Here is a 57,671-nt window from a genome sequence, read left to right as displayed (position 1 = left end):
CTGCAACATTTACCAATGTACCCTCCGCTGCTTCATTCAGTGTAATGACCTTTCCATCGGCAAGAGTTAAAACTGCTTTATTCCCAGCTGCCGGAATATCTATAACCGAGGCTGAAGCAATCCACTCATTTGAGCCTTTCTTCAGGTAATCCTGCTGAAATACCGCGATTATTCCAATGAGCACTAAGGAGATACAAGCGGCTGAGAAATATAAGAAGGCCTTACGCTGATAAAAAGGTATTATTTTAGGATGATCTGCTCCTTCTTTTTTTAATTGAGGTAGCATATTGGTATAGAGCAGCGCAAGATGTTGTTTTAGATCCGGTCTCGAAGCAACAGGCTCATCCTCCACATGCAAAGCTTCGCTTATTGATTTTCTTAAGTCTTTTTCAGGAATTGTACCAAAATGAGCAAGTAACAACGCAATTTCTTCCGTTGTACAGGCATTATCCAGGTACTTTTTAAACAGTTCAGTATAGGCTATATCTTTTTTCAAGTGCTTTCCTTTTTAGCCTAATACGCTTGCCAGAAAAAAACACACTACTCTAAAATGAAAAAAATTAAATCGCTCCAATTAAGGCAATTGCAAATAAGGCTGGAAGGAACTCCTCTGAGTTGCTGAGATAGGTACGGATGGTGACATTTGCTTTTACCAAATGATTGCTGACTGTTGAAATGGAGATGCCCATAATTTTGGCGGCTTCTTCGTAACTCTTGCCTTCAATTTTACACAATACAAAGGCTGCTCTACGCTGAGGAGCTAAAGTAGCTATCGCTTTGTCCAGTATGACCTTGCTTTCCTTATTTAAGAGATCTTCCTCAGTATGGCTATAGATCTCAGTGGTCATTAAGCGAAATGACTCCTGTAATTTCCGATCGCGGGCCACTTTTCTGAAATGATCATACACCAGATTTTCTGCGATAGTATATAAATAAGATTTAAAGGAATTTGAGGGATTAATCAGTTCTCGTTTTTCCCAGATTTTTAAAAAAAGCTCCTGAATGACCTCATCGGCCATATCGGTATCTTTAAGCAGCCTGAGTAACCTGGCATAAATCATTTCACTGTAATGTACATACAACTCTCCGAAGGCAGGCTCTTCGCCAGCTTTCAATCGGATCAATAGTTCAGGTTCATTCCAGTTTTCGGCAGGCGACATCCGTTATTTAGCAGGTTGGTTTTAGGCTTAGTATGAGCTGTCTAAAATAGGAAATCGGAGCAGGAATACCTTATATATTTTATGAATTAAACACGATATTAAACTACCTTATCCAATAAAAAAATAAATAGAACGATAGCATTTTAAATAAGAAAAGGCTGCTCATACATTATATGAGCAGCCTTCAGCTATAGAATTATCGGCTTAAACCGGTAACCTCGTTAGCTCTATGTCGTCTGGAGTTACAAAAATCAGAGGAACTTTCTCTACATCTACATAACTGGAATCCAATCCAAAACTGCGTTCTTCTGATAAACTGAAGCGTTTTAGAATAAAATAATAGTCCATTACACTGCGTTCATAAAAACTCAGTTTAGAGAATTTAGACAGGTGTTTTTCTAAAAGCACGAATCTGAAATCTCCAGCAATTTTATGTTTATTTAAAGAGGTGTATTGGCTGGTAATGTCTACTTCACCATTTTTCACCAAGTCTTCAATTACTTTTCTATACAGCAGATTTACACTTTGCTCTACCCTGAAACCCAGTTTAAAGTCGATACGGATCAATTTTCCTGGGATCAGGAATTCTACTTTATACTCTCTTGTATAAGGTTCATCTACCACATCAACGTGAACCAACCAATAGACATCGGCTCGTTTCGGCTCTTTTTGAATAATCGAGTAAATGATTTTTGATTCAATTTCTGTTTTAAAATTGGCGCTGGTCAAATATACCAGTTGAGAAGAATATTTAGGAACGGAAACGTCCTCGCTCAGTTCAGAAATGATCTGGAAATAATCTTCAATCTCCACATATTTCACAAATCTGTTTTTGATTTTTCTGGCTACATACCAACTCCACATGACTGTAAACAATGCAGAACCAATCAATACTGTCATCCAGCCCCCATGGAAGAATTTGGCAAGGTTACCTACCAGGAAGGTAGATTCTAATACTCCATAAATTACCAGGAAGATGACAATTACATAAACCGGCACTTTTTTACGTTTCATATAGGCAGCCACAAGAATGGTGGTCGACAAGAAAGTTAAGTTAATGGCAAGCCCATAAGCCCCCTCCATTGCGCCGGACTTTTTAAAGATCAGTACAATGGCCACACAACCAAGCCATAACAACCAGTTGATAGAAGGCACATAGATTTGACCTTTTTGATTACTTGGGTAATTGATCCTTACTTTAGGCCATAGATTTAACCTTACCGCTTCAGAGATCAGCGTAAAGGAACCAGTAATCATTGCCTGACTCGCAATAACCGCAGCTAAAGTAGCCAGGGCCACCATAAATAAAAGATATGCAGGTGGGACAATTTCAAAGAAAGGGTTCAATTCTACTTCATAATGAGGACGGTGTAAAACCCAGACCCCTTGTCCAAGGTAATTTAAAATCAACATCAGCTTTACAAATACCCAGCTGACCCTGATGTTATTTTTCCCACAATGGCCCATATCAGAATACAAAGCTTCTGCCCCGGTAGTACAAAGAAAAACACCACCTAAAATGAGTAATGCAGCAGGATTGTGAATTAACAAGACCACGGCATAATAAGGATTCAAAGCCTTAAGGATGCTAAAATCCTGAACTACAAAAAGCAAACCCAACAAACCTAATGCACTGAACCATAAAAACATCACTGGTCCAAACAGTTTCCCAACCAGGTTGGTTCCGAATTGCTGGATAATAAAGAGACCGGTAATGATGGCAACTACAATTGGAATCACAGGGACATCCGGGAATTTCAGTTGCAATCCTTCAATTGCTGTGGTTACAGTAATACTGGGGGTAATAATTCCATCGGCAAGCATGGCACATCCTCCGATCACGGCGGGTATGACGAGCCATTTCGCATTCTTCCTCACTAAAGAATATAGCGAGAAAATCCCTCCTTCACCTTTGTTATCGGCCTTAAGCGTAATCACGACATATTTAATCGTGGTTTGTAAGGTTAATGTCCAAATGATACAGGAAATGGCACCAAGTACCAATTCTGGAGTAACTGCTTGTCCGGCTCCTTTCACCGCTGTGAAAATCGCTTTCAGGGTGTAGAGTGGTGAGGTTCCAATATCCCCATAAACAATACCTAAACTAATGAGTAACCCTCCGGCACTGAGCGCATTTAAATTTTTCTGATTCGACACCTTGTTCTAATTATGCGGTAAAATTACAGTAAATAAACAAATTTACAATCCCATAAAATTTAAGAAGATAGATTATGGTTTAAAAATAGAAACAAGAGAGAACGACATAAGTTGTTAAATATTGTTAAATATTAAATTTGTACACGAAAGCATTGATTTATTTGTTTTTTTATTTATATTTTTGGGACTATCCAAGCATGAATATAAAACTACCTACAAAGCTGCTAATGATGATTTCCTGCATATTATGCGGGAGTGTTTTTTGCAGCTTGAGTGTTTTAGCACAGCGACAGGACAGTACCATCTCGAATGTAAGGGCAAAGAAAATCTACAAGACCCCTCAGATTAAAGCCGTTGTTCCAACATATAAGCCAAAATCGGCTTTTGGCTATATTCCATATAACGAAGTATTGGCAAGTACAAAATCAAATCCAGGCATCAAAGCCGATAAGATTCTTAGTGTATTAAAAGTTTATCCGAATCCGGTTAGCGACCAGATCAACCTGATTTTAAAACTGGATCGCGAATCTAATCTTTCGGTTAAAATCATGGACTTATTAGGGAATGAAGTGGTCACCTTAGCAAATGAGCGAGTTTCTGCTGGTGAACAGACAAAAAGTTATACCATTCCCAACCGTTTAAACAGTGGAATTTACTTCCTGAAGGTTGTTTCCGGAGCAGAAACCGTAGTAAAACGCATTTCTGTTTTATAATTCCCCCTATTCTTTAGTATTTTTGGGGAGGAAGAAACTTTCAAGGCCGAATCTTGTTAGTTCGATAATTATTAATCCCAAATCTGAAGATGAAGATCATTGCCGTTGGCCGCAACTATGCTGCGCATGCCAAAGAATTAAACAACCCTGTTCCGGGGACCCCGGTTATATTTCTAAAACCGGATACTGCTGCCTTAAGAGAAAATAAACCTTTTTACATTCCTGACTTTTCTTCAGACATTCATTATGAACTGGAAGTGGTCTTAAAAATCTGTAGAGAAGGAAAACATATTGCAGAGAAATTCGCAGGAAATTATTTCGAAGAACTGAGTGTTGGGATTGACTTTACGGCAAGAGATATTCAAACCCGCCATAAAGAGAAAGGCTTACCATGGGAACTTGCCAAAGCATTTGACCATAGTGCTGCCATTGGAACTTTTATTCCAAAAGCGCAGCTGAGCGATTTACACCAACTTCCATTTGAACTTCAGATCAATGGAGAGCCCCGTCAGCAAGGAAATACACAAAACATGATCTTCTCGTTTGAATACCTGATTTCATATATCTCACAATACTTTACACTGAAAAAAGGGGATTTGATTTTCACCGGAACACCGGAAGGTGTAGGACAAGTCCATGAAGGTGATAAACTGGAAGCCTGGATGGATGGCCAACAGCTATTAAATTTTGACATAAAATAGATTAAATGATTAAAGCAAAATTCTTACTGCTGGCCCTGGTCCTTTGCAGTTTTATAGCCGATGCCCAGCAGATATTTAGTGATCAGAAATACCCATTGGTAGATTTCAGGTCTCCTTTAGATATTGTTCCACCAGCATTAGCCGGCTCTTTCGGCGAACTTAGGCCAAATCATTTTCACTCAGGAATGGATTATCGCACCAATCAAAGGGAAGGATATCCGGTATATGCCATTGCTGATGGTTATGTATCCCGCATGAGGGTGCAGAATAGTGGTTTCGGACTGGCGGTTTACCTGACACACCCTAACGGTTATACTTCAGTTTACGGTCACTTATCCCGCTTTAACCCAAAAATCGGTCAACAGGTGAAAGCCTTACAGTATCAAAAGAAATCTTATGAAATCGATGAGTTTCCTGCCAGCACGCTAATTCCTGTTCGTAAGGGGGATGTGATTGCTTACACCGGTAATACCGGAAGTTCAGGTGGCCCACACCTACATTTTGAGATCAGAGATACTAAAACTGAGGCGACAATTAACCCTCAGTTATTTGGCTTTGAAATTCCTGACAATATTCCACCGGTGATTTACGCAATGTATGTATACCGCTTAAATCAGAAGCCCTTTAATGAGTTGACCCCTAAACAATACTTCCAGGTACTGGGTGCTAATGGCAAATATGCCTTAAATCAGGTCAACACCATCAATTTAACTGGGGAGGTTGGGTTCGGAATCATTACCACCGATAAACACAATGGAGCCTCAGGTACTAATGGGGTGTATGCTATCGAGTTAGAAATGGATGGTAAAATCGTATTTACATCTGCTATGGAAAGATTCAGGTTTGAAAACAGCAAAGCGATCAACTCTCACATTGACTATCCTTCATTTATCAATACCAGAAAAAGTATCCAGAAGAGTTTTGTAGACCCCGGAAATCCATTAGGTATTTACAGTAATCTGGTCAATAACGGCAGGATAGATTTTAATGATGGTAAATTGCATCAGCTGAAATACATCATTACTGATGGTAAAGGAAACAAAAGTGAGCTGGCTTTTAAAGTGCAATCCAACGAGAAAGCAATCATAAAGACGCCGGAACAGGCTCCCGGAATTCCTTATCCTTATGGTGATGTTAATGAATTTAACAATGCAGAAGTAAAGGTTATCTTCCCTAAAGGAACACTATACAACGACCTGAATTTCCAATATAAATCATTTCCTAAGCCCGCTGGAAATGCATATTCGGCCATTCATCAGATCCACAATAACCTAACCCCATTACACCTTGGTTTTGAACTTTGGATTAAAGCTGATAGTAGCCTGGACAAATACAAAGAAAAAGCCTTGATTGTTAGCAAAACAGGAGCAGGTCAGGGCGGCAGTTATGATAATGGTTATGTAAAAGCGAATCCAAGAACCTTTGGAAGCTTTTATATTGCCATAGACACCATTCCTCCTACACTGACGCCTTTAAATATCAGCGATGGCAAGAACATGGCAGGAATCAGTAAGATGTCCTTTAAACTAAGGGATAATCTTTCCGGCCTGAAAAGCTTTAATGGTTATGTTGATGGCAAATGGATTTTGATGGAGTTCGACAGCAAAACCGCTAGTCTGTGGCATACTTTTGACGGAAGCATTGCTCCAGGAAAACACAATCTGGAGGTCATCGTGACAGATATGAAAGGCAATAACAGGAATTATTCAATCACGTTTTATAAATAACATTATGAATGAATTAACAATTGGTCAGGCAGCACCTGATTTTACTGCAAAAGATCAGGATGGAAATACAGTTACCTTAAACCAGTTCAAAGGAAAAAAGGTAGTCCTTTATTTTTATCCAAAAGACAATACTCCAGGTTGTACTACAGAAGCCTGCGACTTCAGAGACAATTACCAGGGTTTAACAGCAAAGGGGATTGTCGTATTGGGAGTAAGTGTGGATGACGAAAAATCTCATCAGAAATTTATAACCAAATATGATTTGCCATTTACACTGATTGCAGATACCGACAAGAAGATTGTAGAGGCTTATGGTGTCTGGGGAGAAAAAAACATGTATGGCAAAAAGTATATGGGTACCAATAGAAAAACTTTTCTAATTGATGAAAATGGTATCCTTACCCATATTATTGCCAAAGTAGATACAAAGAATGCTACTGCCCAGGTATTGGAATTATTAGAAAATTAATTGAAAAGCCAGGTTCAAAGTTTGTTCATTCCAACAATAACAGACCTGGCTTTTTCTATGATCTTTTCTATCTTTTGATACAATTCTGAAGCGTTGAAAGGCTTGGAGATGTAATCGTTCATTCCAATATTGATACATTTTTCCAATTCTCCTTTGATCGTATGGGCAGTCATTGCCACAATTGGAATGTCCCCTTTATCCCCTTCCATTTTCCTGATGATCCTTGTCGTTTCATAACCATCCAGTTCAGGCATCTGCAAATCCATCAAAATAATATCAAATGATTGCTTTTCATATTGTTCCAATGCAATCCGGCCATTTTCAGCAACCGTGATCTCATAACCCTGATTATCCAATAATTTAATCACCAGTAATTGGTTGATTGGATTGTCTTCAACGATCAAAACCTTGATCCCTCTACCATGTTGCAGAACAGTAGGTTCAAATTTAGACCTGCTGCTGATGGTTTGTCTTTTAATTTCATCTGTTACTTTTCCAAATTCCATCCTAAAATGGAAATCAGACCCCCGTCCTACAACACTATCCAAGGCTATTTCTCCACCCTGCAATTCCACCAGCCGCTTTACAATACTTAAACCCAGGCCTGTTCCTGCATATCTTCTGGAAGTATCATTTGTGACCTGTTCAAAGAAATCAAATACTTTTTGCTGTTTATTAAATGGAATTCCAATTCCGGTATCATGCACCTCGAATGAGATGGATATTTTGTCTTCCTCCTCATTGAGCAATTTTAAACTGACCTTTACCTCTCCATTTTCCGTGAATTTTATTGCATTTGAGGTAAGGTTTAACAAGATCTGGCCTAATCGAATGGCATCACCCTTCAGTACTTCCGGCAAGGTATTCGGAATCTCGTAGCTAAAATCAAGGCCTTTGCATTTTGCCGCGTCCTCCATCATCCTATAAATAGAATGTACAGTATCTCTTAAGGTAAAGGGAATCGATTGAAAATCAATATCTCCGGCTTCCAGTCGGGAAAAGTCCAGGATATCATTGAGAATGGCCATCAACTGATCTGCAGATTTGAGGATCATTTGCAGTGACTCCTGCTGATCTTCATCCACCAACGATTCTTCAAGTAATTGTGCAAAGCCCATTATCCCATTCATAGGCGTACGAATCTCATGGCTGATATTGACCAGAAAGATTTGTTTGGCTTTCTCGGATGATTCTCTGATTCTCATCTCTCTGATCAGCGCTTCTGATATGCCAAATAACTCCTGGTTCTTACGGTCCAGCAATTGATGCAGTTGTTCATGTCTGGAAATATGATGGGCATTATCCCCTTCCTCCCTGACTTTAAAGGCTTTCTGAAAGAAACGAACAAGGAGATAACAGCATAGCAGTACAATGAAACCTGAGCCTAATGCAAACCATTTGCGAAATGTTTGGCTATCTGTAAAAAGGAGGACAGCATAGCTGAAGACCATGGCAAGAAAAATGAGGGAGATGAACAGGAGTAGCGTCCCTAAAACAGGTGCACTATTACTCCTCCTTTTAAAGGTAGAAATAGCCATACATAAAAATTAATGTTAAGCCCCCCGGCAAACTATTGAGAACAAAAATAGTCAATTCACAGGGATTACTTTTCGGCTAAAAGGCATTCATTTTGTTCAATATTAAGCCGATACAACACCATTAAAAACAGTCCTTTAACAAAAAAGGGAGAAGCACCTGCTTCTCCCTTTTTTGTTGCAACTCCAAGGAGTTCTGTTCACTATTATCCTTTGGAACGAACTTTATGGCCCGCCACTGCAAAATATAAAATGTATAAATAACAAGGCAATACACTAGCAAAAAATGCAAGTTGGAAGTCCATATGTAAATAGTCTTTTAAATAACCGTAAATCAGTGGCCAAACTGCACCACCAGCGATACCCATCACCATAATTGCAGATCCGGTTTTAGTGAATTTACCCAGTCCCTTAATCCCCAGAGGGAAAATCGCTGGCCACATTAGTGAATTTGCCAAGCCTAGTAGACCTACGAAAATAACAGAGGTATAACCATGTGTTAAATAAGCCGCAGTTACAAAAATCACACCTAAAATCGCACAAACTCTTAATGCAAATTGTTGTGTAATGTATTTAGGAATCACAATGACACCAACCACATAACCCACCAACATACTACCTAAAGTCAATGTCGTAAAGTATTTGGTAATATCAGGACTGATACCTAATGCAGATCCATATACACCAATGATATCTCCGGCCATTACTTCAGCAGCAACATAAACGAAAATACAGAATGCACCCAGGAATAAATGAGGGAACTGGAAGATAGAGGTTTTAGCAGTACTTACTTCACCTTCAACTCCTGATTCATCCTTATCCAGATCAACTTCAGGTAGATTTGAATACTTAATAAATACAGCAAAAAGCGTGAACACAATCGCCAATGCAATATATGGAGTATGAACACGTCCCAATACTTCTTCCAAAAGTAATTCACGATCTGCAAACGTTGTAGCTACATTATTAATTTTACCCTGAATTTCTTCTGCATTTTTAAGGAAAATGGTACCCATGATCAATGGTACAATCACTCCTGCAAATTTATTACAAAGCCCCATGATACTCATGCGTTTTGCGGCACTTTCGATCGGACCAATGATGCTGATATAAGGGTTAGAAGCCGTTTGCAATAAAGATAATGCCGCCCCCTGGATGAAAATACCTGTTAAAAACAGACCAAAACTTCTTGTTTCTGCTGCTGGAATAAAGATCAGAGAGCCGAATGCAAGGATCAGTAAACCGATAATAATTCCATTTTTAAAACCCAATTTCTTTAAAATCCATGAAGAAGGAAGTGCAAGGAAGAAATAAGCAATGTAGGACGCGAAGGTCACCAAAAAGGCTTCAAAATCTGTTTTAAGTCCACATGCTATTTTTAGAAAGGGAATTAAGGTACTGTTGGCCCAGGTTACAAAGCCAAAAATGAAGAATAAAGCCCCAATGGTTACAATGGGAGAAATTACTGATTTTTGTGTTTGGTTTGTCATGATTTAATTTGAGTATTTTTTGTTATCAACTTTTTGAAGTTTGGTTAGTATTTTTATCAAAATCGAACATAAAAGTTCCTAAAAATATAGAATTCTTCGGAATATCAAGCTTATATTGATAAATCCACAGAAAAAATAAAACAAACACGAGGCAACAGTTGTATTTCAGAGCTTTCTACTGAACTTTAGCTTAAGATGTTACGTCCAAAGTATTTTTAATTACATTTGTCCTATTAATCAACAACCCCAATTAATGAAACATACAATCGATGAATTACAAGATATCGCTTCTCAAGTAAGAAGAGATATTGTTAGAATGGTGCATGGTTGCCAGTCAGGCCACCCCGGAGGATCATTAGGATGTGCAGACTTTATGACTGCATTGTATTTTGAGGTCATGAACCACACTACTGATTTTAAAATGGATGGAATAGGAGAAGATTTATTCTTCCTATCTAACGGACATATTTCACCAGTTTTCTATAGCGCTCTTGCAAGATCAGGATATTTTGAAGTGAGTGAACTGGCTACTTTTAGAAAATTAAATTCAAGATTACAAGGACATCCAACTACGCATGAGCACCTTCCAGGTATCAGAATTGCTTCAGGATCTTTGGGTCAGGGCATGTCTGTAGCAATTGGGGCTGCACAAGCTAAGAAATTAAATAAAGATCATTCTACAGTTTATGTATTGCTTGGAGATGGTGAACTACAGGAAGGCCAAAATTGGGAAGCCATCATGTATGCTCCTCACAATAAAGTAGACAATTTGATTGCCTCTATTGATTATAATGGTCAACAAATTGATGGTCCTACGGAGAAAGTACTTTCTTTAGAGAGCTTACAGGCGAAATTCGAAGCTTTCGGATGGCATGTGATCACTTCTAACGGTAATGATATGGAAGATATCGTTAAAGCTTTACATTATGCTAAATCTTTAACCGGTAAAGGTAAACCAATCTTAAACTTAATGAGTACCGTTATGGGTAATGGTGTAGATTTCATGATGGGATCACACAAATGGCATGGTATCGCTCCAAATGATGAGCAACTAGCCGCAGCATTAGCACAATTACCTTCTACCCTAAAAGACTATTAAGCATGAAAAAGTACACATATACTGAAAAGAAAGATACCCGTTCTGGTTTTGGAGCAGGATTACTTGAAGCAGGACAGAAAAACCCGGAAGTAGTTGCACTTTGTGCGGATTTAGTAGGTTCTTTGAAAATGGATGCCTTTATTAAAGAATTTCCAGAGCGCTTCTTCCAGATTGGTATTGCCGAAGCAAATATGATTGGTATTGCTGCTGGTTTAACTATCGGCGGAAAAATTCCTTTTACAGGAACTTTCGCTAACTTCTCTACAGGAAGGGTTTATGACCAGATCAGACAGTCTGTTGCTTATTCAAATAAAAACGTTAAAATTTGTGCTTCTCATGCTGGTTTAACTTTAGGTGAAGATGGGGCGACACACCAGATTCTAGAAGATATCGGTTTGATGAAAATGCTTCCAGGCATGACCGTCATCAATACCTGTGATTATAACCAGACAAAAGCAGCCACCATTGCCATCGCAGAATACGAAGGACCGGTTTACCTGCGTTTTGGAAGACCAGTGATTCCAGTATTTACGGATCCTGATCAGAAATTTGAAATTGGTAAAGCTTGGATGGTAAATGAAGGTACAGATGTGACCATCGTTGCCACCGGACATATGGTTTGGAAAGCAATTGAAGCTGGTGAACAACTGGCAGAATTAGGGATCGATGCAGAAATCATCAATATTCACACCATTAAACCATTAGATGAAGCAGCCATTTTAAAATCTGTGAAAAAAACAGGTTGTATCGTTACTTGTGAAGAACACAATAAATTCGGTGGTCTTGGAGAAAGCGTAGCCCGATTATTGGTTACAGAACTACCTACTCCTCAGGAATTTGTTGCTGTAAATGACAGCTTTGGTGAAAGTGGTACTCCTGATCAATTGATGACTAAGTACGGTCTGGATACGGTTAATATCGTTGAAGCTGTTCAGAAAGTCATGAAAAGAGCCAATAAATAAGTCCAAATAGACGTTTAATATATCTGTCCATATTTAACAGATTAAACATTATAAATGAAGCAGGTTGAAGATTCAGAAATTTTAGAGAAATTCTCCAATAAGGAGACTCGCAATGAAGGCTTTAACCTGCTTCTTCAAAAATACCAGCAAAAAATCTATTGGCATATCCGCCGACTGGTGATTGACCATGATGATACGGACGACCTCGTACAGGAGGTTTTCGTGAAAGTCTGGAAAAATCTGGATAAATTCCGCAGCGACTCCAAGTTGTATACCTGGATCTATCGCATCGCCACTAATGAATCGATTACTTTTCTGAATAAAAAGAAACAACGGAACAATACACCATTGGATGAGGTTTCTGAAGAGCTTGCTGAAAGTCTGGTGGCTTCCTCCTATTTCAATGGCGATAAAATCCAGATGAAATTACAACAGGCCTTACTCACTTTACCTGAAAAACAGCGACTTATTTTTAATATGAAATACTTTGACGATCTGAAATATGAAGAGATTGCAGAGATTACAGGAACCAGTGTAGGTGCCTTAAAAGCCTCTTTTCATATCGCTGTAAAAAAAGTTGAAACTTTTATGCTAAATGAGGACATTTCCTTTTAAACCTTTTGTACTGAAATGTATCAATATATATGCAATGAAAAATGATTTAGAAAATAGCGAATGGATGAACGAAGCCCCCCATCTGGCCGGGCTGAAGCTGAAACATCCTTTTTCTATTCCAGAAGGGTATTTTGAAGAACTTCCTGAGCAAATTCATGAGGCTATATTTCTGGACCAGTTGAAAACAAGCAGTCCAGAATCAGGTTTTAATGCACCTGAAGGTTACTTCGAATCGCTTTCTACAAAAATTCAGACAGAAATAGTAGGTTACACTGTGCCACAGGATTATTTCCAACAATTACAGGATAAAATCAATCAGAAGACGACTCATAAAAAGGTAGCAAAGACCATCCGTCTATGGCATTCTAAATCGCTAAAGTATGCTTCAGCGGCATGTTTTGTAATGGTAACCGCTGTAGGTATGTATTTTTATCAATATACGAACTCCACTCCTCCAATTTCTGTCGATACTGCAACCGAACAAATGCTATTTGATATTGACGAGAATACAATTATAGAACATATTCAATCCAATAGTCTGACGCAGGAACATCCTTCAGTAGCCGAAGCTGATCTGGAAAATTATATTCTCAGCAACTACAGCCAAAATGAAATAGCTTCAAACTTATAATTCATGTATTGTTGATTGCCAGTTAAAAAATTAAAAAAAAACCGATGAAAAATATAGTTGTTGCCGCAATTCTTTTTATGTTACCTTTTCTTGCTTCTGCACAAAGAACAGGAGAGAAATCTGCTGAAATTGAGTCATTAAGGATTAGCTACTTAACTCAGAAACTTGATCTTTCTGAAGAAGAGGCGAAAATTTTCTGGCCGATATACAATGACTTTCAAAAAGAACAGGCTGCTTTGCGTAAAGAACGGTCTCAAAATATGATCAGTTTTAAAAAGATCACAGAAATCGATAATCTTTCGGATACTGAGATTCAGAGTCTGATTGTAAATGAGCTCAACTTCAAGCAAAGGGACTTATCTATTGAGAAAAAGTATTATTACAAATTGAAATCCAGTTTACCTATCAAAACAGTCGGAAAGTATTACCGTGCCCAGGAGACTTTTAAAAGAGAACTCTTATCAAGATACAGAAATGGCAGGCCTGAGCGGAATTAATTTGTATTTTTGTGTATGCTTACACAACGTCAATTATTCCTTCAACATAACGCCCAAACTACTCTAGAGCCACTTCTTTTAGAATTTACTAAAGCCAGCGGTATGTATCTATATGATACTACAGGCAAAAAACACCTGGATTTGATTGCCGGTATAGGTGTAAGTAATGTTGGCCATTGTCACCCAGCCGTTGTAAATGCGGTTAAGGAACAAGTAGAAAACTATATGCACATTATGGTATATGGTGAATTTGTTCAAAGTCCACAGGTAAACTTTGCTAAAGCCTTAGCTGATATACTTCCAAGTCATTTAAATTGTACTTATTTCGTTAATTCGGGGGCAGAAGCCGTAGAAGGTGCCATGAAACTTGCGAAAAGATTCACCGGTCGCTCTGAAATCATTGCCTGCCACCATTCTTATCATGGCAGTACTCAAGGTGCCTTAAGCCTTATGGGTAATGAAGAATTTAAGCAGGCGTATAGACCTCTGCTTCCAGATATTCGCTTTATCAATTTTAATGTTATACCGGATCTGGACCTGATTACAGAACGTACCGCAGCAGTTTTCATGGAAACAGTACAAGGTGAAGCTGGACTTAGAATCGCTGATAAAGACTATTTTGAGGCCTTAAGAGCTAAATGTACAGCAACAGGTACTTTATTAGTACTGGATGAGATTCAATGTGGTTTCGGCCGTACAGGAAAGATGTTTGGTTTTGAACATTATGGCATCAGTCCTGATATTCTTTTACTGGCTAAAGGTATTGGTGGTGGTATGCCAATTGGTGCATTCATCAGCTCTACAGAGATCATGAGGGCTTTGGCAACAAATCCTATTTTAGGGCATCTGACGACCTTTGGTGGTCATCCAGTGAGCTGTGCTGCAGGTTTAGCGACACTGCAGACGATCCAAAAAGAAAACATTGTAGCTGGTGTAGAAGAAAAAGGAGAATTATTCAAAAAACTTCTGGTTCACCCTGCCATTAAAGAGGTTCGTGGAAAAGGTTTGATGATGGCTATTGAATTTGAAAACTTTGAAATCAATAAAAAAATCATTGATGCTTGTATCGCAGATGGTGTTATCAGCGACTGGTTCCTTCATTGCAGCAATTCTATGCGCGTAGCTCCTCCACTAATTATTACTGAAGAAGAAATTGAATATGCCTCTGAAGTGATTCTAAAAAATGTAATCGCAGTGACTTCTGCCTAACTCATTTTTTGTCTTTTAATCAGATAGGCCTCCAAAATAGGTTGAAATCCAGCAGCAATATCGGCATCAATCATGTCGATTTTGTATTGACTGCATTTTAACTGGATGGCCTCTCTGTATTTACTCATCCTAGCCAGATAATCTGTTTTCAGATTTGCCGTGTGCGCTTTTATACTGGCTCCCGTTTCCATATCTATAAATTCATAAGGACGGTTTTCAAACTCAAAATCTACTTCCCTCGATCTGTCAGTGACATTGAATATAACCACTTCATGCTTGTTAAATTTCAAGTGCTGTAGTGCAGAGAACAAAGTTTCCATATGATCCTCACCCTGATCACTATTCAGCATATCGCTAAAAATCACGACCAATGAGCGTTTATGTATCAACTCTGCAACCTGATGTAGGGATTGTGCTACCTTGGTTGTCACATTCATCTCTGTCGTATTTAAAGCCTGTTCCAAATGGCTAAACAGATATTTCTGGTGTGCAGTTGTGGATTTAGCAGGTGTATTTAATAACAGATGATCAGAAAACAGGCTGAGTCCAAAAGCATCTCTTTGTCTTTTCAACAAATAGATCAAAGCTGCAGTGGCCTGTATAGAAAAATTAAGTTTATTATATTCTCCAGAAGGGAAATACATGGATGAAGAAACATCAACAATAAACTGACACCTAAGATTGGTTTCCTCTTCGAATCGCTTACTAAAGAGTTTATCTGTTTTTGCAAAAAGTTTCCAGTCAATATTTTTTACACTATCCCCTACATTGTACAAACGGTGCTCAGCAAATTCAACGGAAAACCCATGAAAAGGACTTTTATGAAGTCCTGTTATAAAGCCTTCTACAACTTGTTTAGCTAATAATTCGAGATTACCATTGAAACGAAGTGCATGTTCATCGATTGGATACTGCATAGTGTAAATATAAAAAAAGCGTCCATAAATCTATGAACGCTTTTTTAACTAGTATATGTTGAGTTGATTACAACTGTGCCTCTAATTTTTGAGCCAATACTGATTTTGGAACAGCACCAACTTGTTTATCTACTACTTCACCGTTTTTGAAGAACAATAACGCTGGAATGTTGCGGATACCGAATTGAGTAGAGATTTGAGGGTTGTTGTCCACATTAACTTTACCTACGATTGCTTTTCCTTCGTATTCTTTTGAGATCTCGTCTACAACTGGTCCTACCATGCGACATGGACCACACCACTCTGCCCAAAAATCAACCAAAACGGGTTTATCTGATTTTAATACAACTTCCTCGAAGTTTGCATCTGTAATTTCCAAAGCCATAATTCTTATTTTTATTTAATTAGTTTTTTTATTGTATCGTCTATTTGTTTGAATTGGCAAATTTAATCTTTAATTCCAAACTCTATGCAAAGATATAATCAATTGTAATGCCATCATCCTGACAATGCCAAAATGACATTAGTTCAACTTAGGATTTACATTCAATGCAGTAAGTTGCTCCAGAAAGTCATTATTAGGATTAATCTTCAATGATTTAGAAGGCAGCTTCACATTCACATTCTGCATGCTATCATAGACGTCAAATAACAATTGGCAGTTCTGGTGCTCTGTACTCGCTTTATTCTCTTCAAGTATCGCATTGATTTTCAGCATAAAATCATCTGTAATCTTTTCTATAGGTACTTGAATAGTTACGCTTTTCGCCAACTTATCACGCAATTCTGATAATAAATGAATAGAGGTAATTTTGAATTCCCAATCTCCTTCTTTTCTGAAACGCTCTCCTACTCTTCCACGTATTTGTAAGAAATATCCATCGGTCAGGAACTGCTTAAATTTAATGAAGTCATCACCAAACAATGCCAGTTCACAAGTATCTTCATAATCTTCAAATACAATGGTACCGAAAGGTTTTCCGGTTTTGGTCATTCTTTGGGCAGAAATCACCACCAATCCACCTACAACCAATTCTTTATTCTTAATGCCTTCAAAATCAGCCAGCACTTCCTCTGTAGTGTCACCTGTCCTGATTTTATTAACCACAGAAAGATGTCTGACCTTATGCTGGCAGAATTCTTTCAGTTCTAACTTATAGTTATCAAGAGGATGTCCACTTAGGAAAATTCCAATGGCATCCTTTTCGTATTTTAACCGATCAATCAGACTCCATTCCGGAGAAACAGGTAAACTAGGCTCATAAACCATATCAGAAGCTGTTCCACCAAATAAAGACGATTGTGCTGATGATTCATTGTTCTGGAAATCATTCGCAAACTTGATCATTTTCTCTATGCCATTCATTTTATCGTTAATACCGACAAAGAAATACTGCGCTCTATGATAACCAAATCCATCAAAGGCACCGCTATAGACAAAACTTTCATAAGCTTTCTTATTCACCGTACGGGTATTAGAGCGCTTTGCGAAATCATATACACTTTTATACTGACCGCCTTCTGTACGTTCTATAATGATGCTTTCTACAGCCTTCTCACCTACTCCCTTGATTCCTGATAAACCAAAACGCACCTGTCCACTGGTATTCACCGAGAATTTAGTGCCCGACTCATTCACGTCCGGCCCCAAAACAGAAACGCCCATTTGCTTACATTCTTCCATAAAGAAGGCTACTTGCTTGATATCACTCATATTGTTGGACAATACTGCAGCCATATATTCAGCTGGGTAATGCGCCTTCAAATAAGCCGTTTGATAAGCAATCCAGGCATAACAGGTAGAGTGGGATTTGTTAAAGGCATAGGATGCAAATGCTTCCCAATCTTTCCAAATCTTTTCTAATACAGTCGCATCATGACCTTTCTCTGCAGCTTGAGCCACAAATTTAGGTTTCATTTTATCCAGTACATCCTTTTGTTTTTTACCCATTGCCTTACGTAAAACGTCGGCCTCACCTTTGGTAAATCCAGCAAGTTTCTGGGAAAGCAACATCACCTGCTCCTGGTATACTGTAATTCCGTATGTTTCTTTTAGATATTCTTCGCAGGCATCAAGATCGTACTTGATTTCTTCCTCTCCGTTTTTCCTGCGAACAAAGCTTGGAATATATTCCAGAGGTCCAGGACGATACAATGCATTCATGGCAATTAAATCCCCGAAAACGGTTGGTTTTAATTCTTTCATGTACTTCTGCATTCCATTAGACTCGTACTGGAAAATTCCGATGGTTTCTCCACGTTGGAACAATTCATACGTCTTGGCATCGTCGATCGGGAAATTATCAGGATCCAAATCAATCTTATGTCTGAATTTCACCAGTTTTACGGTATCCTTAATCAGGGTTAATGTTTTTAACCCTAAAAAGTCCATTTTCAACAAACCAGCGCTTTCTACAACCGAGTTGTCAAACTGAGTTACATACAGATCGGAATCTTTGGCTGTAGCAACAGGTACAAAGTTTGTAATGTCACTAGGTGTGATGATTACCCCGCAGGCATGAATTCCTGTGTTTCTCAAAGAACCTTCCAGAATCTGGGCCTGCTCCAAGGTCTTTGCACCTAAATCCTCAGCTCCTGCCAATGACTTCAGCTCTACAACTTTCTCGTATTCGTCCGCCCGAAGAGCTCCTCTAAGAGTTTTCTCATCCAGTGTAAATATTTTGGCCAACTTCATGTTGGGAATCAGCTTCGCAATTTTCTCTGCCTCATAAAGTGGCAAATCCAATACCCTTGCCGTATCCTTTACAGAAGATTTAGCAGCCATAGTTCCATAGGTGATGATCTGTGCCACCTGATTGGCTCCATATTTATTAATTACATAATCCATTACCCTTCCACGGCCCTCGTCATCAAAGTCGATGTCGATATCGGGCATGGATACACGATCCGGGTTCAGGAAACGTTCAAATAGTAAATCGTATTTAATCGGGTCAATATTGGTAATCCATAAACAGTATGCCACGGCTGATCCTGCAGCAGAGCCCCTTCCAGGGCCTACAGATACATCCAGTTCCCTTGCTTTGGCAATAAAATCCTGGACAATCAAAAAGTAACCAGGGTACCCTGTTTTCTCAATGGTCTGTAATTCGAAATCTAAGCGTTCAGCAATCTCAGGAGTAATTTCCCCATAACGTTTTTTCGCCCCTACATAAGTAAGGTGACGCAGGTATTTGTTTTCACCCCTTTTACCTCCATCTTCTTCATCCTCTTTAACCAGAAATTCTTCAGAAATATCAAACTTCGGCAAGAGTACTTCACGGGCTAGCTTATAGATTTCAATTTTATCTACAATTTCCTGTATGTTGACAATTGCCTCTGGTAAATCCGCAAAAAGGTTTTTCATTTCTTCAGGAGATTTGAAATAATACTCCTGATTTGGTAAGCCAAAACGATATCCTCTGCCACGCCCAATAGGGGTAGCCTGCTTCTCTCCGTCTTTTACACACAATAAGATATCGTGGGCATTGGCATCTTTTTTATTGATATAATAGGTATTGTTAGTCGCGATAACCTTTACATTGTTTCTCTTAGCCAGGGCGATCAATGAGACATTGACAATATCCTCATCTTCCTGGTTGTGGCGCATGACTTCAATATAGAAGTCTTCACCGAATTGAGATTTCCACCACAGTAATGCTTCCTCGGCTTGTTTTTCACCTAGATTCAACAATTTGCTTGAAATCTCCCCATATAGGTTACCCGATAAGACTATAATATCATCTTTATATTGTTCTATGACTGCCTTATCTATCCTCGGAATATAGTAAAATCCTTTCGTATAAGCGATGGAAGACATTTTTGCCAGATTGTGGTAACCTTGTTTATTCTTTGCCAGTAGTACCACCTGGTAACCATCGTCTTTTCTTTTTTTATCTAAATGGTCGTCACAGACGAAAAATTCACAGCCTACGATAGGTTTTATGATTACTTCATCAGGAGCTTCGCCTTTTTCAATTGCTTCTTTATTTCTGGCTTCGACACCTTTATTGTGGTTTAAGATCTGTGCCACAAAATGAAAAGCACCCATCATATTCGCATGATCGGTCATGGCTACTGCAGGCATTTTATGTGCGGCGGTAGCTTTGATTAAAGAAGGGATATTGATCGTGGACTGAAGTACAGAAAACTGTGTATGATTGTGTAAATGTGCAAAAGCGACATTGGCAAGTTCCTGCTTATTCTCTTCCAGTGTCTGTTTAGATACTTTTGGAGCTTCAGTTTTTGCAAGACGTTTTCTGATTTCCTCAGAAGCAGATTTAAGGTTTACATGATTTAATCCTATTCTTTCTATTGTTCCAGGATTTTTCTCATTAAAAGACGACACATAATTGGCATCTGCCTGTAACTGCTCCAGCGTAAAGACCCCCATCTTTATCAATTGTAAAAAGCAACGCGTGGTTGCCTCCACATCTGCAGTAGCATTGTGAGCCTCAGAAAAAGGAGTGCCAAAAAGGTATTGATGTAATTCTGTTAGTGTTGGTAGTTTAAATTTACCTCCCCTACCTCCTGGGATACGCAGTAATTCTGCGGTCACCTCAGTACAAGTATCCAGAACAGGCATCGTAGCCATCGGACTTTCTAGCCCCAAACGGTGGAACTCACAGCCCATGATGTTCACATCAAAGCCAATGTTTTGTCCGACAACAAATTTAGATTTTGACAGCGCAACATTAAATTTCTCTAATACTTCAGCAAGTGAGACTCCCTGCTCATCGGCCAATTCTGTCGAAATACCATGGATTCTCTCTGCATCATAAGGAATATTGAAACCATCAGGTTTTACCAGATAATCCTGATGTTCAATTAGATTTCCAAACGCATCATGTAATTGCCATGCGATCTGAATACATCTCGGCCAATTATCCGTATCGGTAATAGGCGCGTTCCAATTGCGTGGCAATCCCGTCGTTTCGGTATCAAAAATCAAATACATAGCTAGGTAATTAGAAAATCGTCTTTTTAGAAATCAATATGATTGATCAAAAATACGGAAATTTCAGTTCTCCCAATAATTGAATTGGGGAATTTTACATAGATTCGATGACTGGAATAGGGCCGGAAGACTTGTGTTCCTGAGAAACCAGCTTACTGGTATCGTAACCCTTTTTCTGACAGCGGTCTATAATTTCTGCCAGCAACGTTTCGGGAAGGTTCGGTTTTCTAGCCATAATGAAAAGGTATTTAAATTTCGGATGGCCAACTACCACATAAGAGTAATCCTCAGCAAGTTCTATGACCCAGTAATCCACTTTTACCGGCCAGATAAATTCTGCTTTAAAACGCGCATTTCTGCTCCCCCTTACCACAAAAAGCTTAGATCTGAAGTACTTTTGCTTCTCTTCACCCTGAACTTTATAACCAGTAAAAACAGCATAATAACCATCCGGATGGATCACGTAGGTTTCCACGATTTGGCGCCAGTGTTTATCCATGAAAGTGGGAATTGAATATAGAGAGTACCACTTCCCTGCATACGACATGATATCAACTTTTTCTACAGGTACATTATCCATAATAGGGTTCATTAGTTTGCGACTATTAAGCAAATGTAAATTCTTTATCATAAAACCAGCAAGGTTGAAGAAAGTTTTAAAAAGCGTTTTTTAAACTGGCCTAAATTTATAACTTCGGCAGGAAGGCTACCGCTTTGGCAGGTTTGCTTTAATAAATAATTAAATTGTAAATTACTTTATCAATGCGCTTTTAAAAACAATAGATTTAACCCCTGTAAGCAGGTCACAAGCCGCTTATACTTAAAATAAAATTAGATTCATTATGAAAATAACGGTTGTAGGTGCCGGCGCTGTAGGCGCCACTTGTGCAGATAATATTGCCAGAAAAGAATTAGCAGAAGAGCTTGTTTTATTAGACATCAAAGAAGGTTTTGCGGAAGGCAAAGCAATTGATATGATGCAAACTGCCACTCTATTGGGCTTTGATACAAAAATAAAAGGGGTTACGAATGATTATAGTCAGACTGCGGGATCTACAGTAGCAGTCATCACCTCAGGTTTGCCTCGTAAACCAGGAATGACGCGTGAAGAATTGATCGGAATCAATGCAGGCATCGTGAAAAACGTTGCAGAAAACATCCTTAAATACTCTCCGGATGCAATCATTATCGTGATCAGCAATCCGATGGATACAATGACTTATCTGGCCTTAAAATCATTAGGATTACCTAAAAACAGAATTATTGGAATGGGCGGAACTTTAGATAGCGCCCGCTTTAAATATTATTTAAGTGTTGCATTAAACTGTAACTCTAATGACTTACAAGGCTTTGTAATCGGAGGCCATGGTGACACCACCATGATTCCATTAACACGCTACGCAACTTATCAAAGTTTACCGGTAACTGAATTGCTGGATAAAGCGGTTTTAGATAAAGTTGCCGCAGACACTATGGTTGGTGGTGCTACTTTAACCGGTCTACTGGGAACTTCTGCATGGTATGCCCCAGGAGCAGCAGGAGCTGCATTGGTAGAGAGTATTGTTCGTGATGAAAAGAAGTTGTTTACCTGCTGTGTGGCACTTGATGGCGAATATGGTCAAAAAGACATCTGTTTAGGTGTACCTGTAATTATTGGCCGCAATGGTTGGGAAAAAATAATTGATTATAAATTGAATGAAGAGGAACAAACTTCCTTTAATAAAAGTGCTGATGCTGTTCGTGCGATGAATGGTGTTTTGCATGACATGAAACTAGTATAAAATTAATGAGAACGATTCCTGTTCCCTTAACCTTAATAAATTTACAAGATGACGGTTTCCACCTTTTGGTGGAAATTGTTGTTTTTGGAGAAAAACACTTCGTAGTCCTGGACACAGGAGCTTCACGCTCTGTATTTGACATCACATTAATCAAAAATAACATTTCAGAACTGGGCTTTAGTGAGGAGACCCAGGCCACTACACTTTTTGCTACTTCCAGTACCATCCAGGCGACTATCCCTAAGATCAAAATGGGCAGATTAACCATGTATGATTATGAAACAGTAGCATTAGACCTTGAAACTGTAAATCAGGCATATGATCAAATGGGACATCCAATGATAGCAGGCATTATTGGGAGTGATATTCTCTTAAAATATCAGGCAGTCATCAACTACAAAAAACTTAAGCTATTCTTATATAGTCACTGACAAAAATCTTATTGGAATTAGCCGAATTAAGATTTCGGATAAAAATAAAAAGGAGGTACCGTTTGGGCACCTCCTTTTTATTTTTATAGTTATTTTGAACTCCTAATTACGCGTCAATCTTGGCGTATTTAGCATTTCTCTCAATGAATTCTCTTCTTGGACCAACTTCATCTCCCATTAACATCGAGAAAGTATGATCACATTCTGCAGCATTTTCAATGGTTGCCTGAAGTAAAGTACGGGTTGCCGGATTTAAGGTCGTATCCCACAATTGCTCCGCATTCATCTCTCCAAGACCTTTATAGCGCTGAATATGTACACTTTCTTCTTTACCTGCTCCTTTTAAGCGTTGTACAGCCTGATCACGTTGTTGGTCGTTCCAGCAATATTCATGCTCCTTGCCTTTCTTAACCTGATACAATGGTGGCGCAGCAATGTAAACATAACCAGCCTCAATCAGTGACTTCATATATCTGAAAAAGAAAGTCAGAATCAATGTCGTAATGTGTGATCCGTCGATGTCCGCATCCGTCATGATCACCACCTTATGGTAACGAAGTTTGGTTAAGTTCAGCGCTTTATCATCTTCTGGAGTACCAATACTTACACCTAATGCAGTGAACATATTCTTAATCTCGTCGTTTTCGTAGATTTTATGCTCCATTGCTTTTTCCACGTTCAGAATTTTACCTTTCAGCGGAAGAATAGCCTGGAAATTACGATCTCTACCTTGTTTGGCAGTTCCACCTGCGGAATCTCCCTCGACCAGGTAAATCTCACATTTTTCCGGATCACTATCAGAACAATCGGCTAGCTTACCAGGTAAACCTGAACCACCCATTACGCTCTTACGTTGTACCATCTCACGTGCTTTACGCGCAGCTGCGCGCGCTGTAGCTGCAAGAATTACTTTATTAACGATCAGTTTTGCTTCTCTTGGATTTTCTTCCAGGTAATTGTTCAGTGCTTCACCTACGGCGATATCAACTGCTCCCATTACCTCAGAGTTACCCAATTTTGTTTTCGTCTGACCTTCAAACTGAGGCTCCTGCACTTTCACAGAAACAACAGCAGTTAATCCTTCTCTAAAATCATCACCGGTAATCTCAAATTTTACATTTTTCAGCAATCCAGACTTATCTGCATAAGCTTTTAATGTTCTGGTTAAACCTCTTCTGAAACCAGCGATATGAGTACCACCTTCATGTGTATTGATGTTGTTCACATAAGAGTGTACATTCTCCGCATAACTATCATTGTATTGTAAAGCAAGCTCTACCGGAATGCCATTTTTGATCCCCTCTACATAAATCGGCTCTGCAATTAATGAAGGGCGACCACCATCTAAAAATTGAACAAATTCTTTCAAACCACCTTCAGAATGAAAAAGTTCTGAGATTGGATTTCCGGCCTCATCCAGCTCACGCTCGTCAGTGAGGGTCAGTTTAATTCCTTTATTCAGGAATGAAAGCTCTCTTAATCTGCTGGCTAAAGTATCATAACGATATTCTAAAGTCTGGGTAAAGATTTCAGGATCCGGAGAAAACGTAATTACCGTTCCTCTTTTATCCGTTTCACCAACAACTTTAACATCATATTGTGGCTTACCCTTTTCATATTCCTGTTCCCAGATTTTTCCTTCGCGGTGAACCTCTGCTTTTAAATGTGTAGATAATGCGTTCACGCAACTTACCCCAACACCATGCAGACCACCAGAAACTTTATAAGTATCCTTATCAAATTTACCCCCGGCATGCAATACCGTCATTACAATTTCAAGAGCTGATTTCTGCTCTTTTTGCATAATTCCAGTAGGAATACCACGACCGTTATCTTCAACTCTGATCGAGTTGTCTTTTAGAATATTTACATATATCGTGTCAGCATGACCTGCCAACGCCTCATCAATAGAGTTATCTACTACCTCGTAAACTAAATGGTGTAATCCTTTTACTCCGGTGTCTCCTATATACATCGAAGGGCGCTTACGCACCGCTTCTAAACCTTCTAAAACCTGTATATTATCTGCCGAATAATTTGACTTTGGATCCTTTTCTTCGCTCATAATTTTTAAAAAAACAATTAGACTCAAAAATAACCATTTTAGCCCAATTAACCGCAAATGTGGATAACTATTTGACTGAAAAAGCATTAAAAATGAGCTAAAAACCGTAGTTTTTTAGGATACTAAATTTGAAATTTTATATTTGTTGAAATTTATCATTCCTAAAGAAAGAAAATGTCCAAAAAAAGCGGTTTTAAAATAGCTTAGAGGATGATGGGAGTCAAAAAATTAAAACAAAAAATCAATTATAATCATTAGATGAAAAGATCAACATTAAAACTTGGCAGCATTGCTACTGCAGTTGCATTAGTTTCCGTAATGGCTTCTTGCCAGAACAAAGAAAACACAGGTACCACTGCTCCAAAAACTGAGTCAGCTACAGTAACAAGCGCAGAGAAAATCGTCTATGTAAATTCTGATTCCCTGTTAACAAAATATCAGTATTTCAAAGACTTAAAAACTAAACTTGATGCAAAGTCGAAAACTGCACAAACCGATCTTGCTTCTAAACAACAAGCTTTCCAACGTGAAGTAGCTCAATACCAACAACAACAAAACACCCTGCCTGCTGATCAAAGAGCTGCTACTGAAGAAAGATTAGCACGTAAACAACAAGAGTTACAAGCTTATTCTCAAAATGCAGGTGCTGCACTTCAAAATGAACAAGCAACTGAAAATGAAAAATTATATGATAAAGTTGCAGAATACCTAAAAACTTATGCAAAAGGTAAAGGTTTCAAAATGGTATTAACTTACTCAAAAGGTAACAGCGCTATCTTATTTGCTGATGAATCTTTAGATGTAACCAGTGAAGTAATTGTAGGATTGAACGCAGCTTATTCGAAAGATAAAAAATAGTCATCAATTGATGAATTTAAATGCCCCGATGATTCGGGGCATTTTTTTTGCACTAATTTTCCGGCCAGCATTCGACATTAAAGACATCACAATAAAACAGGTAGGAGAATCCTCAAATTTCCATCCTGCAACTGGTTTAAGACAAAATATTTGATATGGAAAATACCACACAAAAAGAACATGAGAAATTTATGAGAATCGCCATCAATCTCTCTGAGAGAAATGTAACTAATCAACTTGGTGGGCCATTTGGTGCTGTAGTCGTAAAAGAAGGTAAGATAATTGCAAAAAGCGGTAATAAAGTGACACGAACCAATGACCCTACAGCTCATGCAGAAGTATCAGCAATCAGAATTGCCTGCAAAAAACTAAATACATTCGACCTAAGCGGTTGCGTGATTTACACCAGTTGTGAGCCCTGCCCCATGTGCCTTAGCGCAGTTTATTGGTCAAGAATAAACGCAATTTATTATGCCAATACGAAAGTAGATGCTGCAAACATTGGCTTTGACGACCAGTTCATCTATGAAGAACTGAAAAAACCAATGAACAAACGTAGTTTGCCTTTAAAACAATTACTGCGAGATGAGGCCATCCAGACATTTAAACTTTGGGAGCAGTCTGCAATGAAAATAAACTATTAAACAAAGGAGAAAGTCAACCCAGGCTTCTACGAGATGTGCATTCCCTTTTACTTTACCTTTATCATAAAATAATGTGTAAAATCCTTCTGTATTCAGCTCCTTAGTAGCTTTGGCTGAAAAAATCAGGCAAACCAGATCTGTGCTATCTGCAGGTAAAAAGCTTCCTTTAAAATATTTTCCTTCTTTTTTAAGTATAACATTTTCAGGTTGCCTTTTGAAGTTTATAAAAGACTGAGCATGACACAGTATTTCTTACTCCTTTGCGAAATGAACTCCCATTGAATCATTTGTAAAGCTAAGAGGTACGACATCTTTCGGAGCTTTAGAACTAAACACCATCTTCTGAGTTCACGTAATAGCAGAGCTAAACAACAGAACCGAAAAATTAACCTTCTTTGATACGAACATTATGTAGGAGTTTAGTGATACCAAAAATAACTAACCGTATAGTTCTCAAATAGTATAGGCAAATACCTAACCTTTAATCTTTAAGGAAAAACTATTGTAATTTGCATTCGTGAATTACGAAGAAAAAATAACCATAGAATTGGAATTCTGGAAAAGAAAAATGAGGCTTAAACCCTCATTTCTCAATAAGTTAACCAATAACATTCAAAAGAAAATCAACAGCTATATCCCTGAAAAAATCCATACGGCCATTACCGTGACGATCAGAAGTATGATCAAAGGCGTGCTTTATGGTTCTACCTATACGACTTCAGATATACCTGCAATGGAGATGAGTTTGATTCAAAGAGAATCGCTCGTAAAATCAAAAATTGACAGTTATTGCAAAACCGGAGCTGCAGAAGGTGGAATTACCGGTGCAGGCGGTTTCTTGATGAGTATGGCTGATTTTCCAATACTCATTGGGATAAAAATGAAACTCCTATTTGAAATCTCTGCCTTATATGGTTTTGATGTAAAAGACTATAGAGAGCGTTTGTATTTACTCTATATTTTTCAACTTGCTTTCTCCAGTCAGCAGGGCCGCACTAAAATATTCATGCACATGGAAGACTGGGAAAACAAACTCCACCTAATCCCAGAAAATGTAGACAGTTTCGACTGGAAGACATTTCAACAGGAATATCGTGATTACATTGACCTTGCCAAACTAGCCCAACTACTACCTGTAGTAGGAGCTGCAGTAGGTGCAGTAGCCAATTATCAATTAATTAAACAGCTTGGTAATACAGCAATTCAAGCCTATAGAATGAGACTTTTAAAATAATTTCTTACTGTTTTTCTTCTTCAAAAAGTCCACCAGTCAGATCATCAATCTCTCTTCGGTCTTTCTTTGTTGGTCTGCCTGCGCCACGATCTCTGATCAACACTGGAGCGTGAAACATCGATTTATACCCCTGAGTCTCTTCTAAAGGAGTAATATCTTTATACTTGGTCACCGCAATCTTGGATTCGACCCTATTGTATAAAAGCTCTACCACTTCAATCACTTTCTTCTCTATTCCTTTGGATACCTGATACACATCGCCAGGTTTGACGATTGCAGAAGCTTTAAGATTATTGCCATTGAATTTTACCCGACCAGCCTTGCAAGCCTCTGTCGCCAAACTCCTGGTCTTAAATAATCTTATTGCCCATAAGTACTTATCTATCCGTAATTTTTCTTGCTCTGCCATAAAAAATCAAAAATACATTATAGAAAACAATGGTCTATACATAAAATTGATTTATTTTGTCAAAAAATAACTTAAAACATGATAGCACAATTAAAAAAGTTAGTAGAAGCCGCTTGGGAAGACAGAACTTTATTAGGATATAGTGAATATTGCGAGGCAATAGAAACGGTAATTATGCAACTTGATAAAGGTGAATTACGCGTTGCTGAACCAGTACTCAACTCGTGGGCTGTAAATGAATGGATCAAAAAGGCAGTAATCCTTTATTTTCCAATCAGAGAAATGAAAGAAATTGAAGTTGGTCCTTTCGTATTTCATGATAAAATGAAATTGAAAACCAATTATAAAGAATTAGGTGTAAGAGTTGTTCCTCATGGTATTGCTCGTTATGGCGCATATTTAGCCAAAGGTGTGATCATGATGCCATCATATGTAAATATTGGTGCTTATGTTGACGAAGGCACAATGGTGGATACATGGGCAACTGTAGGTTCATGTGCGCAGATTGGTAAACATGTTCACTTAAGTGGTGGTGTTGGTATTGGTGGTGTATTAGAACCAATTCAGGCGGCTCCGGTAATCATTGAAGACAATTGTTTCCTTGGTTCAAGAGCAATCGTTGTGGAAGGTGTTCGTGTAGAAAGAGAAGCTGTACTAGGTGCAAACGTAGTATTAACTGCTTCTACTAAGATCATTGATGTAACCGGAGATACTCCTGTAGAATATAAAGGTATCGTTCCTGCACGTTCTGTAGTTATTCCTGGTAGCTATGCAAAAAAATTCCCTGCTGGTGAATTCCAGGTTCCTTGTGCATTGATCATTGGTCAGCGTAAAGAATCTACAGATAAAAAGACTTCTCTAAATGATGCATTGAGAGATAATAATGTAGCAGTATAATATAATGAAGATTGGTTTTGACGGAAAGAGGGCGGCGAATAACTTAACAGGACTGGGAAATTACAGTAGGTCTTTAATTGAGTACCTAGCAGAATTTTTTCCTCAAAACCAATATTTTGTTTATACACCCAAAGTAAAGGAACATGCTCAAATCTTTCGGTTTTTAAAACTAAAAGGGATAAAAATTGAGCTTCCAGACCGCCCAGGTTGGTTATGGAGGACTTTGGGAATAAAAAAACAATTACTTAAAGATCAAATAGATCTGTTTCATGGCTTAAGTCATGAAATCCCTATGGGGATACAGCATTCCGGAATACCATCTGTAGTTACTATACACGACCTTATTTTCCTTAGGTTTCCTAAATATTATGGTAGGATTGATCGTTTTATATATGAGTTAAAATTCCGCTATGCCTGCAAACACGCAGATAAAATAGTGGCTATTAGTGAATGTACAAAAAGAGACCTGATTCATTTTTTCAAAACGGATCCTGATAAAATAGAAGTCGTTTATCAAAGCTGCGATGACAGTTTCAAATCTACTACAGATCAAAAGAAAAGAGAAAGTGTTAGGGCAAAGCATCATTTACCAGAGAAATTCATTCTGAATGTAGGAACTATTGAAACTCGGAAAAATCTGATGATGCTCATCAGAGCATTACCAGAAATTGATCAGGAATATCAGTTGGTTGTGGTAGGAAAAAAAACTGCTTATACGAAGTTGGTTAATAAAGAAATTGACCTTCTTGGCTTGAGATCCAGAGTCAAATTCCTGCAAAATGTACCTTTCGATGACCTACCATCCATTTATCAAATGGCTAGCGCCTTTGTTTACCCTTCATTATATGAGGGATTTGGTATTCCTATTATAGAAGCACTCTATTCCGGCATTCCCGTAATTGCAGCTACAGGCTCTTGTCTAGAAGAAGCAGGAGGCGAAAATAGTCTGTATGTTTCTCCATTCGACCATAAAACACTCGCTATTTCCATCAATAAGGTATTGAGCAATCCTGGCCTGGCTACAAAAATGAAAGCAAAAGGGCTGGAATATGTGAAAAAATTTGACACCCGTGGCCTTACAGAGGAAATGATTAAAATTTACACCCAGGTACTTTCCAACCACCAGAAATAACAGGTTATGCTTAGAACAGAAATTGAAAAGACCCTTCAGGTATTAAAAGACGGAGGGGTAATTCTATATCCCACAGATACCGTTTGGGGATTAGGATGTGATGCGACAAATGAAGCCGCAGTTGCCAAAATAAATGAGATAAAAGTCCGCAGTGCGGATAAAAGTTTTATCGTCCTGTTGGATAACGATTCAAAACTCCAAAGTTACGTAACAGAGATTCCTGATGTAGCTTATGATTTAATAGAATATGCAGAAAATCCGCTCACGATTATCTTCTCCGGCGCAAAAAATCTTGCTAAAAATGTAATCAATGAAGATGGAAGTGTAGGCATCAGAATTGTAAAGCATGATTTCTGTCAGCAGCTCATTCAACGTTTCCGTAAACCCATTACTTCTACATCTGCCAATAAATCAGGCGAACCCTCTCCCCTCATCTTTGATGAAATTTCAGATGAAATTAAAGCCGCAGTAGATTACGTAGTAGATTGGGAACAAGAGCTACAGACTCCGAAGAAACCTTCTACCATAATGAAATTAGCTCCCGGAGGTCAATTTTCCTTTATAAGAAAGTAAGTTTTATTACTTTTGTAACTCATTAATGGAAAAACATTTACAAAATCCAATATTTAAAGTCCTTGCCGATATTGCTCAAACACATCAGATTGAAGCATACGTTATAGGCGGGTATGTGCGCGATATTTTCTTAAAAAGACCTTCCAAAGACATCGATATTGTAGTACTAGGTAATGGGATTGATTTTGCCGAATTAGCTGGTAAACAACTCAAAACCAAGGTAGCAGTATTTAAAAATTTCGGGACTGCCATGTTAAAAACCCGAGATCTGGAAATAGAATTCGTGGGTGCTAGAAAAGAGTCTTACCGTGCAAATTCCCGTAAACCTATTGTAGAAAACGGTACCATCAAAGACGACCAGTTGCGAAGAGATTTCACAATCAATGCGCTGGCCATTTCCCTGAATAAAGACAATTATGCACAGCTTGTTGATCCCTTTAATGGAATTCAGGATCTGGAGCAAAAAATCATCAGAACTCCACTTGATCCTGAGCTGACTTTTTCTGATGATCCATTGAGGATGATGAGGGCCATTCGTTTTGCTACTCAATTAGAGTTCAGTATCGACGAGACTGCGATAAACGCTATAAAAAAGCAAAAAGAAAGAATCAGCATTGTTTCAAAAGAACGCATCACTGATGAACTCAATAAGATCATTCTTTCAAAAACACCTTCTATAGGCTTCAAATACCTGTTCGATACTGGTCTCTTACACCTGATATTTCCACAAATGGCTAATCTTTATGGAGTAGAGATCATCAATGGAAAAGGACATAAAGATAACTTTTATCATACCTTACAGGTACTAGATAATATTTGTGAAGCTACCGATGATCTTTGGTTGCGTTGGGCAGCGATTCTGCATGACATAGCTAAACCCGCAACCAAACGTTTTGAAGAGGGACACGGCTGGACTTTCCATGGCCATGAAGATAAAGGTGCGAGAATGGTACCACAAATTTTTAATCAATTGAAACTTCCGCTAAATGAGAAGATGAAATTGGTGCAAAAATTGGTACAACTGCACCTCCGACCAATTGTATTGGCACAGGAGGTGGTTACAGATTCGGCAGTCAGAAGATTACTATTTGACGCTGGTGAAGATATAGAGAGCCTAATGATGCTCTGCAATGCAGATGTCACCACAAAAAATGAGTACAAAGTAAAAAAGTACCGGAATAACTTTGAGCTGGTGAAACAAAAGCTCAAAGATGTGGAAGAACGTGACAAAGTCAGAAACTGGCAACCTCCAATTACTGGTACCCATATCATGGAAGTATTCGGTTTAACTGCAGGTAAAGAAGTTGGTTTGATTAAAAATGCCATTCGGGAAGCAATTCTGGAAGGCGAAATCAAAAATGACTACGAGGAAGCTTTACAGTTCATGCTGGAAAAAGCTAAAGAATTTGGTCTGCAGCCAGTAAAGCACTAATACACAAAGTACAATAATATTTCATAATTTTATAGCTAGAAAAAAAGCTCAGATGGCAATTTATAGATTTAGAATAAGTTTCGAGGATTTCGATGAGGTAGTTAGGGAAATCGATATCAAACCAAACCAGACATTTGAAGATTTACATCGTGCGATACATCGCTCAACAGGATATTCTGCTGAAAAATCCTCTTCTTTTTATGTAAGTACTGATCATTGGATCAAAGGGGACGAAATTGCTTACCTTCCAAACCAACGTAAGGTAGACCGTGGAGTAACTTTAATGGAAAAGGCTAAACTGAGCAGTTTCATTGAAGATCCACACCAAAAATTCTATTACATCTACAACTTCGATCGCCCATTCGACTTTCATGTTGAATTAATTAAAATCATCCTTGAAACTGACCCGAACCTGGAGTATCCTGTGTTGGTTAAAAGTCAGGGAGAAGCGCCTAAAATCATCGATAAAGATAATTTTAATGCAGTTGCGGTATCATCTAATGAGACTTCATCTGAATTTGATTTCCTGAATGAACTTGACTTTGTCCCAGAGGATACAGAAGAGCTTGCTGCTATGGATGGTAGAGGCATCAATAGGGAAGAAAAAACGATTGATGACGATGCTGATGAGGATTCGACAGATTCGGATGAATATGGTAACGATGAGGACAGCTATGAAGATGATGAATACGGTGGTAAAGACGACGATTACTAAATTCAGAAATGTTGGATAAAACCTTAATTGTAATTGTCGGTCCTACCGGAATAGGAAAGACTACATTGGCTATTGAATTGGCCAAACACTTTTCTACAGAGATCATTTCAGCTGATTCTCGTCAATTCTTTAAGGAGATGGAAATCGGGACTGCAAAACCTTCCCAGGAAGAGTTAAATGCAGCTCCTCATCATTTCATCAATTCTCATTCCATAGAAACTCTTTTTAGCACCGGAGACTTTGAAATACAAGCCTTAGAGCTGATACAGGATCTTTTTAAAAAACAGGATCTGCTAATCATGGTTGGCGGATCCGGTTTATACATTGATGCTCTTTGTAATGGTCTCGATGATCTTCCTGATACAGATCTTAAGATCCGGGAGCAATTAAAACAGCAATTGGAGGAAGAAGGTATTGAGGCGATCAAGCAACAGTTAAAAAATCATGATCCAGAGTATTATGAAAAAGTAGATCAGGCCAATCCACAAAGGATGGTCAGGGGCCTGGAGTTCTTCCTGTCTACCGGAGAAAAGCTCTCCTCCTATCAAACCAACAGTAAAAAACAAAGACCTTTCAATATCGTCAAAATAGGACTCAATATGGACCGCACAGCGCTCTATCAGCGCATTAATGATAGAGTTGATCAGATGATGGAAGCGGGCTTGCTGGAGGAGGTGAAAGGCTTACAGGAGTATAGAAAATATAATGCCTTAAATACGGTTGGCTATACTGAATTATTCGACTATCTGGATGGGAATTCTACACTAGATAACGCGGTAGATAAAATCAAGCAAAATACACGTCGTTTTGCTAAACGACAGCTTACATGGTTTAGAAGGGATGACAACACTGCCTGGTTTGAACCCAATGAAAGCAAAGCCGTCATCCTTCACATCAATAATATATTAAAACGCTAAGCCTGAGCTGTTGGTCCACCAAAATTCATTGGAAATCCTGGAGGCTCCTCCTGAGTTTTAATTTTGCCATAAGCGGCCTCATATTTCTCTAAATTATCTTGCATTGCTACCATCAGTCTTTTAGCGTGTTCTGGTGTCAGGATAATTCTTGACTTTACTCTTGCCTTAGGCACTCCCGGCATCACTCTGATAAAGTCCAGAACAAACTCCGTATTAGAATGCGTAATGATGGCTAGATTTGAAAAAATCCCTTCTGCAACTTCTTCAGAAAGTTCAATGTTTAATTGGTTCTCGTTTTGTTGTTCTTCCATAGCACAAAACTATTACTTTAATCCATACTGAGGTAGTGGATGACCAATTATTTTCCAAAGCTCAGGACATAAAAAAAGTCCCCCGACTTTTTACAGAAGAGGGACTTTTCAAAAGATATTTAAATATTATGCTTCTACTTCTTCTTGTTTCGAAGCCAATAATTTGTCGTATTCTTCTTGAGAACCTACAATAATACGCTCGTATCCACGTACACCAGTACCTGAAGGGATTAAGTGTCCAACAATAACGTTTTCTTTTAATCCAAGCATGTTATCACGTTTACCAGCAATTGCTGCTTCGTTCAACACTTTTGTAGTCTCCTGGAAGGATGCTGCAGAGATGAACGATTTTGTTCCTAATGAAGCACGTGTGATCCCTTGTAACATTGAACTCGCAGTCGCAGGTCTTGCATCACGAACTTCAATTTGTTTCAGATCTTTACGTTTTAATTGAGAATTTTCATCTCTTAATTTACGTAGAGAAAGAATCTGTCCTGGTTTCACTGTGTTTGAATCACCAGCATCCACAACAACTTTCTTGTCATAGATCTCGTCATTCTCAATCATGAAGTCCCAACGATCTGCAAGATTATTCTCTAAGAAAGTGGTATCTCCCGGATCTTCAATGTGAACTTTTTGCATCATCTGGTGTACAATCACCTCAAAGTGTTTATCATTAATTTTCACACCTTGTAAACGGTAAACCTCCTGGATACCATTCACTAAGTATTCTTGTACAGCAGCAGGGCCTTTAATTGCTAAGATATCCGCTGGAGAGATAGAACCATCAGACAAAGGCATACCTGCTTTCACAAAGTCATTATCCTGAACCAGGATGTGTTTAGACAATGGAACAAGGTATTTTTTAACTTCTCCGTCTTTAGATTCGATCGTCATTTCGCGGTTACCACGTTTAACGCCACCTAAGGTTACCACACCATCAATCTCTGTTACTACAGCAGGGTTTGAAGGGTTACGTGCTTCGAAAAGCTCAGTTACACGTGGTAAACCACCCGTGATATCTCTTGTTTTACCAGTTGCACGAGGAATCTTAACAAGGATCTGACCAGTTTTAACTGAATCACCTTCATCGATAGCGATGTGGGCTCCAACAGGGATGTTATATCCTCTGATCAATTCACCTTTTTTATCCACAACCCGTACAGATGGGTTTTTAGTTTTATCACGTGTATCGATAATCACTTTCTCGCGGTGACCAGTTTGCTCATCTGATTCCTCGCGGTAGGTAACACCTTCCACGATAGCTTCAAATTCGATTTTACCAGCGAACTCAGAGATAATTACCGCATTATATGGATCCCATGAACAAATCTTATCACCTTTAGTGATTTTTGTACCATCCTCAACATACAAGAATGAACCGTAAGGAATGTTATTGGTCATGATCACTTTGTTTGTACCAGGTTCAACAATTTTGAACTCACCTGAACGACCTAAAACAATCTGTTTTACACCTTCTTCAGTATCATTCTCTACTGTACGAACATTTTCAAACTCGATGATACCATCAAATTTAGCATTGATTTGAGATTCTGCAGCGATGTTCGATGCAGTACCCCCAACGTGGAACGTACGAAGTGTTAACTGTGTACCCGGCTCACCGATTGACTGTGCAGCAATTACACCGACAGCTTCACCTTTTTGAACACGTTTACCAGTTGCTAAGTTACGACCGTAACAAAGCGCACAAACTCCGCGTTTATTTTCGCAGGTTAATACCGAACGAATTTCAACACCTTCTAATGGTGATTCTTCAATTGCTTTCGCAATATCTTCATCAATATCCATTCCGGCTCCAACTAACAATTCACCATTCAATGGATTAAATACATCATGTAGAGAAATACGACCTAATAATCTGTCATATAATGGCTCAACAATGTCTTCATTATCTTTCAATGCAGTAGTGTACATACCTCTTAAAGTACCACAATCTTCTGCATTAACGATCATATCCTGTGCTACATCATGTAAACGACGTGTCAAGTAACCCGCATCCGCCGTTTTTAACGCCGTATCCGCAAGACCTTTACGCGCACCGTGAGTAGAGATAAAGTATTCTAATACCGATAAACCTTCCTTAAAGTTAGATAAAATCGGATTTTCAATAATCTCACCACCTGAACCTGATTTCTGAGGCTTAGCCATCAAACCACGCATACCGCATAGCTGACGAATCTGCTCTTTCGAACCACGGGCCCCAGAGTCCAACATCATATAAACTGAGTTGAAACCTTGGTTATCGCTCGATAACTGCGTCATCACGAATGATGTTAAACGGTTATTGATACGAGTCCAGATATCGATAATTTGGTTGTAACGCTCGTTGTTGGTAATGAATCCCATGTTATAGTTATTCCTTACTTCTTCAACCTCAGCAGAAGCTTGCTCCAATAAAGCTTGTTTCTCCACAGGAATGTTTACATCTTGTAAATTAAATGATAAACCTCCTCTGAATGCCATCTGGAAACCTAATTCTTTGATATCATCTAAGAACCTTGCTGCGCGAGACATACCGGTAACTTTCACGACATGACCAATGATATCTCTAAGAGATTTCTTAGTCAATAGTTCGTTGATATAACCTACTTCTGCCGGAACCATTTGATTAAATAGTACACGACCTACGGTAGTATCCAACAATTTATTAACGATCGTTCCATCTTCTAATTTCACATTTACCTTAACTTTGATAAATGCATGAAGATCAATTCTCTTCTCATTGTAAGCAATGATTACTTCTTCAGGAGAATAGAATGAAAAATCTTGTCCCTTCACTACACGTTTCTCATCTGTTCTACGGCCTTTAGTAATGTAATAAAGACCCAAAACCATATCCTGTGAAGGTACAGTAATCGGCGTTCCGTTTGCAGGGTTTAGAATGTTGTGTGCAGCAAGCATTAATACTTGTGCTTCCAAGATTGCGGCGTGTCCTAATGGCAAGTGTACTGCCATCTGGTCACCGTCAAAATCCGCGTTAAATGCGGTACATACTAATGGGTGTAATTGGATCGCTTTACCTTCCACCAATTTAGGTTGGAAAGACTGGATACCCAATCTGTGTAGAGTTGGTGCACGATTCAGTAATACCGGGTGACCTTTTAAAACATTCTCCAGAATATCCCATACTAATGGGTCTTTTCTGTCTACAATTTTCTTTGCAGATTTAACTGTTTTAACGATACCTCTTTCTATCATCTTGCGAATGATAAACGGTTTGAATAGCTCAGCAGCCATATCTTTCGGTAAACCACATTCATGTAATTTAAGGTTTGGACCTACAACAATTACCGAACGAGCAGAATAATCCACACGTTTACCTAATAAATTCTGACGGAAACGACCTTGTTTACCTTTCAGGATATCTGAAAGAGATTTTAAAGCACGGTTACCTTCAGTTTTAACTGCATTTACTTTACGTGAGTTATCAAATAACGAATCAACCGCTTCCTGCAACATACGTTTTTCGTTACGTAAAATTACTTCTGGCGCTTTGATCTCGATTAAACGTTTCAAACGATTGTTACGGATAATCACACGACGATATAGATCATTTAGATCTGAAGTCGCGAAACGACCACCTTCAAGAGGTACTAATGGACGCAATTCCGGTGGAATAACTGGAACAATCTTGATGATCATCCACTCTGGGTTATTCTCAATACGGGTTCTTGCACCACGGAAAGCTTCCACTACCTGTAAACGTTTCAAAGCTTCGTTTTTACGTTGCTGAGAAGTTTCGTTTGCAGCCTGGTGACGTAGGTTATATGATAAAGTATCTAAATCAATACGTTTCAATAAATCCTCTAATGCTTCAGCACCCATTTTGGCGATGAATTTATTAGGATCTTTATCGTCTAAATATTGGTTTTCTTTTGGCAACTTATCAAGAATATCAAGATATTCCTCTTCAGTTAAGAAATCCATGTACTGAATACCTTCTTCTGCCATGAAACCAGGTTGAATTACTACATAACGTTCGTAGTAAATGATCAAATCTAATCTCTTTGTTGGCAATCCCAATAAGTATCCAATTTTATTTGGTAATGAGCGGAAATACCAGATATGCGCAACAGGAACCACCAAGTTGATGTGTCCCATACGCTCTCTACGTACTTTCTTTTCCGTTACCTCCACACCACAACGGTCACACACAATACCCTTATAACGGATACGTTTATATTTACCGCAATGACATTCGTAATCTTTTACCGGACCAAAAATACGCTCGCAAAACAAACCATCACGCTCAGGTTTGTAAGTACGGTAATTGATCGTCTCAGGTTTTAACACCTCCCCACTAGAGCGCTCTAAAATAGCCTCCGGCGATGCCAAACTAATGGTGATCGAGGTGAAATTGCTTTTTAATTTATTATCCTTTTTGTAAGACATAGCTCTTTTGTTTGAATTTGAAAATTTAAAAAGCCGGAACGGACTTCAGCTTAACTGTGGTCCGTTCCAGCATTAAAAAATTCAACATTAGTCTAACGTAATATCTAAACCTAATCCGCGTAACTCATGTACCAATACATTGAATGATTCTGGTACACCTGGCGTAGGAAGGTTTTCGCCTTTTACAATCGCCTCATAAGTTTTGGCCCTACCGATCACGTCATCTGACTTAACAGTTAAGATCTCTTGTAGGATATTAGCCGCACCGAATGCCTCTAATGCCCAAACCTCCATCTCACCAAAACGCTGACCCCCGAATTGAGCTTTACCACCCAATGGTTGTTGTGTAATTAATGAATATGGTCCGATTGAACGGGCGTGCATCTTATCATCAACCATGTGTCCTAATTTCAACATATAGATAATACCTACAGTTGTTGGCTGGTCAAATTTCTCACCCGTTAAACCGTTATGTAAGTAAGTTCTACCTGAAGCAGGTACACCAGCTTTAGCGATCCATTCTTCTACCTCGTCATGTTTAGCACCATCAAAGATTGGAGTTGCAAATTTCACACCCAATTCTTTACCGGCCCATGCCAATACAGTTTCATAGATCTGGCCCAAGTTCATACGTGAAGGTACACCCAGTGGGTTCAACACGATATCAACAGGTGTTCCATCTTCCAAGAACGGCATGTCTTCATCACGAACGATACGGGCTACAATACCCTTATTACCGTGACGACCAGCCATCTTATCACCTACTTTTAATTTACGTTTTTTAGCTACATAAACCTTAGCCATTTGTACAATACCTGATGGCAATTCATCACCAACACTGATGGCGAATTTATCACGTTTGTAAGCACCTAATTCTTCGTTCACACGAATACCATAGTTGTGCAATAGCAATTTAATCTGGTCATTTTTCTCATCATCAGTAGTCCATTTGTATGGATTGATGTGTGCATATTCCAGATCAGCAAGACTTTTCTGTGTAAACTTAGCGCCTTTAGGGAATAATAATTCCTTGTAAACGTTGAATACACCCTGAGATGTTTTACCATTTACAATCTGGAATAATTTATCTACAAGCTCGTTTTTCAGATTAGTAGTTGCCAGGTCATATCTCTTATCTAATTTCTCTATCGCTGCTTTTTCTTCAGCTTTAGTTGTTTTCTTAGCTCTTGAGAATAACTTAGTATCAATTACCACACCTTTGATCGAAGGAGGAGTTTTCAAGGATGCATCTTTCACATCACCTGCTTTATCACCAAAGATCGCACGTAATAATTTCTCTTCCGGCGAAGGATCAGATTCACCTTTAGGAGTGATCTTACCAATCAGGATGTCTCCTTCTTTCACTTCAGCACCTATACGGATGATACCGTTCTCATCTAAATCTTTAGTAGCTTCTTCAGAAACGTTAGGGATATCTGGTGTTAATTCCTCTTCTCCACGTTTCGTATCACGCACTTCTAATTCAAACTCTTCAATATGTAATGAAGTAAAGATATCTTCACGAACAATACGTTCGCTAATCACGATCGCATCCTCAAAGTTATATCCTTGCCAAGGCATGAAGGCAACTTTTAAGTTTCTACCTAATGCCAATTCACCATTTTCAGTAGCATAACCTTCACAAAGTACTTGTCCTTTTACTACTTTCTGACCTTTCTTAACGATTGGTTTCAAGTTGATACAAGTATTCTGGTTGGTTTTCTTGAATTTGATTAATTTATATGTTTTGCTATCACCTTCGAATGAAACCAAACGATCTGAATCGTTTCTAACATACTTAATAGTGATCTCATTTGAATCTACATATTCTACTACACCTTCACCTTCAGCATTGATCAGTGTTCTTGAATCGCGGGCTACGCGACCTTCCAAACCTGTACCAACGATTGGCGCTTCAGGACGTAACAATGGTACGGCCTGACGTTGCATGTTGGATCCCATCAAGGCCCTGTTCGCATCATCATGCTCAAGGAAAGGAATCAACGAAGCAGCGATCGATGTAATCTGATTAGGCGCCACGTCCATTAAGTCTAATTTCTCAGGCTCAATAACCGGGAAGTCACCCTCGTAACGTGCTTTAACACGCGCAGTAGTGAAATTACCTTGATCATCATAAGCAGCATTCGCTTGTGCAATAGTTTTACCATCTTCATCTTCAGCAGAAAGATAAATCACTTCCTCTTCTACCTGAACAATACCGTCTTTAACTTTTTTGTATGGAGTTTCGATGAAACCTAAGTTATTGATCTTCGCGTGAACGCAAAGAGAAGAGATCAAACCAATGTTTGGACCCTCCGGAGTTTCAATCGTACAAAGACGACCGTAGTGAGTATAGTGAACGTCACGTACCTCGAAACCGGCACGTTCACGTGAAAGACCGCCTGGACCTAAAGCTGAAAGACGACGCTTGTGCGTGATTTCTGCAAGAGGATTCGTTTGGTCCATGAACTGCGATAACTGGTTGGTACCAAAGAATGAATTAATTACCGACGATAAAGTACGGGCATTAATTAAGTCTGTTGGAGTAAACACCTCGTTATCACGAATGTTCATACGCTCACGAATGGTACGAGCCATACGCGCTAAACCAACACCAAATTGAGCGTATAATTGCTCACCTACTGTACGAACACGACGATTCGACAAGTGATCAATATCATCCACCTCTTCTTTAGAGTTGATCAGTTTGATCAAATATTTAACAATCGCAATGATATCTGCTTTTGTCAATACTTTTACGTGATCAGGAGTATCCATTTTCAACTTACGGTTGATGCGGTATCTACCTACATCACCTAAGTCGTAACGTTTATCCGAGAAGAACAAACGCTCAATGATACCTCTTGCAGTTTCCTCATCAGGTGGTTCTGCGTTACGCAAAGCACGGTAGATGTTTTCAACAGCCTCTTTTTCAGAGTTTGAAGTATCTTTTTGTAATGTATTATAGATAATGGTATAATCAGCTTGACTGGCACCATCATCTTTAGATAAGATGATCGTTTTAACACCTGCATCAATGATCATATCAATGTGCTCATCTTCTAAAACAGTATCTCTGTCTAAGATCACTTCGTTACGATCTATGGAAACTACCTCACCGGTATCTTCATCCACAAAATCTTCAACCCATTTTCTTAAAACTCTTGCAGCAAGTTTACGTCCGATATATTTCTTTAAACCTGATTTGCTAACTTTTACTTCATCAGCAAGATCAAATAATTCAAGGATGTCTTTATCAGAATCGTAACCGATAGCACGTAATAACGTAGTTACCGGGAATTTCTTCTTACGGTCGATGTAAGCATACATAACGTTGTTTACGTCAGTAGCAAACTCGATCCATGAACCTTTGAAAGGAATCACACGTGCAGAATAAAGCTTAGTACCATTTGTGTGACGGCTTTGGCCGAAGAACACACCTGGCGACCTGTGTAATTGCGAAACAATTACGCGCTCTGCTCCGTTGATTACGAAGGTACCTTTAGGGGTCATATATGGAATAGTTCCCAGGTACACATCTTGAATGATGGTTTCAAAATCTTCGTGTTCTGCATCATTACAAGAAAGTTTCAGCTTCGCTTTTAATGGAACACTATACGTTAACCCACGGTCAATACACTCAGGTATATCATAACGCGGTGGATCAATAAAATAATCTAGGAATTCTAAAACAAAGATATTTCTAGAATCTGTGATTGGGAAGTTTTCAGCAAACACTTTAAACAAACCTTCTGTGTGACGGTTATCTGAAGTGGTCTCGATCTGAAAAAATTCTCTGAATGATTGCAACTGTACATCTAGAAAATCCGGGTAATCTATGATGTGCTTACTACGTGCAAAATTTACTCTTTGGTCGACTTTATTTGCCAATGGACTAAAGTTAATTTAGTTTAAGAATAAACTATTTGTTTGGTTTGCCGTTAAACGTTTTCACCAGCCAAACAAGATGAAATGTTTATAAACAGGTATAGACTCCGACTATACAGTCGGAGTCTATGTTTAAAGTTATATTAAAATTAAGTGATTACTTAATTTCAACTACAGCTCCAGCTTCTTCTAATTGTTTTTTCAAAGCTTCAGCTTCGTCTTTAGCAACACCAGCTTTTAATTCTTTTGGTGCACCGTCAACTAAATCTTTAGCTTCTTTCAAACCTAGACCAGTTAAGTCTTTTACCAATTTAACAACTGCTAATTTCTGACCACCAGCTTCTTTCAAGATTACATCAAAAGAAGTTTTTTCTTCAGCTGCAGGAGCAGCATCACCAGCAGGACCTGCAATTGCAACTGCAGCAGCAGCTGGTTCAATACCATACTCGTCTTTTAAGATTTGAGCTAATTCGTTAACTTCTTTAACTGTTAAGTTTACCAATTGCTCAGCAAACGCTTTTAAATCTGCCATTTTTATAGATTTTAAAAAATTTTACGTAAAATAATAATTTATAATTTGAACTTTTAAGGTGTCCTTAACCTTCTCTCTCTTGAAGAGTTTTAACAATTCCTGCAATTTTGTTACCGCCTGACTGTAAAGCTGAAACCACATTTTTAGCTGGTGATTGTAATAATCCAATGATATCGCCAATAAGCTCTTCTCTTGATTTCAAGCTTACTAAGGTATCTAATTGGTTATCGCCAACAAATACTGTAGAATCGATATAAGCTGCTTTAAGTACTGGTTTATCAGATCCTTTTCTCAAGGCTTTGATCAGCTTAGCTGGACCGTTACCTACTGTAGAGAATAATAATGCTGATTGACCTTTAAGCGCAACATAGATCTCTGATGCGTCGCCTTCTAAACCTTCGATCGCTTTTTTGATCAAAGTATTTTTAGCTACCTGCATTTCAATCCCGCTTTCGAAACATTTGCGACGGATGCTGTTTATTTTCTCAACAGATAAGCTTGATGTATCGGTAATGTAAAAGTTACCGAATTCCTGCATCTTCTCTTGAAGTGCTGAAACTACTTCGTGTTTTTCTTCTCTGTTCATAATTAAATCCCCGCTACTGATTTAGTTTCGATTGCAATTCCAGGACTCATAGTTGAAGAAACATGAATGCTCTTAAAATAAGTTCCTTTTGCAGCAGATGGTTTTAGCTTAGAAATTACTTGAAGTACTTCTAATGCATTTTCATATATTTTTTCTGCTGGGAATGATACTTTTCCTATTGAAGCGTGTATAATACCACTTTTGTCAACTTTAAAATCAATCTTACCGCCTTTTACGTCAGTTACTGCTTTACCAACTTCGTTAGTTACAGTACCTGATTTTGGGTTTGGCATAAGGTTACGTGGACCTAAAACGCGGCCCAGTTTACCTACTTTTGCCATACAAGCAGGAGTAGTGATAATAATGTCAACATCAGTCCATCCACCTTCAATCTTGGCTACATATTCGTCTAAACCTACAAAATCTGCACCCGCCGCTTTAGCCTCTTCTTCCTTATCAGGAGTACAAAGAACTAATACACGTACAGTTTTACCTGTACCGTGTGGTAAAGTAGCAATACCACGTACCATTTGATTGGCTTTACGTGGATCTACTCCTAAAGCTACATCGATATCAACCGATGCATCAAATTTAGTAGTAGTGATATCTTTTACCAAAGCAGCCGCATCCTGTAAAGAATACGTTTTACCAGATTCTAGTTTAGCATGTGCCTTTTTTTGATTTTTTGTTAATTTAGCCACTGTTGTAAACTGTTTTTTGTTAATTAATTTGTCCAAGGTGCATCACCGCTAACGGTGATTCCCATACTGCGTGCTGTACCTGCAACCATACTCATTGCAGATTCGATAGTGAAAGCATTTAAATCAGTCATTTTATCTTCAGCAATTGACTTAACCTGATCCCAAGTCACCGAACCAACTTTCTTACGGTTGGGCTCAGCAGAACCACTCGCTAATTTAGTCGCATCCTTTAACTGGATAGCAACAGGAGGGGTTTTGATGATAAATTCGAAAGACTTGTCAGCATAAACAGTAATTACAACCGGTAATACTTTACCTGGCTTATCTTGGGTACGAGCATTGAATTGCTTGCAAAACTCCATAATGTTCACCCCTTTAGCACCTAAAGCAGGTCCTACTGGTGGTGATGGATTTGCAGCTCCACCCTTGATTTGTAACTTAACAAGTGCACTGACTTCTTTTGCCATTTTCTGTTTTGTTAATTTTAATACTCAATGTTATAATGTTGGAAGCAAGTAACATTTAAGATCTTATATAATATTTCTATTCTTTTTCTACCTGCATATAGTTAAGCTCCAGTGGAGTTTTTCTTCCGAAAATCTTAACCATTACTTTCAGTTTTTTCTTCTCTTCGTTTACCTCTTCGATCACGCCCGTGAAACCATTGAATGGTCCATCCATAACTTTTACGTTCTCTCCAACATAATAAGTTACGTTCATGGTTTCGCCTTGCTGGCTCATCTCATCAACTTTCCCTAAAATGCGATTAACCTCTGCCTGACGCATAGGTACCGGGTTTCCGCCTTTATCTCCTAGAAAACCAATTACACTATTAACATTCTTAATAATGTGCTCTAGCTCTCCGTCCAAATTCGCTTCAATCAAAACATATCCGGGATAGAAGTTACGTTCTTTCGCAATCTTTTTTCCCTCTTTCATTTGATAGTATTTTTCCATTGGGATCAATACCTGAGGAACAAGGTGAGAAAAACCTAAACGGCTAATTTCAGAATCGATATACTGTTTTACCTTCTTCTCTTTACCGCTTACCGCCCTAACTACGTACCATTTCAACTGATCGTCCATTTAGCTATATTAATTAGAAAGTGATTTATAAAAAGTATCTAAAACAAAAGTAGATCCCTTATCCATTGCAAAAACGACTAATGCAATGATAAACGAAGCTACTAGAACCAGCACCGCAGAATTTTGTAATTCTCCCCATGTAGGCCAAGTAACCTTCTGGGTCATTTCTTCATACGATTCTTTAATAAACTGAACTACTTTAGCCATAATCTTTTATTAGCACGGGAACAAGGATTCGAACCCTGATCAAAGGTTTTGGAGACCTCTATTCTACCGTTGAACTATTCCCGTGTATATTATGCTTTATCTCTTCAACCAAGATTTAGCAGTTTTATTAGAAACAAAGTAGTGGGTTTTTAAAGCCCAGCTACTTTGCTTTATTTGGTGATTTAATGCCTATTGGCTTTAAATTACTTTACAATTTCAGTTACCTGACCAGCACCTACTGTTCTACCACCCTCACGGATTGCGAAACGTAGACCTTTTTCCATTGCGATTGCGTTGATCAATTTAACATTGATAGTAACGTTATCACCTGGCATTACCATTTCAGTTCCTTCAGCTAGGGTGATTTCACCTGTAACGTCTGTGGTACGGAAATAGAATTGTGGACGGTATTTGTTAAAGAATGGAGTGTGACGTCCACCTTCAGCTTTTGATAATACATAGATCTCAGCTTTGAAATCTGTGTGAGGAGTTACAGAGTTTGGTTTACAGATAACCATACCACGACGGATATCAGTTTTCTCAATACCACGTAACAATAGACCTACGTTATCACCTGCTTCACCATAATCAAGGATCTTACGGAACATCTCAACACCTGTTACAGTTGATTTAAGATTTTCTGCACCCATACCCAAGATCTCAACTGGATCACCAGAGTTGATTACACCACGCTCAATACGACCAGTTGCTACAGTACCACGACCAGTGATCGAGAATACATCTTCAACAGGCATTAAGAATGGAAGATCAGTTAAACGTGGAGGAATTGGAATGTAGCTATCTACAGCATCCATTAATTCCATGATTTTAGCAACCCAAGTAGGATCTCCGTTCAAACCACCTAGAGCTGAACCTTGAATTACAGGGATATCATCACCAGGGAATTCATAGAAAGATAACAATTCACGAACTTCCATCTCTACTAATTCAAGTAATTCAGGATCGTCAACCATATCCACTTTATTCATGAATACTACCAATGAAGGAACACCAACCTGACGAGCCAATAGAATGTGCTCACGAGTTTGTGGCATTGGACCATCTGTAGCAGCTACAACGATGATAGCTCCATCCATTTGTGCAGCACCAGTAACCATGTTCTTTACATAATCCGCGTGACCTGGACAGTCAACGTGTGCATAGTGACGGTTAGCTGTTGAATACTCAACGTGTGCTGTATTGATAGTGATACCTCTTTCTTTTTCCTCTGGAGCAGAGTCAATAGAATCAAATGAACGCGCCTCAGATAAACCAGCATCAGATAACACTTTAGTGATAGCTGCTGTTAAGGTTGTTTTACCGTGGTCAACGTGACCGATTGTGCCGATGTTTAAGTGCGGCTTGCTGCGGTCAAACTTTTCTTTTGCCATGTTTTTATACTTATTAGTAGGTTATAACTTTTTATTAATTAATTGTTTTGATACAAATTCAACACAAAAAACCTTGTTCAACTGCTATAAACGACAGATTCAACAAAGCTTGTTTTTATCTTGAGCCAAAGATGGGACTTGAACCCACGACCTCTTCCTTACCAAGGAAGTGCTCTACCGCTGAGCTACTTCGGCTTTTAATCTCAGCTTCAATCTAAATTAAATTAAGTAGTTCAATTTTGATATTCGAATTGAACTACTCAATTCCTTGCCGATTCTCCAGCTTTTCCAATTTTGAGCGAAAGACGAGGTTCGAACTCGCGACCTATAGCTTGGAAGGCTATCGCTCTACCAACTGAGCTACTTTCGCTTTTGTATTGTGGGGGGAGAAGGATTCGAACCTTCGAAGTCTTGCGACAACAGAGTTACAGTCTGTCCCATTTGGCCACTCTGGTATCCCCCCTCACCTTTAACCTGCCAATACTTTGCAGTATCGAAATTAAAAGAGCCTCCTATCGGAATCGAACCAATGACCTACTGATTACAAGTCAGTTGCTCTACCAGCTGAGCTAAGGAGGCTAATATGATCATTGCAATGGTATGCACAATGATTTTTTAATACTTAATCTTTCACAGAACTAATCCGAATCTTTTAAGAGAAACGCCCTCTCTGATTGGGATTGCAAATGTACACCAATTTTAATATGATCCAAAATTATTTTAAAAAAAAATTGGCAGGATGATGTCCTGCCAATCGTTTTTTAAAAAACCTTCAAAATATCAGCCTAATAATCAGATACTTCGTCGGCATTTAAAATTGCTTTATGTTCGCTTAATTTTTCTCGCGTTTTATCTTTGTGTTTAGTGATTTGCTTTCTTAACGACTCAATTGCCAAATCTGTGGCTTCCTCAAAAGATTTACATTGTTCCTTTGCGAACATCGTAACCCCGGGAACCATCAGCTTAATTTCACTTATCTTGTTTGCTTCATCCTCTACATTTTCTAATTTCAAATAAACCTCCCCACTAATAATCTGGTCGAAGTACTGGTCTAACTTATCTGTTTTCTTCTGAATAAACTCCAACAATTTCTGGTCTGCATTGAAATGGATCGATTGAACTGTAATTTTCATTGTTTCCTCCTTTTTTATGCCTTTGGATGGGCTTGTTTATATATTGATTTTAATCTCTCTATAGAGTTATGGGTATACACCTGGGTTGCCGCGAGACTGGCATGCCCTAATAACTCTTTAATTGCATTCAAATCTGCCCCCCTGTTTAACAGGCTCGTCGCATAAGAATGACGCAACACATGGGGGCTTTTTTTATCCTGTGTGGATATATATGTCAAATAACTGGTCACAATCCTATAAATGAGTTTAGGATAAGCTGCTGCTCCTTTATCTGTAACGAATAAGGAGTCCATTTTGTTATGAAAATTTTGTAATGTTTTTATGTCAAGGTAAGCTTTCAGCTGATCCACAAGAACTTTGCTGATCGGAATGATCCTTTCTTTATTTCTTTTACCCAGAACGCGGATTGTAGCTCCATAAAAATCAATGCTTTGCTCGGTTAACGATAGTAATTCCGACAAACGCATACCGGTCCCAAACAAAGTTTCAATTACCAGTTTATCCCGAACAGAAGGAAAAGTATCATTAAAAAATTCCTGAGAATCCAATAAAACATCTAGTTTCTGGTCTTCAATAAATGCAGGCAGCCTTTTGGGGATTTTTGGTGCCTTTACCAGCGTCATTGGGCTGGCACAGATCAAAGCTTCCCGCAACAGGTATTTATAAAAACTGCGTAAAGTAGAAAGCTTCCTGGCTATGGAACGCTCCGAAACCTTCTCTTCCATTAAAGCTACCATATAACTTCTCAATTGTGGATGACTGGCTTCCAACAAGGGCGAATCAAAGGTCTTTAACAGATAATCTCTAAACTGCAATAAATCCGTTTCATAGGAATTTAAGGTGTGTGGAGAATAACGTTTCTCGTGCTGGAGATAAAGGAGGAATTGCGCAACTGGCATAGGCATACGATTTGTAAAACACGATAAGTGAATATACAAAAGATAGCCAGTGAAATGGTCAGATTTTTCACATTTAAAATAAAAAAGCGCTATCGGGTTCACCAATAGCGCTTTAATATCATAGAAACTTTTCTAGAAACTATACAGTTCCTTCAAGTTGCATGTTTTGCTTGTAAATAGCATGTTTAACTAACGTACGACGAGCTACAGATTTTTTCTCATAAGCTTGGCGGCTACGCAATTCTCTTAACACACCTGTTTTTTCAAATTTCTTTTTGAAACGTTTCAAGGCTTTATCTAGTGATTCGCCGTCTTTAATATTAATGATAATCATAACGTAATATACCCCCTCTCGTTGTTTTTAGGATTGCAAAGATAGAGCTTTGTTTTGAGAATCAAAACAATAACTGTATTTTTATTTAAAACAATGCGCATGCAATTTTGTCTATGATTTAATACTTACTCATTTGTCCTATGAAATCAAAAAAAACGCTGTTCATTATCCTCGGCATTGTCCTGCTCGGCCTCTTTAGCTTTCTCTACTTCCGCTTCTACTTTGTCCTTGGAGAAGGTGTAAAAGCCGGAGAACTCAACTATGTAGTTAAAAAAGGCTATTTGTTCAAAACCTATGAGGGGAAACTGATCCAATCCGGGATTCGCTCCAGACAAACCGGAAACATCCAGTCCAATGAATTTGAATTTTCGGTAGACAATCCTGCAATCGCGGAAAGAATGATGCTCAACAGTGGGAAAGTATTTGAACTACGCTATAAAGAATACATGGGAGCCTTACCCTGGAGAGGCTACAGCAAATATGTCGTCTATGAAATTATATCTATAAACTAAGCATACTGCAGATGAAAAATACGGCGAACCTAAATTCGCCGTATTCGTTCTTAGTTATATTTGGTTAGAATATGCTTTATATATTGTAAGGTATTAAATTAATCTTTTAAAATCTCCCTTGCAATCACAATTTTTTGTATTTCTGAGGTTCCTTCTCCAATAGTACACAATTTACTATCTCTGTAAAACTTCTCTACCGGAAAATCTTTCGTGTATCCATATCCGCCAAAAATCTGCACCGACTCTGTGGCACAACGTACCGATACTTCAGAGGCAAAGTATTTAGCCATGGCTGATTCCTTGGTCATAGGTAAACCCCGGTTTTTTAAATCTGCTGCCTGTCTAATCAATAACTCTGCAGCCTCAATCTCTGTAGCCATATCTGCCAGTTTAAAACTAATCCCCTGGAAACTTGAGATCGGTTGCCCAAACTGATGACGTTCCTTCGAATAAGCAACAGCAGCTTCATATGCTCCCTTAGCAATCCCCAAAGACAAGGCGGCAATAGAAATTCTACCACCATCCAATACTTTCATGGCTTGTTTAAAGCCCTCACCAACTTTACCCAGGAGGTTTTCTTTAGGCACACGACAATTGTCGAAAATCATTTCAGTAGTTTCTGAAGCGCGCATCCCCAGTTTATTCTCTTTTTTACCTGCAGAAAAACCCGGTGTACCACGTTCTACCACGATTGCTGAAATTCCTTTGGAGTCTCCTTTATCACCAGTACGCACCATAACTACAGCTATATCCCCTGTCTTACCATGGGTAATCCAGTTTTTAGCACCATTGATGACGTATTCATCACCTTCTAAGCGCGCCGTCGTCATCATGCCCAAAGCATCAGAACCGGTATTCGCTTCCGTCAATCCCCAGGCACCAATCCATTCCGCAGTAGCCAGCTTAGGCAACCATTTGTGTTTCTGTTCTTCCGTACCAAAAGCTAAAATGTGTCCGGTGCACAAAGAATTATGCGCTGCTACGGATAAACCAATGGAACCGCAAACCTTAGCGACTTCAACAATTACATCTATATACTCCTGATAGCCAAAACCAGAACCTCCATAAATCTCAGGAACCAAAACGCCCATCAATCCCAATCCGCCAAGTTTCTTGAAAACTTCAACAGGAAAATATTGCGCTTCATCCCATTCCATTACATGGGGACGAATATTTTTCTCGGCAAAATCTTTTACCATCTTCCTGATCATCTCCTGATTTTCTGAAATACTAAAGTTGTATCCTACAGAACTATCCATCATTTCTAACATATCTTATTGTTTGAATTTCAACAATTATAATGAATAAAAACTGTTGCAACCACAGTTGAAAATTCGCCATATGATAGAACGAAACGGTATTTAGTTCATTAACCCTATCCCCTTATTTTTAAGGAAAGTAATCTTGTAAAATACTTTTTTATATTTTTTTTAATTTAGTTTTGAAAAGCCCCAAATTAAGCGCAATCATGAGATTCATTACCCGAAAAGACATCATTCAACAGTTAAAAAATGACTTGATTGGAAAGGATGCCTACCGTGGCGTAACCCTTACCTACTCCTGGATGGCCAATCAGTTTGGCCACTTTTCCCTTGGTTTTATCCCAACTTCTATCCTATATACATTTCTCCAGAGCAAAACCGAAATTGCCAGACCTGAAATCTGGGCAGCTTTTATCATCTGGGGATGTTGGATTTTATTTGAATTATACAACTTCCTCGGCCCGCTATTGTTTAATGCCAATGCCAAAAATCAAGAAATTCAGAAAACAGACTATACCTTTTATCCCGAATGGGGTAATATTACTTTTGATACTTTGACCGACCTCTGTTTTTTTGGATTGGGTGCATTTGCCAGTAGCCTGCTCTGTGTCTATACGCCGATCGCCATGCTGATATTTCTAAGCCTGTGTATCCTGTCGATTTATCCCTCTTATTACTGGTATTCCACAAAAATGCACCTTCAAAATGCAGGGTATCCATTCCAGTTAAGACTCAGTCAGTGGAAATTCAAAATCCAGGAAAACCACAAATCACTCATCACAGATTTCGTGAAAAACCCGCAAAGTGGAAAACATCTTTTGTTATTCGGATCTAAAGGAAGTGGAAAAACTTCACTATCTGTTGCGATAGCCACAGAACTATCCATCAAAAATAACCGTTGCAGTTATGTCACAGCCACAAAACTATTGTCTATGTTTTTTGAAAAAGCAGAACGTGTAGCCATTTCACCAGGATCATGGGCCTGGCATGATTCTTCTCTTTTGATCATAGACGACATCAATCCTGGCGGACTGATTAAAAAGGACATCATACGCGCCCCATTGTTCTATGAATTACTGGACAATCCTGAATACGGACCTTTCAATAAAGAACACCTTAAGAAAATGAACACCATTTGGGTGATGGGCAATGAAGAAAGTAGCGAAACACAGGAAGAACGCTGGGAAAATCTATTTAAACAGATTGGGATCGACGATTCAAACGTACTTCGCGTGAACCTGGATCATCACTAAGGCAAAATCGAATTGTCGTACGCAAAGCTGACAAGGTGAGTCAAACTTTTTACGTCGAAACGTTTATATAAAGGAATGATACGTTTTTCTATTGCGGAATGGGAAACCTTCAATTCATGGGCAATCTCCTTAAAGGAATACCCCTTGGCCACCAGTTCCAAGGCTTCGCGTTCTTTATTAGAAATGGCCAGATAGCTGAATAAAATTTTATTTAGCTCTTCTTCAAACTTTTCCTTCTCCGGTCCATAGGCAGCATAACGCATGACTTTTCCGAAAATAAGGCTCCGGTTCACCTGGAAACGCCCAATAATTGCGGTAATCTTACCATTTTCAGAACTATAAACCCCTACCCTAACCAAAATAGGAACTGGTGTTCCATCCTTATGAATCTTTTTTAATTCTATACTAAAGCTGTACTTTTCGAGATCTTTACTCTTTTGATGGATAAACTGAAGCGCCTTATCGTTGAGTTCATGGGAAAACGGCGCAAATTCGGGAGCCGACATATTCACAAGGGCCAGCATATTTATTTCGCTATCCTTATAACCTAATATCTCTTCCCAGCCTCCGGCATAAATCATGCGGTTTAATTTAAAAGAGTAGATATAAATCGCTTCCTCAGGAAATCTGGGTAAAGTTCGGTCAAAAAAAACAGCAGCCTCACTTTCCATATCTGCAGGAACATCTGTAATATATGCTTTAGAATAATCTCCAAATTTCTCTTTCGACTGCATTTTCATTGGAATGTGGTTTCATTTTATAGTCAACAAAGATTGACCACAAGTATTCAGGGATCAATCAATAGATAAAAAGGTAAAACTGCGTGTTTTCTCAGTTGACATTCCTAGTATCCAGAAGTAATTTTACGGCAAAAAAAATACATAAACAAAAATCTATTCCAAGAATATAGAAAACATATCAATTGTCTATATAAACATTACATCATGTACCTAAAAAACCTAAACAAATCTTACGTGACCAGATATTCAATTATCCTGTTAAAGGTCATTGCGATTATCTTATTCCTTTTTTGTTTTTATCAGGCTTGCAAAATCACTAGCTAGTATATAACTCCCCCCAACTTATATTTATGAAAATGCAATCCTATCCCCTATAGGATTGCATTCATACGATTTGTTAAAAAACTCAATAACCTGCGAGCGAATACACATTTGCATTATAATCCTTTAAACGGTCTTTTCCCTTTAAAAAATCAAGGCTAATGATAAAAGAATAAGCTGCCACAGATGCGCCCAATTGCATCATCAGTTTTGAAGCTGCCACCACGGTACCACCCGTAGCCAGTAAATCATCATGAATCAATACCCTTTGGCCTGAAAACAAAGCATCCTCATGAACTTCAATAGTTGCCGTTCCGTATTCTAAAGCATACGATTCTTTTATCGTTTTATATGGTAATTTCCCTGCTTTACGAATTGGAATAAAAGGTACATTGAGCAATTGTGCCAATCCGGGACCAAATAAAAACCCCCGACTTTCAATTCCCGCCACCACATCAATCTTTTCATCCACCAACTGGGCAGCTAAAGCCTCCAAAATCTCCTTACATAATTCAGGGTCTTTTAAAATCGGCGTAATGTCTTTAAACACAATTCCTGGTTTCGGGAAATCAAGAACATCCCTAACTGTCTTTTTAATTTTTTCTGTGATCATTTTTTAAAAAATAAGATAAGGCGCCAATTTTTCGATTAATTCAGGTGTTAGAATGAGCACCTTATTTAAGTCTGCAATATTACTATAATTTCCGTGTTGTTTTCTATATGCAATCAGGGCATTGATCTGTTGATACCGGAGATAAGGATGGTGCTTAAAATCGACAGCAGCAGCTGTATTGACATTGATCTTCTTCAACAGCCCAGTATTCACAACGACATGCGCTCTAATTTCCTGAAATTTTAAACTGTCGACACCAAAAACTTCCAGGAGCTGTTCCTTTTTATAAAAACCACCAATCCTTTCCCGGTAGGCCACAATCCTTTTGGCAAATACTTTTCCAATTCCAGGGAGACGGTCCAATTCCAGTGTATCTGCAGCATTCAGTTCAACCATTATTTTCTCCTTTGGCCGGAGCTGTGGTACATGCTGAGCTGATGGAGCAACTTTCTTTTCCTGGACTTGAATTTGAATATAGGGTTCGAGCCTCTTATATAATTCCGGTGCAATTGTATACATCTTTTTTAAATCTGAAGGCTTTCGAAATACACCAGCCTTAGCGCGATAATTTAAAATCGTACCTGCTTGTTTTTTGGATAATCCGAGTTGTTGCCAGCCTTTTGAATCAATTACATTTGGATCAAAATAAAATAAAGAAGATTTTCTTTTTTCTGAGCCCCTGGGAGCTGTGCGTTGATCTGTTACCTTTTCCGAAGTCTTTGTCTTTTCATTAGCCCGAGCCAATTGAAACAATAGCTCCTCCTCTTCTGCAGTGGGTTCTTTTAAAGGAACTAAAGCCCGATAAACCGGAGGGAATATGGCGACCAAACTAATCAGTACAATTAGAACCAATAGTCCATTAAACTCCCTTTTGGAAAATTCAAAGTACTTATTTAGCCATTTTCTGATCACCTGCACAATGTAGGTACTGTTATTTAAAAATATAAATCTTATTTTTGAAATTGCTTTATTATTCACACAAAAAATTAGATGAAGATCATAACCACCAAAGAGTTTGCAGAGGCCACAAAAATAGATAAGTTGGGTGTACCTGGCCTGGCAGCCTTGCTTATGGAGATGATGAAATTGAATGACATCAACAAGGTTTTTTCCCAGAACAAACATTATAACGGATTAGAATTTGTTGACAAGATATTAGAGACTATTGGCGTAACGATAGATTTTGACGAAGATGACCTGAAAAGCATTCCTAAAACCGGAGGCTTTATTGCCATTGCCAATCATCCATATGGTGGTATTGAAGGTTTAGCACTTGTTAAGCTCCTTTGTACCGTTAGACCGGAGGCCAAAGTCATGGTCAACTTTATCCTGAAGAAGATTCCTAACCTGAGCGAGTTTTTTGTGGCTGTAAATCCATTCGAAAATGTACAACATTCTTCCAGCATCAGCGGTTTAAAAGCCACCTTTGATTTATTACAAAGTGGTACGCCCATAGGGATTTTCCCAGCCGGAGAGGTTTCTACCTTTAGTCTGGACAAACAGGAGATTACAGATCGCTTATGGCATCCCGTAGTGGGTAAATTAATTGCCCGTGCGAAAGTACCGGTAGTCCCGATCTATTTCCATGGCAACAATGGCGTGCTGTTTAACATTCTAAGTTTCATCCACCCCACCTTAAGAACAGCAAAACTACCTTCAGAATTCCTGAACAAACAAGGCCTTAAAATAAAGGTAAGAATAGGGAAGCCGATTAATATCCAGGATATTTCTTACCGAAACAATACCAATAAGCTACTTGATTTCTTACGTGCACGTACCTATGCTTTGGGGACAGGTCTGGAAGAAGACAAAAAACTTTTCAACCCCATCAACCTTTTTAAGATCAAAAAGAAACCGGAGCCTGTAATTGAGGAAACCGAGCGTTCGCTGATTGTATCAGAAATTACTGAGCTGGAAAACTTCCGCGTATGGCAGGAGAAAAACTACGAAGTTTACATCACGCCAACCTCAAGCATTCCAAATATATTGAGAGAAATAGGTCGTTTACGCGAGATCACTTTTAGAGAAGTTGGCGAAGGAACGAATAAGAAGATCGACCTGGACAACTACGATATCTATTATCACCACCTGTTTATCTGGGATAAAGAAAAAGAAAACATTGTAGGTGCTTACCGCATTGGTAAAGGTGATGAAATTTTAGACACCATGGGCAGAAGAGGATTTTACCTTTCTGAACTCTTTAAAATTAAAGAACCATTTTATCCAATCCTTAGAAAAGGAATAGAACTTGGCCGTTCCTGGATCCGCAAGGAATACCAGATGAAACCACTGCCCTTATTCTTATTATGGAAAGGTATTTTGAAATACCTGCTGGACAATCCACAATACCGCTATATGTTTGGCCCGGTAAGTATCAGTAATAACTTCTCTAAGTTCTCCAAATCACTGATTGTGGATTACATTACTAAGAACCATTTTGATTACGAACTGGCGGCTTTCGTGAAGCCTAAGAACAAATTTAAAGCAGACTTATCTGCCATTGACAAAAACCTGTTGGTAGAAAGCAGTGAGTCATTAAAAGATCTGGATAGCTTGATCTCAGACATTGAGAATACACACATTAAGATTCCGGTATTATTAAGGCAGTACATGAACCTGAATGCGAAAATCATCTGTTTCAATATTGACCCTAAATTCTCTGATTGTCTGGATGGATTCCTTCTGGTAGACATGCAGAACATCCCTGCAGAAATGCTGGAAAAGGTCGGTAAGAACTTCTAAACAAAAGAATCCCCAGCATGAACTGCTGGGGATTCTTTGTTTTAAATCTATATGATTTAGTAAATCCAATTATCTGCAATCCCTCGAAGAATTAGAGCTCCATTTCCTGAGCCAGAACTATCTGGCCTGCTTATAACTCTCATGGTTTGGTATTTCCCTCATTTTCTTAATAACCAAAGTAGACTATGATTATAAATGCGAACATAATAAAGTGCAGAATTAATTAGGAACAAAAATCTTCAAACCAGCATAGTTTGATTAAAACAAAATACCCCACAGGTAGAAACCTATGGGGTATTTTGATTATTTAAAAATTAACAGAGGTATTTATTCAATTACAACACCCATTGTCATACTTGATTTAAAAAGTTGCACCGCTACTTGCTACAGAGCCCGACTTTAAAACAAGACTTGGTGCATTTAGATTAAAAGGATTTGCTAACAATGCTGCTGCAGCTGTTGCATCAACAGTACTATTATTCTTACTAGTTAGGTATGTTTTAAGTAGGTCAACATTCGCAAAAGAAGGAATGGTACCATCTGCTACAATGTCTTTTCCAACAAAGTAAGATTGATAAATGTTACCCTTGATTAATGAGGTACCATCAACTAATGCATCACCAGTTTCTTTATCACGAATATCGATACCATATCTCGATCCAATAAAAATAGAGTTTGCCAGGATCATTTTAGAACCTCTTCTCCAAAGGTTAGCATATTCATGCTTAGTATCTACGTTATCATTTCCAGGACCGATGATGGTCATATTAGAAATCACAGGACGTGTTCTTGGGCCTGCAGTAAAATCTCCGGCAGAATTATC

At 38.6% G+C, this 57,671-nt stretch carries 53 protein-coding genes and 5 tRNA genes (2 of these 58 cut by a window edge); 24 read left to right on the top strand and 34 right to left on the bottom strand.

The annotated features are described in order from the left end of the window. The 3 genes from R2Q94_RS15635 to R2Q94_RS15625 all read right to left on the bottom strand — a co-directional run. Positions 1–496, bottom strand: partial view of a FecR family protein gene (locus tag R2Q94_RS15635; protein WP_316822399.1) — the start only. The gene continues 710 nt to the left of window position 1, outside the view; 496 of the gene's 1,206 nt are visible here — the first part of the coding sequence; it begins with the start codon at positions 494–496; its stop codon lies beyond the left edge, outside the window. A gap of 64 nt (positions 497–560) precedes the next feature. After that, entirely contained in the window at positions 561–1,160 is a 600-nt protein-coding gene (locus R2Q94_RS15630) for an RNA polymerase sigma factor (protein WP_316822398.1), read from the bottom strand. 204 nt (positions 1,161–1,364) lie between these two features. Next, on the bottom strand, positions 1,365–3,317 hold the full coding sequence (locus R2Q94_RS15625; RefSeq protein WP_316822397.1) for a KUP/HAK/KT family potassium transporter: 1,953 nt from the start codon (positions 3,315–3,317) through the stop codon (positions 1,365–1,367). 197 nt (positions 3,318–3,514) lie between these two features. Here R2Q94_RS15625 and R2Q94_RS15620 point away from each other — a divergent pair, with 197 nt between their 5' ends. From R2Q94_RS15620 to bcp, 4 genes are all read left to right on the top strand, one after another. Continuing rightward, on the top strand, positions 3,515–4,030 hold the full coding sequence (locus R2Q94_RS15620; protein WP_316822396.1) for a T9SS type A sorting domain-containing protein: 516 nt from the start codon (positions 3,515–3,517) through the stop codon (positions 4,028–4,030). An 89-nt stretch (positions 4,031–4,119) separates the two neighbouring features. After that, the gene (locus R2Q94_RS15615) at positions 4,120–4,731 is read left to right on the top strand and encodes a fumarylacetoacetate hydrolase family protein (RefSeq protein WP_316822395.1); all 612 of its coding nucleotides are present in this window, start codon (positions 4,120–4,122) and stop codon (positions 4,729–4,731) included. 5 nt (positions 4,732–4,736) lie between these two features. Next, complete coding sequence (locus tag R2Q94_RS15610; protein ID WP_316822394.1) at positions 4,737–6,458, top strand: M23 family metallopeptidase; 1,722 nt, start codon at positions 4,737–4,739, stop codon at positions 6,456–6,458. Between the two features lie 4 nt (positions 6,459–6,462). Further along, on the top strand, positions 6,463–6,927 hold the full coding sequence (bcp, locus tag R2Q94_RS15605) for a thioredoxin-dependent thiol peroxidase (RefSeq protein WP_316822393.1): 465 nt from the start codon (positions 6,463–6,465) through the stop codon (positions 6,925–6,927). A gap of 14 nt (positions 6,928–6,941) precedes the next feature. On the opposite strand, the gene R2Q94_RS15600 is transcribed toward bcp, so the two are convergent. Together R2Q94_RS15600 and R2Q94_RS15595 are read right to left on the bottom strand one after the other, a co-directional pair. After that, positions 6,942–8,465 carry a response regulator gene (locus R2Q94_RS15600; protein ID WP_316822392.1) on the bottom strand — a complete coding sequence of 508 codons (1,524 nt, stop codon included), beginning with the start codon at positions 8,463–8,465 and terminating at the stop codon, positions 6,942–6,944. A 203-nt stretch (positions 8,466–8,668) separates the two neighbouring features. Next, positions 8,669–9,952 carry a sugar MFS transporter gene (locus R2Q94_RS15595; protein WP_316822391.1) on the bottom strand — a complete coding sequence of 428 codons (1,284 nt, stop codon included), beginning with the start codon at positions 9,950–9,952 and terminating at the stop codon, positions 8,669–8,671. A 253-nt stretch (positions 9,953–10,205) separates the two neighbouring features. Here R2Q94_RS15595 and R2Q94_RS15590 point away from each other — a divergent pair, with 253 nt between their 5' ends. The 6 genes from R2Q94_RS15590 to R2Q94_RS15565 are packed head-to-tail and all read left to right on the top strand — an operon-like array spanning position 10,206 to position 14,965. Then, on the top strand, positions 10,206–11,051 hold the full coding sequence (locus R2Q94_RS15590; RefSeq protein ID WP_316822390.1) for a transketolase: 846 nt from the start codon (positions 10,206–10,208) through the stop codon (positions 11,049–11,051). 2 nt (positions 11,052–11,053) lie between these two features. Continuing rightward, positions 11,054–12,013: a transketolase family protein gene (locus R2Q94_RS15585; protein ID WP_316822389.1), complete on the top strand. Its 960-nt coding sequence runs from the start codon at positions 11,054–11,056 to the stop codon at positions 12,011–12,013. 54 nt (positions 12,014–12,067) lie between these two features. Further along, positions 12,068–12,628, top strand: coding sequence for an RNA polymerase sigma factor (locus R2Q94_RS15580; protein WP_316822388.1), 561 nt, complete (start codon positions 12,068–12,070; stop codon positions 12,626–12,628). Between the two features lie 34 nt (positions 12,629–12,662). Further along, entirely contained in the window at positions 12,663–13,259 is a 597-nt protein-coding gene (locus tag R2Q94_RS15575; protein ID WP_316822387.1) for a hypothetical protein, read from the top strand. Positions 13,260–13,303: 44 nt separating this feature from the next. Then, a complete protein-coding gene (locus R2Q94_RS15570; RefSeq protein ID WP_316822386.1) occupies positions 13,304–13,756 on the top strand; it encodes a hypothetical protein in 453 nt (150 codons plus the stop codon). Positions 13,757–13,771: 15 nt separating this feature from the next. Beyond that, complete coding sequence (locus R2Q94_RS15565; protein ID WP_316822385.1) at positions 13,772–14,965, top strand: aspartate aminotransferase family protein; 1,194 nt, start codon at positions 13,772–13,774, stop codon at positions 14,963–14,965. Here R2Q94_RS15565 and R2Q94_RS15560 read toward each other — a convergent pair. The 4 genes from R2Q94_RS15560 to R2Q94_RS15545 form a co-directional block, all read right to left on the bottom strand. Then, entirely contained in the window at positions 14,962–15,882 is a 921-nt protein-coding gene (locus R2Q94_RS15560; protein WP_316822384.1) for a DUF58 domain-containing protein, read from the bottom strand. The two genes, R2Q94_RS15565 and R2Q94_RS15560, sit on opposite strands and share 4 nt — an antisense overlap. Positions 15,883–15,949: 67 nt before the next feature. After that, complete coding sequence (gene trxA / locus R2Q94_RS15555; RefSeq protein WP_316822383.1) at positions 15,950–16,267, bottom strand: thioredoxin; 318 nt, start codon at positions 16,265–16,267, stop codon at positions 15,950–15,952. Between the two features lie 138 nt (positions 16,268–16,405). Next, positions 16,406–20,836, bottom strand: a complete 4,431-nt coding sequence (gene dnaE / locus R2Q94_RS15550) for a DNA polymerase III subunit alpha (RefSeq protein WP_316822382.1) — start codon at positions 20,834–20,836, stop codon at positions 16,406–16,408. A gap of 94 nt (positions 20,837–20,930) precedes the next feature. Then, positions 20,931–21,428: a lipocalin family protein gene (locus R2Q94_RS15545; RefSeq protein WP_316822381.1), complete on the bottom strand. Its 498-nt coding sequence runs from the start codon at positions 21,426–21,428 to the stop codon at positions 20,931–20,933. A 250-nt stretch (positions 21,429–21,678) separates the two neighbouring features. On the opposite strand from R2Q94_RS15545, the gene mdh reads away from it, so the two are divergent. After that, complete coding sequence (mdh, locus tag R2Q94_RS15540) at positions 21,679–22,617, top strand: malate dehydrogenase (protein ID WP_316822380.1); 939 nt, start codon at positions 21,679–21,681, stop codon at positions 22,615–22,617. Between the two features lie 5 nt (positions 22,618–22,622). Further along, positions 22,623–23,048, top strand: a complete 426-nt coding sequence (locus R2Q94_RS15535; RefSeq protein WP_316822379.1) for an aspartyl protease family protein — start codon at positions 22,623–22,625, stop codon at positions 23,046–23,048. A gap of 106 nt (positions 23,049–23,154) precedes the next feature. Here R2Q94_RS15535 and gyrB read toward each other — a convergent pair whose 3' ends face one another. After that, positions 23,155–25,113 carry a DNA topoisomerase (ATP-hydrolyzing) subunit B gene (gyrB, locus tag R2Q94_RS15530; RefSeq protein ID WP_316822378.1) on the bottom strand — a complete coding sequence of 653 codons (1,959 nt, stop codon included), beginning with the start codon at positions 25,111–25,113 and terminating at the stop codon, positions 23,155–23,157. A gap of 258 nt (positions 25,114–25,371) precedes the next feature. Between gyrB and R2Q94_RS15525 the strand changes: the two genes are divergently transcribed. From R2Q94_RS15525 to R2Q94_RS15515, 3 genes are all read left to right on the top strand, one after another. Then, positions 25,372–25,971 (top strand): OmpH family outer membrane protein, encoded by a 600-nt coding sequence (locus R2Q94_RS15525; protein WP_316822377.1) that lies wholly within the window; start codon positions 25,372–25,374, stop codon positions 25,969–25,971. Between the two features lie 155 nt (positions 25,972–26,126). After that, a complete protein-coding gene (locus tag R2Q94_RS15520) occupies positions 26,127–26,615 on the top strand; it encodes a nucleoside deaminase (protein ID WP_316822376.1) in 489 nt (162 codons plus the stop codon). Between the two features lie 517 nt (positions 26,616–27,132). Continuing rightward, positions 27,133–27,849 carry an EcsC family protein gene (locus R2Q94_RS15515; protein ID WP_316822375.1) on the top strand — a complete coding sequence of 239 codons (717 nt, stop codon included), beginning with the start codon at positions 27,133–27,135 and terminating at the stop codon, positions 27,847–27,849. Between the two features lie 4 nt (positions 27,850–27,853). Here the strand turns inward: R2Q94_RS15515 and R2Q94_RS15510 are convergent, their stop codons facing one another. Then, on the bottom strand, positions 27,854–28,258 hold the full coding sequence (locus R2Q94_RS15510; RefSeq protein ID WP_316822374.1) for an RNA-binding S4 domain-containing protein: 405 nt from the start codon (positions 28,256–28,258) through the stop codon (positions 27,854–27,856). A gap of 78 nt (positions 28,259–28,336) precedes the next feature. Between R2Q94_RS15510 and R2Q94_RS15505 the strand changes: the two genes are divergently transcribed. Genes R2Q94_RS15505 through miaA form a run of 6 tightly spaced genes read left to right on the top strand, consistent with a single transcriptional unit; the run spans position 28,337 to position 33,924 of the window. Beyond that, positions 28,337–29,155: a 2,3,4,5-tetrahydropyridine-2,6-dicarboxylate N-succinyltransferase gene (locus tag R2Q94_RS15505; RefSeq protein ID WP_316822373.1), complete on the top strand. Its 819-nt coding sequence runs from the start codon at positions 28,337–28,339 to the stop codon at positions 29,153–29,155. Between the two features lie 4 nt (positions 29,156–29,159). Continuing rightward, positions 29,160–30,287 (top strand): glycosyltransferase family 1 protein, encoded by a 1,128-nt coding sequence (locus R2Q94_RS15500; RefSeq protein WP_316822372.1) that lies wholly within the window; start codon positions 29,160–29,162, stop codon positions 30,285–30,287. A 6-nt stretch (positions 30,288–30,293) separates the two neighbouring features. Continuing rightward, complete coding sequence (locus tag R2Q94_RS15495) at positions 30,294–30,860, top strand: L-threonylcarbamoyladenylate synthase (RefSeq protein ID WP_316822371.1); 567 nt, start codon at positions 30,294–30,296, stop codon at positions 30,858–30,860. 25 nt (positions 30,861–30,885) lie between these two features. After that, entirely contained in the window at positions 30,886–32,292 is a 1,407-nt protein-coding gene (locus R2Q94_RS15490) for a CCA tRNA nucleotidyltransferase (RefSeq protein ID WP_316822370.1), read from the top strand. Positions 32,293–32,344: 52 nt separating this feature from the next. Continuing rightward, a complete protein-coding gene (locus R2Q94_RS15485) occupies positions 32,345–33,007 on the top strand; it encodes an IS1096 element passenger TnpR family protein (RefSeq protein WP_316822369.1) in 663 nt (220 codons plus the stop codon). A gap of 8 nt (positions 33,008–33,015) precedes the next feature. Next, positions 33,016–33,924: a tRNA (adenosine(37)-N6)-dimethylallyltransferase MiaA gene (miaA, locus tag R2Q94_RS15480; RefSeq protein ID WP_316822368.1), complete on the top strand. Its 909-nt coding sequence runs from the start codon at positions 33,016–33,018 to the stop codon at positions 33,922–33,924. Here miaA and R2Q94_RS15475 read toward each other — a convergent pair. The 18 genes from R2Q94_RS15475 to rpsU form a co-directional block, all read right to left on the bottom strand. Further along, a complete protein-coding gene (locus R2Q94_RS15475) occupies positions 33,921–34,235 on the bottom strand; it encodes a DUF3467 domain-containing protein (protein ID WP_316822367.1) in 315 nt (104 codons plus the stop codon). The two genes, miaA and R2Q94_RS15475, sit on opposite strands and share 4 nt — an antisense overlap. Positions 34,236–34,361: 126 nt before the next feature. Further along, the gene (gene rpoC / locus R2Q94_RS15470; RefSeq protein WP_316822366.1) at positions 34,362–38,648 is read right to left on the bottom strand and encodes a DNA-directed RNA polymerase subunit beta'; all 4,287 of its coding nucleotides are present in this window, start codon (positions 38,646–38,648) and stop codon (positions 34,362–34,364) included. Between the two features lie 87 nt (positions 38,649–38,735). Next, positions 38,736–42,539, bottom strand: coding sequence for a DNA-directed RNA polymerase subunit beta (gene rpoB / locus R2Q94_RS15465; protein ID WP_316822365.1), 3,804 nt, complete (start codon positions 42,537–42,539; stop codon positions 38,736–38,738). 154 nt (positions 42,540–42,693) lie between these two features. Then, positions 42,694–43,068: a 50S ribosomal protein L7/L12 gene (gene rplL, locus R2Q94_RS15460; protein ID WP_316822364.1), complete on the bottom strand. Its 375-nt coding sequence runs from the start codon at positions 43,066–43,068 to the stop codon at positions 42,694–42,696. 64 nt (positions 43,069–43,132) lie between these two features. Beyond that, positions 43,133–43,654, bottom strand: coding sequence for a 50S ribosomal protein L10 (rplJ, locus tag R2Q94_RS15455; protein ID WP_316822363.1), 522 nt, complete (start codon positions 43,652–43,654; stop codon positions 43,133–43,135). 2 nt (positions 43,655–43,656) lie between these two features. Next, positions 43,657–44,355 (bottom strand): 50S ribosomal protein L1, encoded by a 699-nt coding sequence (rplA, locus tag R2Q94_RS15450; protein ID WP_316822509.1) that lies wholly within the window; start codon positions 44,353–44,355, stop codon positions 43,657–43,659. Positions 44,356–44,378: 23 nt separating this feature from the next. Further along, positions 44,379–44,822, bottom strand: a complete 444-nt coding sequence (gene rplK, locus R2Q94_RS15445) for a 50S ribosomal protein L11 (RefSeq protein WP_037443979.1) — start codon at positions 44,820–44,822, stop codon at positions 44,379–44,381. Positions 44,823–44,898: 76 nt separating this feature from the next. Continuing rightward, the gene (nusG, locus tag R2Q94_RS15440) at positions 44,899–45,441 is read right to left on the bottom strand and encodes a transcription termination/antitermination protein NusG (RefSeq protein ID WP_062550291.1); all 543 of its coding nucleotides are present in this window, start codon (positions 45,439–45,441) and stop codon (positions 44,899–44,901) included. A gap of 9 nt (positions 45,442–45,450) precedes the next feature. Beyond that, positions 45,451–45,648: a preprotein translocase subunit SecE gene (gene secE, locus R2Q94_RS15435; protein WP_062550292.1), complete on the bottom strand. Its 198-nt coding sequence runs from the start codon at positions 45,646–45,648 to the stop codon at positions 45,451–45,453. 13 nt (positions 45,649–45,661) lie between these two features. Next, positions 45,662–45,732, bottom strand: a tRNA-Trp gene (locus R2Q94_RS15430). Between the two features lie 119 nt (positions 45,733–45,851). Beyond that, complete coding sequence (gene tuf, locus R2Q94_RS15425; protein WP_316822362.1) at positions 45,852–47,039, bottom strand: elongation factor Tu; 1,188 nt, start codon at positions 47,037–47,039, stop codon at positions 45,852–45,854. Positions 47,040–47,162: 123 nt separating this feature from the next. After that, positions 47,163–47,234 (bottom strand) — tRNA-Thr (locus R2Q94_RS15420). 102 nt (positions 47,235–47,336) lie between these two features. Beyond that, a tRNA-Gly gene (locus tag R2Q94_RS15415) sits at positions 47,337–47,409 on the bottom strand. A 10-nt stretch (positions 47,410–47,419) separates the two neighbouring features. Beyond that, a tRNA-Tyr gene (locus tag R2Q94_RS15410) sits at positions 47,420–47,502 on the bottom strand. Positions 47,503–47,545: 43 nt separating this feature from the next. After that, positions 47,546–47,618: transfer RNA gene (locus R2Q94_RS15405), tRNA-Thr, on the bottom strand. Between the two features lie 206 nt (positions 47,619–47,824). Continuing rightward, entirely contained in the window at positions 47,825–48,172 is a 348-nt protein-coding gene (hpf, locus tag R2Q94_RS15400) for a ribosome hibernation-promoting factor, HPF/YfiA family (protein WP_062550294.1), read from the bottom strand. A 14-nt stretch (positions 48,173–48,186) separates the two neighbouring features. Further along, positions 48,187–49,071, bottom strand: a complete 885-nt coding sequence (locus R2Q94_RS15395; protein WP_316822361.1) for a tyrosine-type recombinase/integrase — start codon at positions 49,069–49,071, stop codon at positions 48,187–48,189. 139 nt (positions 49,072–49,210) lie between these two features. Further along, positions 49,211–49,405 carry a 30S ribosomal protein S21 gene (gene rpsU, locus R2Q94_RS15390; RefSeq protein WP_062551169.1) on the bottom strand — a complete coding sequence of 65 codons (195 nt, stop codon included), beginning with the start codon at positions 49,403–49,405 and terminating at the stop codon, positions 49,211–49,213. A gap of 140 nt (positions 49,406–49,545) precedes the next feature. Between rpsU and R2Q94_RS15385 the strand changes: the two genes are divergently transcribed. Next, the gene (locus R2Q94_RS15385; protein WP_316822360.1) at positions 49,546–49,917 is read left to right on the top strand and encodes a hypothetical protein; all 372 of its coding nucleotides are present in this window, start codon (positions 49,546–49,548) and stop codon (positions 49,915–49,917) included. Positions 49,918–50,015: 98 nt separating this feature from the next. Here the strand turns inward: R2Q94_RS15385 and R2Q94_RS15380 are convergent, their stop codons facing one another. After that, on the bottom strand, positions 50,016–51,188 hold the full coding sequence (locus R2Q94_RS15380) for an acyl-CoA dehydrogenase family protein (RefSeq protein WP_316822359.1): 1,173 nt from the start codon (positions 51,186–51,188) through the stop codon (positions 50,016–50,018). Positions 51,189–51,385: 197 nt separating this feature from the next. Between R2Q94_RS15380 and R2Q94_RS15375 the strand changes: the two genes are divergently transcribed. Continuing rightward, positions 51,386–52,432, top strand: a complete 1,047-nt coding sequence (locus R2Q94_RS15375; RefSeq protein WP_316822358.1) for a RuvB-like domain-containing protein — start codon at positions 51,386–51,388, stop codon at positions 52,430–52,432. On the opposite strand, the gene R2Q94_RS15370 is transcribed toward R2Q94_RS15375, so the two are convergent. From R2Q94_RS15370 to R2Q94_RS15360, 3 genes are all read right to left on the bottom strand, one after another. Further along, positions 52,429–53,172, bottom strand: a complete 744-nt coding sequence (locus tag R2Q94_RS15370; protein WP_316822357.1) for a LuxR C-terminal-related transcriptional regulator — start codon at positions 53,170–53,172, stop codon at positions 52,429–52,431. The genes R2Q94_RS15375 and R2Q94_RS15370 overlap by 4 nt on opposite strands. Positions 53,173–53,578: 406 nt before the next feature. After that, on the bottom strand, positions 53,579–54,106 hold the full coding sequence (locus R2Q94_RS15365; protein WP_316822356.1) for an adenine phosphoribosyltransferase: 528 nt from the start codon (positions 54,104–54,106) through the stop codon (positions 53,579–53,581). A gap of 3 nt (positions 54,107–54,109) precedes the next feature. Beyond that, the gene (locus R2Q94_RS15360; RefSeq protein WP_316822355.1) at positions 54,110–55,084 is read right to left on the bottom strand and encodes a ComEA family DNA-binding protein; all 975 of its coding nucleotides are present in this window, start codon (positions 55,082–55,084) and stop codon (positions 54,110–54,112) included. 12 nt (positions 55,085–55,096) lie between these two features. On the opposite strand from R2Q94_RS15360, the gene R2Q94_RS15355 reads away from it, so the two are divergent. Beyond that, the gene (locus R2Q94_RS15355; protein ID WP_316822354.1) at positions 55,097–56,848 is read left to right on the top strand and encodes a lysophospholipid acyltransferase family protein; all 1,752 of its coding nucleotides are present in this window, start codon (positions 55,097–55,099) and stop codon (positions 56,846–56,848) included. Between the two features lie 361 nt (positions 56,849–57,209). Here R2Q94_RS15355 and R2Q94_RS15350 read toward each other — a convergent pair whose 3' ends face one another. After that, positions 57,210–57,671, bottom strand: partial view of a hypothetical protein gene (locus tag R2Q94_RS15350; protein WP_316822353.1) — the 3' portion only. It continues 921 nt past the right edge of the window; the window shows 462 of its 1,383 coding nt (coding positions 922–1,383); its start codon lies off the right edge, out of view; its stop codon occupies positions 57,210–57,212.

The organism is Pedobacter gandavensis (assembly GCF_032678465.1).
Lineage (GTDB): Bacteria > Bacteroidota > Bacteroidia > Sphingobacteriales > Sphingobacteriaceae > Pedobacter > Pedobacter gandavensis_B.
This window is presented reverse-complemented; position numbering and strand designations above follow the sequence as displayed.

What these genes read in the sequence shown, in the direction of transcription:
- R2Q94_RS15500 (WP_316822372.1), top strand. Translation starts at nt 29,160, where the DNA reads ATGAAGATTGGTTTTGACGGAAAGAGGGCGGCGAATAACTTAACAGGA.
- R2Q94_RS15525 (WP_316822377.1), top strand. Translation starts at nt 25,372, where the DNA reads ATGAAAAGATCAACATTAAAACTTGGCAGCATTGCTACTGCAGTTGCA.
- hpf (WP_062550294.1), bottom strand. Translation starts at nt 48,172, where the DNA reads ATGAAAATTACAGTTCAATCGATCCATTTCAATGCAGACCAGAAATTG.
- R2Q94_RS15610 (WP_316822394.1), top strand. Translation starts at nt 4,737, where the DNA reads ATGATTAAAGCAAAATTCTTACTGCTGGCCCTGGTCCTTTGCAGTTTT.
- R2Q94_RS15490 (WP_316822370.1), top strand. Translation starts at nt 30,886, where the DNA reads ATGGAAAAACATTTACAAAATCCAATATTTAAAGTCCTTGCCGATATT.
- R2Q94_RS15385 (WP_316822360.1), top strand. Translation starts at nt 49,546, where the DNA reads ATGAAATCAAAAAAAACGCTGTTCATTATCCTCGGCATTGTCCTGCTC.
- R2Q94_RS15620 (WP_316822396.1), top strand. Translation starts at nt 3,515, where the DNA reads ATGAATATAAAACTACCTACAAAGCTGCTAATGATGATTTCCTGCATA.
- R2Q94_RS15545 (WP_316822381.1), bottom strand. Translation starts at nt 21,428, where the DNA reads ATGAACCCTATTATGGATAATGTACCTGTAGAAAAAGTTGATATCATG.
- R2Q94_RS15505 (WP_316822373.1), top strand. Translation starts at nt 28,337, where the DNA reads ATGATAGCACAATTAAAAAAGTTAGTAGAAGCCGCTTGGGAAGACAGA.
- R2Q94_RS15370 (WP_316822357.1), bottom strand. Translation starts at nt 53,172, where the DNA reads ATGAAAATGCAGTCGAAAGAGAAATTTGGAGATTATTCTAAAGCATAT.
- R2Q94_RS15535 (WP_316822379.1), top strand. Translation starts at nt 22,623, where the DNA reads ATGAGAACGATTCCTGTTCCCTTAACCTTAATAAATTTACAAGATGAC.
- R2Q94_RS15355 (WP_316822354.1), top strand. Translation starts at nt 55,097, where the DNA reads ATGAAGATCATAACCACCAAAGAGTTTGCAGAGGCCACAAAAATAGAT.
- R2Q94_RS15615 (WP_316822395.1), top strand. Translation starts at nt 4,120, where the DNA reads ATGAAGATCATTGCCGTTGGCCGCAACTATGCTGCGCATGCCAAAGAA.
- tuf (WP_316822362.1), bottom strand. Translation starts at nt 47,039, where the DNA reads ATGGCAAAAGAAAAGTTTGACCGCAGCAAGCCGCACTTAAACATCGGC.
- R2Q94_RS15475 (WP_316822367.1), bottom strand. Translation starts at nt 34,235, where the DNA reads ATGGAAGAACAACAAAACGAGAACCAATTAAACATTGAACTTTCTGAA.
- miaA (WP_316822368.1), top strand. Translation starts at nt 33,016, where the DNA reads ATGTTGGATAAAACCTTAATTGTAATTGTCGGTCCTACCGGAATAGGA.
- trxA (WP_316822383.1), bottom strand. Translation starts at nt 16,267, where the DNA reads ATGGCTTTGGAAATTACAGATGCAAACTTCGAGGAAGTTGTATTAAAA.
- R2Q94_RS15580 (WP_316822388.1), top strand. Translation starts at nt 12,068, where the DNA reads ATGAAGCAGGTTGAAGATTCAGAAATTTTAGAGAAATTCTCCAATAAG.
- R2Q94_RS15495 (WP_316822371.1), top strand. Translation starts at nt 30,294, where the DNA reads ATGCTTAGAACAGAAATTGAAAAGACCCTTCAGGTATTAAAAGACGGA.
- dnaE (WP_316822382.1), bottom strand. Translation starts at nt 20,836, where the DNA reads ATGTATTTGATTTTTGATACCGAAACGACGGGATTGCCACGCAATTGG.
- gyrB (WP_316822378.1), bottom strand. Translation starts at nt 25,113, where the DNA reads ATGAGCGAAGAAAAGGATCCAAAGTCAAATTATTCGGCAGATAATATA.
- rplK (WP_037443979.1), bottom strand. Translation starts at nt 44,822, where the DNA reads ATGGCAAAAGAAGTCAGTGCACTTGTTAAGTTACAAATCAAGGGTGGA.
- nusG (WP_062550291.1), bottom strand. Translation starts at nt 45,441, where the DNA reads ATGGACGATCAGTTGAAATGGTACGTAGTTAGGGCGGTAAGCGGTAAA.
- bcp (WP_316822393.1), top strand. Translation starts at nt 6,463, where the DNA reads ATGAATGAATTAACAATTGGTCAGGCAGCACCTGATTTTACTGCAAAA.
- rplJ (WP_316822363.1), bottom strand. Translation starts at nt 43,654, where the DNA reads ATGAACAGAGAAGAAAAACACGAAGTAGTTTCAGCACTTCAAGAGAAG.
- secE (WP_062550292.1), bottom strand. Translation starts at nt 45,648, where the DNA reads ATGGCTAAAGTAGTTCAGTTTATTAAAGAATCGTATGAAGAAATGACC.
- R2Q94_RS15510 (WP_316822374.1), bottom strand. Translation starts at nt 28,258, where the DNA reads ATGGCAGAGCAAGAAAAATTACGGATAGATAAGTACTTATGGGCAATA.
- R2Q94_RS15565 (WP_316822385.1), top strand. Translation starts at nt 13,772, where the DNA reads ATGCTTACACAACGTCAATTATTCCTTCAACATAACGCCCAAACTACT.
- R2Q94_RS15630 (WP_316822398.1), bottom strand. Translation starts at nt 1,160, where the DNA reads ATGTCGCCTGCCGAAAACTGGAATGAACCTGAACTATTGATCCGATTG.
- R2Q94_RS15380 (WP_316822359.1), bottom strand. Translation starts at nt 51,188, where the DNA reads ATGTTAGAAATGATGGATAGTTCTGTAGGATACAACTTTAGTATTTCA.
- R2Q94_RS15375 (WP_316822358.1), top strand. Translation starts at nt 51,386, where the DNA reads ATGAGATTCATTACCCGAAAAGACATCATTCAACAGTTAAAAAATGAC.
- R2Q94_RS15395 (WP_316822361.1), bottom strand. Translation starts at nt 49,071, where the DNA reads ATGCCAGTTGCGCAATTCCTCCTTTATCTCCAGCACGAGAAACGTTAT.
- rpsU (WP_062551169.1), bottom strand. Translation starts at nt 49,405, where the DNA reads ATGATTATCATTAATATTAAAGACGGCGAATCACTAGATAAAGCCTTG.
- R2Q94_RS15600 (WP_316822392.1), bottom strand. Translation starts at nt 8,465, where the DNA reads ATGGCTATTTCTACCTTTAAAAGGAGGAGTAATAGTGCACCTGTTTTA.
- R2Q94_RS15520 (WP_316822376.1), top strand. Translation starts at nt 26,127, where the DNA reads ATGGAAAATACCACACAAAAAGAACATGAGAAATTTATGAGAATCGCC.
- rplL (WP_316822364.1), bottom strand. Translation starts at nt 43,068, where the DNA reads ATGGCAGATTTAAAAGCGTTTGCTGAGCAATTGGTAAACTTAACAGTT.
- R2Q94_RS15575 (WP_316822387.1), top strand. Translation starts at nt 12,663, where the DNA reads ATGAAAAATGATTTAGAAAATAGCGAATGGATGAACGAAGCCCCCCAT.
- R2Q94_RS15590 (WP_316822390.1), top strand. Translation starts at nt 10,206, where the DNA reads ATGAAACATACAATCGATGAATTACAAGATATCGCTTCTCAAGTAAGA.
- R2Q94_RS15585 (WP_316822389.1), top strand. Translation starts at nt 11,054, where the DNA reads ATGAAAAAGTACACATATACTGAAAAGAAAGATACCCGTTCTGGTTTT.
- R2Q94_RS15365 (WP_316822356.1), bottom strand. Translation starts at nt 54,106, where the DNA reads ATGATCACAGAAAAAATTAAAAAGACAGTTAGGGATGTTCTTGATTTC.
- rpoC (WP_316822366.1), bottom strand. Translation starts at nt 38,648, where the DNA reads ATGTCTTACAAAAAGGATAATAAATTAAAAAGCAATTTCACCTCGATC.
- R2Q94_RS15595 (WP_316822391.1), bottom strand. Translation starts at nt 9,952, where the DNA reads ATGACAAACCAAACACAAAAATCAGTAATTTCTCCCATTGTAACCATT.
- R2Q94_RS15560 (WP_316822384.1), bottom strand. Translation starts at nt 15,882, where the DNA reads ATGCAGTATCCAATCGATGAACATGCACTTCGTTTCAATGGTAATCTC.
- R2Q94_RS15570 (WP_316822386.1), top strand. Translation starts at nt 13,304, where the DNA reads ATGAAAAATATAGTTGTTGCCGCAATTCTTTTTATGTTACCTTTTCTT.
- R2Q94_RS15485 (WP_316822369.1), top strand. Translation starts at nt 32,345, where the DNA reads ATGGCAATTTATAGATTTAGAATAAGTTTCGAGGATTTCGATGAGGTA.
- mdh (WP_316822380.1), top strand. Translation starts at nt 21,679, where the DNA reads ATGAAAATAACGGTTGTAGGTGCCGGCGCTGTAGGCGCCACTTGTGCA.